Genomic DNA, 56,314 nt, shown 5'->3' with positions numbered 1-56,314 from the left:
CCGAGGACCAGTCCCTGCGCCGCCTCGAGCGCGACATCCACGACGGCCCGCAGCAGCGCCTGGTGCGCCTGCAAATGGACCTCGCCAGCGCCGAACGCCGGCTCGACGACGACCCGGCTGCCGCCCGGCAGCTGCTCGCCGAAGCCCGCGACCAGGCCCGCGACACCCTCGAGGAGCTGCGGGCGCTCTCCCGCGGACTGGTGCCGCCCATCCTGCAGGACCGCGGCCTGATCGCGGCCCTGGAGTCCCTCGCCGCCCGCAGCACCGTGCCGGTACACCTCGAGCTCCTGGTCGACCGGGAGTTGCGACTGCCCAGCGAGATCGAGCGCAGCACCTATTTCACCGCCGCCGAGCTCGTCACCAATGTGGCCAAGCACGCCGGAGCCACCAGCCTGCGCCTGCACCTCGAGCTGCGCCGGGTGCCGCAGGACGATTCCACCTGGCTGGATCTCTGGGTGATCGACAACGGCCACGGCGGCGCCGTGCTCCGCGACGGCCACGGTCTGCAGGGCCTCGACGAGCGGCTTCGGGGATTGCGCGGCGTGCTGTCGGTGCGGAGCCCCTCCGGCGGGCCCACCGCCGTCGGCGCGCATATCCCGCTGGTGCGGGACTTCGGCAGCTCGGTCGCACCGGGCACCGCCGTCACGACACTGTGATCGGGACCTATCCTGAACGGGTGAACACACTCCACCGTCCAGACCCGCGGCACGACCCGGCCGTTCCGCTCCGACTGGTGCTGGCCGAAGACTCGGTGCTGCTGCGCGAGGGCCTGGTGCGCCTGTTCGCCGAGGCCGGTTTCGACACCGTGGCCGCCTACGGCGACGCCGACACGCTCCTGGCCGAGGTGGAGCAGCTGCGCCCCGACCTGGCGGTGCTCGACGTGCGGATGCCGCCCACCTTCCGCGACGAGGGTGTGCGCGCCGCCATCGAACTGCGCCGGCGGCTGCCCGGCATCGGCATCCTGCTGCTCAGTCAATACGTCGAGGGCACCTACGTACAGGAGCTGCTCGCCTCGGGGGAGGGCGGCCTGGGCTACCTGCTCAAGGACCGGGTCGCCTCCCTGGACGAGCTGCAGGATGCCGTGGCGCGGGTGAGCGCCGGCGGCACCGTGCTCGACCCGCAGGTGGTGAAGGAACTGCTCGGCCGGCGCACGAACCCGCTGGCCGCCCTCACCCCGCGGGAACGGGACGTGCTCGGGCTGATGGCCGAGGGCCGCACCAACGTCGGCATCTCTGAACGGCTCGTCATCGGGGTGGGTGCGGTGGAGAAGAACGTGACGTCGATCTTCGTCAAGCTCGGCCTGGACGACACCGGCTCGGACCACCGCCGGGTGCTGGCCGTTCTGGCCTTTTTGCAGGGGTGACGGTTCATCCGGTTGTGCCGCCGGGCCCGGCGTCCGAGGACGGCGACGGGAACCGGGCCGTGTGGTGCCGCCACAGATCGTAGTACCGCGTGTAGCCCAGCCGCATGGAACCCAGCAGGAAGCCAAGCCCGATGATCACGGCGATGCTGACGCACAGCCAGGCCGGCCAGCCGACGGCCAGGGTGATGCCGGCCAGGAGCAACCCCAGCAACGCCGAATTGACGGCCATGATGAAGACCATGCTGCTGCCGAGGACCTGGCTCCAGTTGCGTGCGCCCAGAAAGTAATACGTCGTCTGGGAGCCCGGCAGGTCGTCGTAGCGCGACGCCATGAAGTACTGCGCGACCCCCGGGTCGATCTCGGCGTACGCCCCACGCAGCCGGTTCATCGCCAGCACGTAGGCGAGGTCCTCCAGGCTCACGTTGATCACCCGCACTTCGGTGAGCACCCCCACCAGCAGGATGATGCCGAGCAGCGTCAGCGCGATCCCGGGGAAGCCCTCGTCGAAATCGGTGGCCTGCCCGGCCAACGCCAGGCTCACCAGCCCGGCCGACACCAGGGTGAGGAACATGCTGATGCGGGTGAGCACCTCGGCCTGGGTGGTGCTGCGGGAGGCGAGCAGACTCCAATGCTCGGTGGCGAGCAGCTGGGCACGCACCGCGGGCGGGACCTCGGGTTTCGGCTCGTTCAACGCCGGCTCCTCGTCGGGCATGCCCCCATAGTGGCCCGCATCCGCCCGGCCGCACAGGGCCGCCCGTGCGCGTGCAAGGGCGCGGCCCGCGATGGAGGACACTAGGACCATGAGCGTGATTGAAAACTCCAAAATGGCCATCGTCGGTGCCGGCGCCGTCGGCACCTCCCTCGCCTACGCCGCCCTGATCCGGGAATCCGCCCGCGAGGTGGCGCTGTACGACATCAACTCGGCCAAGGTCGCCGCCGAAGTGCTCGACCTCGCCCACGGCACCCAGTTCACCGGCGCCTCCCGGGTCACCGGCGGCGACGACCTCGACGTGGTCAGCGGCGCGAACGTGGTGGTGATCACCGCCGGCGCCCGCCAGCACCCCGGCCAGTCCCGGCTGGAGATGGCCGGCGTCAACGTCGAGATCCTGCGGGGCCTCATGCCCAAGCTCGTCGAACGCGCCCCCGACGCCATCTTCGTGCTGGTGACCAACCCCGTCGACGTGCTCGCCGTCGCCGCCCAGCAGTTCAGCGGCCTGCCGCCGGCCCGGGTGTTCGGCTCCGGCACCGTGCTCGACTCGTCCCGGCTGCGCTGGATACTCTCCGAGCGGGTCGGCGTCGCCATCTCCAATGTGCACGCCCTGATCGTCGGCGAACACGGTGACTCCGAGTTCCCGCTCTGGTCGCAGGCCCGCATCGGCCCGATCTCGCTGGCCGACTGGATGCTGTCCCGCAGCGCCGCCGGTGCCTCCGCCTCCGCCGGGTCGGTGCCGTTCACCGAGGCCGAGTTCGAATCGATCGCCGACGACGTCAAGAACGCCGCCTACCGGGTGATCGAGGGCAAGGGGGCCACCAACTACGCCATCGGGCTCTCCGGCGCCCGTATCGTCGAGGCGATCCTGCGCGACGAGGGCGCCGTTCTGCCGGTGAGCTCGGTGCTCACCGACTACCGCGGTGTCAGCCGGGTGGCGCTGTCCGTACCCAGCGTGGTCGACGCCGGCGGCATCGCCCGGGTGATCGATGTGCCCTTCTCCGCCAAGGAACAGGCTCTGTTCGAACACTCCGCCGCCACCCTGCGCGCCTCCCTCGACACCCTCGGGCTGGCGTAAGCCATGGAACCGAAGCTCGGGTACGGCTGGACCGAGGAGAAGATCCCCGACCTCACCGGCACCTCCGCCATCGTGACCGGCGCCAATTCCGGCCTCGGCTTCGTGACCGCGGCGCAACTCGCCGCCCACGGCGCTGCAGTCACCCTGGCGGTGCGGGATGCGGCCAGGGGAGCGGCGGCCGTTGAACGGATGCGCCCACGCCTGCCCGACGCCGAGCTGACCGTGCGGGTGCTCGACCTGGCCAGCCTCGCCTCGATCGCCGCCTTCGCCGAGGAGTTCAGCGCCGGCACCGGCCGGCTCGACCTGCTGGTGAACAACGCCGGCGTGATGAACCTGCCAGAGCGGCGCACCAGCGACGGTTTCGAAATGCAGTTCGGCACCAACCACCTCGGCCACTTCGCGCTCACCGGCCGACTGTTGCCGCTGCTCACCGCGAGCCCGGACGCCCGGGTGGTGACGCTGTCGTCGATCGTGCACCGCATCGGCCGGATGAACTTCGACGACCTGATGGGCAGCAGGCACTACCGGGCCTGGCCCGCCTACGGCCAGAGCAAGCTCGCCAACCTGCTGTTCACGAGCGAGCTGCAGCGCAGGGCGACGGCGGCGAAGGTGCCGCTGCGTGCCCTGGCCGCCCACCCCGGCTTCGCCCTGACCAACCTGCAGACCGCCGGGCCCGCCATGCGCGGCGCCGACAACACGACCAGGCGCAGCCGGCTCGTCGCCACCCTCACCCGTGAATTCGCCCAGCCGGCGGTGTGGGGCGCCCTGCCCACGCTGTATGCGGCAACCCTTCCGGGGCTGGCCGGCAATTCGTTCGTGGGGCCGGAGGGCCTCGGCCAGCAGCACGGGCACCCGGTGCCGGTGTCGCGCTCCAAGCGTGCGGAGAACGCCGACGACGCCCGCCGGCTGTGGGCGGAGAGCGAGCGCCTCACCGGCGTCACCTACGCCTTCGCCTGACTGTGGCTCGCGCTCGGACGCCCCGTCGTTGATCGAGCCTGCCGAGAACTCGTGACCTTGCCTCGGTGGTGAGGGCATGTCGCGAGGTCTCGACAAGCTCGACCAGCGGGGTGGTGGCGCCCCGCAGGCACGCCGGAGAACACGACGGAGCGGGTGATATGGAGGGGATGACGGGAATCGAACCCGCGCCATCAGTTTGGAAAACTGAGGCTCTACCATTGAGCTACATCCCCATGTGCCACGCGTGCTGGCACTCGAATATCGTAGTACAGGTTTCGGCGCGCGGATTCCCGCCCTGCCGAATGTCACCCCTGAACGCGCCCGGAATACCCTCAGGGATGCCCTGGGGTTGTGGGCGTGCACTAGACTGACGGAGGTCAATCCGCCTGTCGTGTGAGTCTGCGCGCCAAGTTGGTGGCCCCAACGGGTGAGATGAATCCCGGGGCGTAGCTCAGCTTGGTAGAGCGCTCGGTTTGGGACCGAGAGGTCGCAGGTTCGAATCCTGTCGCCCCGACCATCACCCCCCTGCACATCTGACGAACACAATCTGTCGAACACAGGAGATTTAAACGTGAAGTCCACGGTCGAAAAGCTGAGCCCCACGCGCGCCAAGGTCACCATCTCGGTGACCCCGGAAGAGCTGAAGCCCAGCATCACCCACGCCTACGGGCACATCGCTGAGGACATCAACATCCCCGGCTTCCGCAAGGGCAAGGTTCCGCCGCCCATCATCGACCAGCGCGTCGGTAAGTCGGCCGTGCTGGAGCACGCCGTCAACGAGAGCCTCGACGGTTTCTACCGCAAGGCCGTTGACGAGCACAAGCTTCGCCCGCTCGGCCGCCCCGAGGCCGACATCGTCGAATGGCCCAGCGACAAGGACTTCTCCGGAGACCTGCTGCTGGCCATCGAGGTCGACGTTCGCCCCGAGATCGACCTGCCCGCCTACGAGGGCCTCAAGCTCACCGTCGACGCCGTCGAGATCTCCGATGACGAGGTCACCGAGGAACTCAACACCCTCCGCAGCCGCTTCGGCACCCTGATCACGGTCGACCGCCCCGCCACCACCGGTGACTTCGCGCAGATCGACCTGGTCGCATCCGTCAACGGTGTCGAGGTCGACAACGCCAGCGGCATCTCCTACGAGGTCGGCTCCGGCGACCTCATCGACGGCATCGACGAGGCTCTCGAGTCCCTCACCGCCGGCGAGACCACCACCTTCAACTCGAAGCTGCTCGGCGGCGACCACGAGGGCGAGACCGCTGAGATCACCGTGACCGTCCTGGCCGTCAAGGAGCGCGAGCTTCCCACCGCCGACGACGACTTCGCGCAGATCGCCAGCGAGTTCGACACCATCGCGGAGCTCACCGACAGCCTCAAGGTGCAGGTCGGCCGCTCCAAGGTCTTCGGCCAGGGCAACCAGGCCCGCGAGCTGCTCATCGAGCAGCTGCTTTCCTCCGTCGAGGTGCCGATTCCCGAAGCGATCATCGCCGACGAGGTGCACCGTCACCTCGAGGGTGAGAACCGCCTCGAAGACGAGACCCACCGCGCCGAGGTCACCGAGGCCAGCGAGAAGACCTTCCGTCAGCAGATCCTGCTCGACACCATCGCAGAGGCCGAGAAGGTCAAGGTCAGCCAGGACGAGCTCACCCAGTACCTGATCCAGGGCGCCTCGCAGTACGGCATGGACCCGAGCGAGTTCGTTCAGGCACTGTCCGGCAACGGCCAGATCCCCTCCATGGTTGCCGAGGTCGCCCGTAACAAGGCCCTTGCGATCGCGCTGGGCAAGGCCGAGGTCACCGACTCCAACGGAGCCACCGTCGACCTGTCCGAGTTCACGGCCGTCGTCGACGATGAGCCCGCCGCGGACGAGGCCACCGACGAGGCTGCTTCCGACGACTCCGTCGAGGAGGCACCGGCCGCCGAGGCCAAGCCGAAGAAGAAGGCCGCAGCAAAGAAGTAACCTCGACGCCTGATGGCGTTGGCTGACGGGTCGTATGTCTCTGGACATCCGGCCCGTTTTGCGTGGCCGCGCACCGTGTGAATCTGCCGAGGGCGAACAGAGCCTTTTGTGCGCGTTGGACCCTATAGATTCATTCTGAAGCGACAAGCGAAACGGAGCGCGACATGGCCGAAATGGCACTTACACCCGGAGTTTTTGACCGACTGCTGAGCGACCGCATCATCTGGCTCGGCTCAGAGGTGCGGGACGACAACGCCAACGAGATCTGTGCCAAGATCCTGCTGTTGGCCGCAGAGGACTCGCAGCGGGACATCTTCCTCTACATCAACTCACCCGGTGGTTCGATCACCGCGGGTATGGCCATTTACGACACGATGAAGTTCGTGCCGAACGATGTCGTGACGGTGGGCATCGGCCTCGCCGCGTCGATGGGCCAGTTCCTGCTCTCCTCCGGAACCAAGGGCAAGCGTTACATCACCCCGAACGCGCGAGTGCTGCTGCACCAGCCGTCCGGCGGATTCGGTGGCACGGCAGCCGACATCCAGACCCAGGCCAAGGTCATCCTCGACATGAAGAAGCGCATGGCCGAACTCACAGCCGAGCAGACCGGCAAGTCGGTCGAGCAGATCCTCATCGACAACGACCGCGACAACTGGTTCACCGCCCAGGAGGCGCTGGCCTACGGATTCGTCGACCACCTGCGCGAATTCGCGTCGGATGTGGTCGGCGGCGGCGGCACCGACGACTCAGTCAACAAGAAGTAGGACGGGCAGAAACGACATGGAATTCACTAACTTTGGTCACCAGGCCGGCGGAATGGCTCCGCAGGCACCCCAGTCGCGGTACATCCTCCCCACCTTCGAGGAGCGCACCGCCTACGGCTACAAGCGCCAGGACCCGTACGCCAAGCTGTTCGAGGACCGCATCATCTTCCTCGGCGTGCAGGTTGACGACGCATCCGCCGACGACGTCATGGCCCAGCTCCTCGTGCTCGAGAGCCAGGACCCGGACCGCGACATCGTGATGTACATCAACTCGCCCGGTGGCTCGTTCACCGCCATGACGGCGATCTACGACACCATGCAGTACATCCGTCCGCACATCCAGACGGTCTGCCTCGGCCAAGCGGCCTCCGCCGCTGCCGTGCTGCTCGCCGGTGGTACCCCGGGCAAGCGTCTCGCCCTGCCGAACGCGCGCATCCTCATCCACCAGCCCTCGGCCGGTGGCCAGGGCGGCGGCCAGGCATCCGACATCGAGATCCAGGCGGCCGAGATCCAGCGGATGCGCGAGTGGCTCGAAGAGACCCTCGCCCACCACTCCAACCGCGACAAGGATCAGGTGCACAAGGACATCGACCGCGACAAGATCCTCGGCGCCCCCGAGGCTCTCGAGTACGGTCTGATCGACCAGATCCTGACCAGCCGCAAGAACATCCCCACCCTGGTCAAGTAGCACCAGAACACCGGGTTGGCCCTGTGGCCAGCCTGTTCGCCGAACGGCGCGCCACCCTCGAGGCGGCGCGCCGTTTCGCTTTGTGCCGAGGGTGCACGCATCTGTCACACGCACAAGCTAGGCTCGAATTTAGCGTCACTGATGGAGGAGGCTCACGGATGGCCCGAATAGGCGAGAGCGCCGACCTGTTGAAGTGTTCTTTCTGCGGAAAGAGCCAGAAGCAGGTACAGCAGCTCATTGCCGGACCCGGCGTGTACATCTGCGATGAATGCGTTGAGCTCTGCAACGAGATCATCGAAGAACGCCTGGCCGAGGCCGGAGCGGAAGAAGCGGGCAGCGAGTTCGAGTTGCCCAAGCCCAAGGAGATCTTCGGATTCCTCGAGGAGTACGTCATCGGGCAGGAAGCCGCCAAGCGCGCCCTGGCCGTCGCCGTCTACAACCACTACAAGCGGGTGCGCAGCCGTGCCACGCTCACCGCGGCCGAGGCCATCCACGACGACGTGGAGATCGCCAAGTCCAACATCCTGCTGATCGGCCCCACCGGCTGTGGCAAGACCTACCTCGCGCAGACGCTGGCGAAACGGCTGAACGTGCCGTTCGCGGTGGCGGATGCGACGGCGCTCACCGAAGCCGGCTACGTGGGTGAAGACGTGGAGAACATCCTCCTCAAGCTCATCCAGGCTGCCGACTACGACGTGAAGCGTGCCGAGACCGGCATCATCTACATCGACGAGATCGACAAGATCGCCCGCAAGGCCGAGAACCCGTCGATCACCCGTGACGTGTCGGGGGAGGGTGTGCAGCAGGCCCTGCTGAAGATCCTCGAGGGAACCGTCGCCTCGGTGCCGCCGCAGGGTGGGCGCAAGCATCCGCACCAGGAATTCATCCAGATCGACACCACGAACGTGCTGTTCATCGTGGCGGGCGCCTTCGCCGGTCTCGACGACATCATCTCCCAGCGCGCCGGCAAGAAGGGCATCGGCTTCGGTGCCCCGCTGCACAGCAAGGGTGACGACATCAACCTCTTCAGCGAGGTGCTGCCGGAGGACCTGCACAAGTTCGGGCTCATCCCCGAGTTCATCGGCCGACTGCCCGTGGTGACCACGGTCACCCAGCTCGACCAGGTGGCGCTGATGCAGATTCTCACCGTGCCCAAGAACGCGCTCGTGCGCCAGTACCAGCGCATGTTCGAACTCGACGGGGTGGAGCTCGACTTCGAGCAGCCCGCCCTCGAGGCCATCGCCGACCTCGCGGTGCTCCGCAAGACCGGTGCCCGCGGCCTCCGCGCCATCATGGAAGAGGTGCTCGGCCCGATCATGTTCGAGGTGCCCTCCTCCACGGATGTCGCCCGCGTCGTGGTCACCCGGGAGTCCGTGCTCGAGAACGCGGCCCCGACCATCGTGCTGCACAAGGCCCGCCGCGAGGACAAGTCGGCGTAACCAACGCCCTCGCGTTCCCGGAACCGCCCCCGACCCAACGGTCCGGGGCGGTTCCTCGTACCCGGCCCGCCTCGCGCGCCCCGCCCTGCGCCCGGCCAACTGTTCCCGGAGCGGACAAGTGCGGCCGGCGCGCCGGCAACAGTCGTCCGGAGTGGCAACAGGTGCGAGCCGCGGTGGCGGAAGTTGACAGGAGCCGCCAGACCGTATCTAATATATTGCATGCCGGTTCCTGCTCCCGATGCCCCCATCCGCCCCGCCTCGCTGCGGGACTATGCCTACGCGGCCCTCCGCGCCGCAATTGTGGACGGCACCCTTGCGCCGGGGGAGAAGCTGCGCGACGCGGAGCTCGAGTCCTGGCTCGGCGTGAGCCGAACGCCCATCCGCGAGGCCATCGCCCGGCTCGAAACGGCCGGACTGGTGCGCACGGAGCGCGCCCGGCAGACCATCGTGGCCCCGCTCGACGAACGCGCCGCCCTGCACGCCCAGGCCATCGCGGCCTCCCTGCACGAACTGGCCACGCGAGAGGCCGTCGCCCAACTCACCGACACCGACATCGAGGCCATGCGGGCGGCCAATGAGCGCTTCCGGGCGGCGCTGGCCGACAATGACGTGAGCGCAGCCATCACCGCGGATGACGACTTCCACGCCGTGGCCGTGCGGGCCAGCGCCAACGAGCTGCTGCCGGCACTGCTTGAACAGGTCACCCCCACGCTGCGCCGGCTGGAGCGGGCACGCTTCTCCTCCCTGGCCGGCCGGGGCTCCCTGGCCGATCACGAGCGCATCATCGCTCTCTGCGCAGCCGGCCAGGCCGCGGAGGCCGGTGCGGCCGTCCGCGAGAACTGGCTGACCCTGGGCCGGATGCTGGCCGCAACGGCCGGCACAGACGCTGGCACCGACGCTGGCACCGACGCCGGCTGAGTCGTTCCTGCCGGCCCGCTACACGCGAGACGCGTGCATGGGCGCATCGTCCCGCAGCAGGAGCGCACCAGTCGTCCCCTGAACCGCCGTGCTTCCGCCGTCTCCGCCCATCGCACCAACCGCACCAACCGACCCAAAGGACCCCATGGCACTGCGCGATTTTCCCCGTCACCCGCTCACCTTCGGCCCGAGCCCGATCCACCCGCTGGACCGGCTGTCCGCCCACCTGGGCGGCGCGCGCATCTGGGCCAAGCGCGAAGACGTCAACAGCGGCATCGCCTTCGGCGGCAACAAGACCCGCAAACTCGAGTACCTGATCCCCGAGGCCCTCGCCCAGGGCGCCGACACCCTGGTCTCCATCGGCGGCATCCAGTCCAACCACACCCGGCAGGTCGCCGCCGTCGCCGCCCACCTCGGGCTCAAGGCCGTTCTGGTGCAGGAGCAGTGGGTGGACTGGCCCGACAGTGTGAACGACCGGGTCGGCAACATTTTGCTGTCCCGGCTCACCGGCGCGGATGTACGCATCTCCTCCGAAGGGTTCGGGATCGGCTTCAAGGATTCCTGGACGCAGGCGATCGCCGACGTCGAGGCCGCCGGCGGCACGCCGTATCCGATCCCGGCCGGCGCCTCCGACCACCGCCTGGGCGGGCTGGGCTTCGCCAACTGGGCGCACGAGGTGGCGGCGCAGGAACGAGAGCTCGGGGTCTTCTTCGACACGATCGTGGTCTGCAGCGTCACCGGCTCCACCCACGCCGGCATGATCGCCGGATTCGCCGACCTGGAAGCGAACTTCGGCGGCGCCAAGCGCCGGGTGATCGGCATCGACGCGTCCGCCAAGATCGAGGCCACCCGCGAGCAGGTCGCCCGGATCGCCCGCAACACGGCAGAACTCATCGGCGTGGGCCGGCCGATCGCCGACGACGAGATCACCGTGCTCGAGGGCTGGGCCGGTGACTTCTACGGTATCCCGGTGCAGTCGACCAACGACGCCATCCGCCTCACGGCGAGCCTGGAGGGTGTGATCATCGACCCTGTCTACGAGGGCAAGTCCATGGCGGGCCTGATCGACCTGGTGAAAACGCGCGACATCGCGCCGTCGAGCAACGTGCTCTACGCCCACCTTGGCGGCCAGCCCGCCATCAACGCCTACAGCGCGCTGTACCACTGAATAGCGCCGCAACTGTTGCCAGAACTCCGCGCGGGGAACAGTTGCCGGGGTGGCGAGTGCGGGCGGCCGTGGTGCTAGTTGAGGCCCCGGCGGTCGAGAAGGGGCTGGATCTGGGCGTCGCGGCCACGGAAGTCGCGGTAGGCGGCCAGGGGGTCGGCGCTGCCGCCGACGCCGAGCAGGCGGTCCCTGAACCTGTCGCCGTTGGCGCGGGTGAGGCCGCCGTTCTCGGTGAACCAGGCCACTGTGTCGGCGTCGAGCACCTCACTCCAGATGTAGGAGTAGTAACCCGCGTCGTAGCCGCCGGAGAAGGTGTGGGCGAAGTAGGTGCTGGCGTAGCGGGTGGGTACCACCGGGTTGTCCAGGCCGACCGCGGCGAGTGCCGCCGCCTCGAATGCGGCCACATCGGTCACCTCGGCGTCGGCGTCGATCGAGTGCCAGGCCTGGTCGAGTAGCGCCGCAGCGAGATACTCACTGGTGCCGAAGCCCTCGTTGAAGGTCGACGACTCCCGGATGCGGTCGACCAGTTCCGGGGGAAGCGCCTCGCCGGTGCGATAGTGCCTGGCGTAGTTCTGCAGCACCTCCGGCCACAGCATCCACATCTCGTTCACCTGGCTGGGGAACTCGACGAAGTCGCGGTAGACGTTGGTGCCGGAGAACCGCGGGTAGGTGACCTGCGCGAACAGCCCGTGCAAGGCGTGGCCGAACTCGTGGAACAGGGTGGTGACTTCGTCGAAGCTCAGCAGGGTGGGGGAGCCGGCGGCCGGCTTGGCCAGGTTGAGGTTGTTCGTCACGATGGTCGGCGTGCCGAGCAGCGTCGACTGCGACACGAGGGAGTTCATCCAGGCGCCGCCGCGCTTGGAGTCCCGGGTGTAGAAATCAACGATGTAGAGCCCGAGCGGTGAGCCGTCTTCATTGCTGACCTCGAAGACCCGTGCCTCCGGGTTCCACGCGGTGAGGTCCCCGCGTTCGGCGAAGGTGATGCCGTAGAGCCGGGTGGCCGCGAAGAACACCCCGTCGCGCAAAACCCGCTCCAGTTCGAAGTACGGTCGCATCGCGGCCGCGTCGACCTCGTACCGGGCCTGACGCACCTTCTCGGTGTAGAACGCCCAGTCCCAGGCGGCCAGGTCGAAGTCAGCGCCGCTGTCCCGCACAGCAGCCTGCAGCGCCTGCTGCTCTGCGCGTGCATTGCGGGCGGCGGCGGGAGCCAGCCGGCCGAGCATGTCGGCGACCGCCTCGGGAGTCTTCGCGGTTTCGTCCGCCGTGACGTAGGCGGCATGGCTGCCGAAGCCGAGCAACCGGGCCCGCCGGGCGCGCAGCCGGGTGATGTCCAGCACCAGCTCCCTGTTGTCGTGCTCGCCGCCGCGGATGCCGCGTGCCCGGGATGCGGCGAGCAGGCGTTCCCGTACCGACCGGTTGGTGAGTGACGCGAGGTAGGGGTGGCTGGTCGGCAGCACCAGCGTGATCACGTATTTACCCGGTAGGTCGCGCTCCCGGGCCGCCTCAGCGGCGGCGGAGATCTCGCCGTCGCCCAGCCCGTCGAGATCGGCGACGTCGTCGAGCACCAGGGCCAGCGCGTTCGTGTCGGCCAGCAGATTCTTCTCGAAGCGGGTGGTGAGGGTGGACAGGCGCATGTTCAGCTCACGAAGGGTGACCTTGTCGTCGTCGGAGAGCCCCGCCCCGGCCAGGGTGAACTCGGTGTAATAGCGCTCGAGCAGATACCCGGTCTCCGGCTCCATCGCGAGGGAGTCCCGGCTCTCGTGCAGCGCGGCGATCCGGGCGTACAGGGCAGGATCGAGCCGGATGGCGTCGTGGTGGGCGGCGAGCAGCGGAGCGAGTTCTTCTTCGAGCGCGGTGCCGAACTCAGTGGAATCCGATGAGCTGAGTGAGAAGAAGACCGTCGCGACCCGCCGCAGGACCTGGCCGCTCCGCTCGAGGGCCACGAGGGTGTTCTCCACGGTGGGTTCGGCCGGGTCGGCGGTGATTGCTCTGATCTCGGCGAGCTGCTCGGCCATGCCGGCTTCGAACGCCGGCCGGTAGTGCTCGTCCCTGATCTCGGCGAAGGGCGGCAGCTGGTAGAGCAGCGTGCTGGGGGCGAGGAACGGATTCGAGGAGTCGGACATGGACCCAGCCTAGGACTCAGACCGGATTGCCCGGCCGGGCAGCACGCACGCGGCGGATGCGCACAGTGCGATCGAGTCGTATGGTGTGGGGATGAGCGACACCCCGGAGCGACAGGAGACGGCACCGCAGACGGTAGCGCAGCCGGGCCGACCGCTCGGCGGTCAGCACCTGCCGAGGGTCCTGACCTGGCGCACTGCGCAGAACTCCGCGGCTTACCTGTTGCCGCACCTCCGAGCCGGTCAGACCGTGCTCGATGTCGGGTCCGGCCCCGGCACGCTCACCCTCGACTTGGCCCGACGGGTGGCCCCTGGCATCGTGATCGGCGTGGATGCTGACTCCGAGCAGGTGGAGCAGGCCCGCGGGCTCGCCGACGACGAGGGGGTGACAACGGTGCAGTTCCTGCGCGGTGACGTGAGCGACCTGCCGGCACTGGATGCATCCGTGGATGTCGTGCACGCGCACCAGGTGCTGCAGCACGTGGCAGACCCCGTGGCATCGTTGCGGGAGATGCGGAGGGTGCTGCGGCCCGGAGGCATCCTCGCTGCGCGGGATGCGGACTACGTCGCCGCCGCCTGGTATCCGAAGTTACCGGGCCTGGCGGCGTGGCGGGAGGTCTACCGCGCCGTACAGGAGTTCACCGGCGGCGTGCCCGATGCCGGCCGCGCGCTCAAAGCGTGGGCCAGGCTGGCCGGTTTCGACGAAGTGAGGTGTAGCGCATCGATGTGGTGCTTCGCGTCCCCGGCCGAGCGGGAATGGTGGGGGCTGTCCTGGTCGGAGCGCATGCTCGACCCGGACTTCGCAGCCATCGCGATCGAGAGCGGGGCGGCGGGGCTGGCCGACCTGCGCGGAATGAGCGACGCCTGGGCCCACTGGGCAGCCGATCCAGACGGGTGGTTCGGCCTGCCGCACGGCGAGATCATCGCCGTGCGCACAGGCTGAGCCGGCGAAGAGCCGGCCCGGTCAGCGCCTAGATCCAGTCGTCCTCGTCATCCATCACCACAGCGGGCTGGGTGATGGTGGCGCTGTCTTCCTTCGGGTCGAACCGGATGACGGTGCCGTCGTCGAGCTCGATCACCGGGTTGCCCTCCAGCCAGGTCAGCGTCCAACGCCAGGCACTGGTGTCCTCTGCCAGGCCGGCCAGGTCCCCCTCGACAGCCTGCAGGGCGATCACCACGACCTCGGGCAGGCCGGCCGGCGGCTCGGCGCCGAGGGCCCAGCGGGTACCGAGCTGCATGTCTAGACCTCCGCTTCGTAGGTGACCCAGCTGGTGCGGGTGCCGACCTCGTCGTAGAGCTTCTGCGCGGTCTCGTTGTCGGCGGCGGTGATCCACTGCAGCTGACGGTAGCCGTGGGACTTGGCGTATTCCTTCGCGAAGTCCAGCAGGGCGCGGCCGACGCCGTCCTCGCGAGCGTCGGTCGCCACGAACAGGTCGTCGACGAACAGTCCGACGTCACCCGAGAGGGTGCGCGGGAACGCCCGGTAGAGCGTGAAGCCGACGAAGTCGCCGTTTTCATTGACCGCGACAGCACCGTCGAGATCGTGGTTCTTGTCGATGACCCAGCTCCAGACGCGCAGCGCCTTCTCGTCGGTCAGGTCGCTCTGGTAGAACTCGCTGTACCCCTCGAAGAGGCCGAGCCACGGAAAGAAGTCCTTGTCACCCAGCGGGCGGACGGTAACAGACATACGGTTCTCCTTTTAGATTTCCGACACCGTGGCGAGCACGATATCAGTCACAACCAGCTCATCGGCCTCGACAAACGTCAAGTCCGCGATACGGCCTACTGCTTTCAAATCGGCGGCGACCTGCGCGAGCAGGGCCACCTCTGCTGCCGAGCCGCCAATCGTGGCGGAGGTGACAGCAGACTTCTGTGATGCTTTCGCGTCGGTCTTGGCCCGACGGATGCCGGTGAGGGCCCGGCTGGCCAGGTCCAGCAACGCGATCTCCCCGGCGCCGTCGGCGGGGGTCTCCGCCGTGACGGGCCAGGAGGCACGGTGCACCGAGTCGTCGTTCGACCAGGACCAGGCTTCCTCGGTGGCGAAGGGCACGAACGGCGCGAACAGGCGCAGCAGGGTGGACAGTGCCCGGCGGAGCGCCGCCACAGCGGAGGCCTGCTCCGGCCCGACCTCGCCGTACGCGCGCTCCTTGACCAGCTCGAGGTAGTCGTCGCAGAACGTCCAGAAGAAGCTCTCGGTCAACTCGAGGGCACGGGCGTGATCGAACGCCTCGAACGCGGCGGTCGCCTGGGCGACCACGACGTCGAGACGGGCGAGCATGCTCTTGTCGACGGGCTCGGTCACGGGAGCCGCGTCATCGCCGGCGAAGCCGAGGATGAACTTGCTGGCGTTGAGGATCTTGATCGCGAGGCGTCGACCGATCTTGATCTGGGTGGGGTTCTTCGGGTCGAACGCCGCATCCGTGCCGAGCCGCGACGAGGCGGCCCAGTAGCGCACCGCATCGGAGCCGTGCTGCACGAGCACATCGGCGGGGGTGACCACGTTGCCCTTGGACTTGGACATCTTCTTGCGGTCGGGGTCCACGATGAAGCCCGACAGCGCGGCGTGCTTCCACGGCGACTCGCCATGCTCGAGCTCGGCGCGGAGCAGCGTGGAGAACAGCCAGGTGCGAATGATGTCCTGCCCCTGCGGGCGGAGGGAGTACGGGTAGACGAGATCGAAGAGTTCCGGGTCGCGCTCCCACCCGCCGGCGAGCTGCGGGGTGAGCGATGAGGTCGCCCAGGTGTCCATCACGTCGACCTCGCCGACGAAGCCGTTGGCCGCACCACGCTGGTCGGCCGAGTAACCGGGGGCGACGTCGGAGGACGGGTCGACCGGCAGCAGGTCGGCGGTCGCGATGATCGGCTGGTCGAAGACGGGGTTGGCGTCGGCATCGAGCGGGTACCAAACCGGCAGCGGAACGCCGAAGAAGCGCTGGCGGGAGACCAGCCAGTCACCGGTGAGGCCGTTGACCCAGTTCTCGTAGCGCACGCGCATGAACTCAGGATGCCACTGCAGTGCGGTTCCGTGTTCGATCAGGCGGGCACGCAGCTTCTCGTCGCGGGCGCCGTTGCGGATGTACCACTGGCGGGTGGAGACGATTTCGAGCGGCTTGTCGCCCTTTTCGAAGAACTTGACCGGGTGCACGATCGGCTTGGGATCGCCGATCAGGTCGCCGGAGGCGCGCAGCAGGTCGACCATGGCCTGTTTGGCCGAGAACACGGTCTTGCCGGCCAGCTGGGCGTAGGCGGCCTGGGCGGCCGGGGTGACGATGACGTCGGGCGCCTCGGCGATGATGCGGCCGTCGAAGCCCATGATCGCGCGGTTGGGCAGGTCGAGTTCGCGCCACCAGACCACGTCGGTCACGTCGCCGAAGGTGCAGATCATCGCGATTCCCGAGCCCTTGTCCTTCTGGGCGAGGTGGTGCGCCAGGATGGGCACCTCGACGTCGAAGACCGGGGTGCGCACGGTGCTGCCGAAGAACGGCTTGTACCTGTCGTCGTCGGGATGTGCCACCAGGGCCACGCACGCGGCGAGCAGCTCCGGGCGGGTCGTCTCGATCTCGATGGTGGAGCCATCCGGCTTGTGGAAGGAGACCCGGTGGTACGCGGCGGGCATCTCCTTGTCTTCCAGCTCGGCCTGGGCGACGGCGGTGCGGAAGGTGACGTCCCAGAGGGTGGGCGCCATGGCCTGGTAGGCCTCGCCGCGGGTGACGTTGCCGATGAAGGCGCGCTGGGAGGCGGTGATCGACTCCGGGGCGATGGTGCGGTAGCTCTGTGTCCAGTCGACGGAGAGTCCCAGGGTGCGCCAGAGTTCCTCGAACTGCTTCTCGTCCTCAACGGTGAGGCGTTCGCAGAGTTCGATGAAGTTGCGCCGGCTCACCGGCAGCTGGTCGGCGGCCTTGGTGCTCTTGCCGTCGCCGCCTTCGAAGGGCGGCACGAAGTCGGGCGTGTACGGCAGCGACGGGTCGCAGCGCACACCGTAGAAGTTCTGCACCCGGCGCTCGGTGGGCAGGCCGTTGTCGTCCCAACCCATCGGGTAGAAGACGCTCTTGCCGCGCATCCGCTGGAAACGGGCGACGACGTCGGTGTGGGTGTAGCTGAAGACGTGGCCGATGTGCAGCGAGCCCGAGGCGGTCGGCGGGGGAGTGTCGATGGAGAAGATCGACTGCTTCGTGGCGCCGGCGCGGTCGAAGCGGTAGGTGCCTTGAGCCTCCCAGCTGGTTTCCCATTTCGCTTCCAGCCCTTCGAGGGCGGGCTTTTCGGGAACGCGTTCAGCGCTGGTCATGACTCTCCGATTCAGTATTCGCGGCACCGTGTCGATGGTGAGGTGCCTTCAGTAGTGCTGATCCAATCTAGCCGATCCTGTGCCGTCACTGGCGCGGCGACCTTCCGAACGGGCTGATCCGGGCCTTGTTTGGGAGTCTTCTCAGACGCGTCACCGGCCGCTTGTGGCGGAACGGCGGATCCTTCGGGCGGCAGCCGGTGGATCTTCCGCTGTCCGTTTTGCCCAGAGCTACGGGCAGGAGGAGCCCGCTCGGTACTATGGCCCCATGACCCCCCATTCGAGTAGCGGCCACGTCAGGTGACGGCGACCTCGCCCAAGGAGCGCCGTTCCTGGCGCCAGGGTGTGCGGCACCTCTACGACCGCCTGCCGACCGCGTGGCTCCTCACCGGCATCTCCGGGGTCTTCCTGGCCGTCTCTGCGGTGTTCGGCGGGCTCGATGACGCCCCGGTGCAGGCCGCGCCGGTTCTCGAGACGGGTGACACCCACATCGGTGCCGAACTCACGATTGCCGTCAGCCAGGCGCTGCTGATCGACGCCTTTCCCGAGCAACTTCTCATTCCCGAGGACGGCTTTCGGCTGCTCGTCGTGCGGGCCGTCGTGGAGAACACCACTACCGGCCCCCTCCGACTGGGCAGTGTGCCGACGGGCCCCGTCGTGTTGAGCGGCATCCAGGCCGACACCATCCGGGTAGCCGGCGTCGACGGCCTGCCGGTGGCGACGCCGCCGGCCAGCATCCTGGTGATCAACGACGGCAGTGACGAGGCCGTCGTGCAACCCGGGGTGCCCGTCGAGCTCGCGTTCGTCTGGGAGGTCGCCGACACCGTCGCGGAGGGAGACCCGATCGAAGTGCAGCTGCTCGACCGGGTCAAGATCAGCGAGGGGGAGCTGACCTACGGCGGGTTGTACGACGACCCGGTGGTGCGAGCAACCCTCGACCTGACCCTCGACGACGTGGGTGCGGGGGTGTCGGAATGAGCCTGGGGACATCCCGCTGGCGCCATGCCGCGAACGGCGCCGTGCTCGTGGCCATCCTGTCCGTCGCGGCGCTCGTCCTGCACACCGCGCCGGATCGGGACCTGCAGCAGTCGCCGATCCCCGTGCCGGCCACCCTCGGTGAGCCCGCCACCGGCCGCAACATCCGGGCCACCGTGCACTCGGTCGCCGTGACCGAGTCCGTGACCGCCGGGAACGGCTGGGCCGGCGGCACCGCCGGGGTCTGGGTCGTCGTCGACCTCAGCGTGGAGGCGGTGGAGACCGATGAGGGTGCCGTGTTCGGCACGGCGGTCCTGCGAGTGGGCGACACGCGCTTCAGCGCCTCGACCCGACCGGGCAACGCCACCGTGGTCAGCGTCAGGCTCGCCACCGGGATCCCCCTGACCGGTCCGCTCTTTTTCGAACTTCCCGCAGACCTGGCAGCGAGCGACGCGGCCGCGACTGCCACCCTCGAACTCGCCCTCAACTCGGACCCACGGGTGGATTCCCTGCTCGTCATGCCGGTCGACCTCACCGACCTCCCCGTGCAGGAGAGCCTCGACGTCGACTTCCCGGAGTGGGGCGACCAGTGACCACCACGGAACAGCGCACCCTCAAGCCCGCAGGGTGGCTCAGACGAAACGCTTGGGCGCTTGTCGCGATTGCGGTGCTGTTGCCGGCGACGCTGGGCATCATGTTCGCGAACCAGTGGATCGGCTACTTCGAGGAATGGCCCAGCCGGCCGGTGGATGCCGCAGCCGGTGAAACGCTCGACTACGGCAACGCCCGCTGGAGCATCGTGGCCACCGAACGCGTGCCGGGCACGAGTTCTGCCGGGCGGGAACGCGACCTGCCCGACGGAACCGACCTCGTCGTCGTCACCGTGCGGGTCGATCCGACGGGCTTCGGACCGGATGGCGTGCCTGACCTGTGCACGGTGCGCCTGGAGGAGTCCGGCGGGACCACCCCGACGCGGAGCTGGGCCAATGGGGGAGCGATCTCCCTCGATGGTTCCGGACCGGACCTGGTCTCCTGCAGCTCAGAGCTGAAGACGCCGTACACCTTCGACGCGCAATTCATCGTTCCCACAGACGCGGGGGAGTCATCGGAGTTCACCGTCGGCATTTCCGTCGTCACCGAACTGCCCGAGTACGCCAGGTTCGCCCTGGAGTGAGCCGCGCGGCTCTTGTCAGACGGAAGCCGGAGCCTGAGCGGGTTCGGCGACTGCAGCGGCGTCCCGGCGCTCGCTCAGCCGACGCAGGCAGTAGTCGTAGCCGGCGGCGATGAGGCAGATGCGCAGCGGCTCGAGCAGAACGTCGATCCCGAAGATGAGGGCACCGTCCACGTTCATCCACCACGACTCCAGGTCGTGGGCGCCGATCAGTCGGATGGCACCGAAGCCCAACCACGAGCCGGCCGCTTCGATCGCGGTGTAGGCCAGCACGAAGATGCCCATCGGCACCACCCCGGCTCGCCAGACGAGGGTCAGGGCGTTTGCCAGCGGCTTCCACCGTCCGACGAAGCCGCCGCCGACATCCGCGAACCGGCGGGAGATCGCTTTGGGCACGCGGGAGTAGCGGGTGCGAACCCTGTCGGCGTAGCGATTCTGCGGAACTCGAATGAGGAAGGGCCCCGCGGTGAGCGCCCGCCCGTAGACGATGCCCGCCAGGGCGAGCCAGGCGACGGGGAGCAGCACCAGGGCACCGGCCTCGCCGATGGCCCAGGCAGAGACGTCCCAGGCGACACCGATCGGTGCGAACAGGTCGCCGAGCATGCCTCGAAGGTCAGCGATCCAATGCATCGCCGTACGATTCGCCACCCAGGAATCGAACTGGGAGAGGTACGTGCTGATCAGGAACACGGTGAGATATACCCAGACGGCTTCGAGGTACACGGTCAGTACCGCGGTCCAGCGCGGCAGCTTGTCGCGGTAGCGCCGAAGCAGGTACCGACCGGTGAACGCGATCACGATGGCCGCGCCGGACGCCCAGGTGAGTTGCAGGTTGAGCACGCCGGCCGAGGTGTCGGTGTCCGCGAACGGATTGATCTTCTCGAGCGCGGCCGCCGCGTACTGCAATGTGTCATCGCGCAGAAACTGCCAGGCCGCGTAGAACGCGAAGAACGGCAGGATGCTTGCCAGGAACAGCTCCTGCACGCTGGGCCCGGCGGGCGCGGGGGCCTCTTCGGTGCGATCGATAGAGTCTTCCCCACTGGCAGCGAGATCCGCGAACGCGGGCATGCCGGGGCGCAACACCAAGAACATCCCGATGAAGCTCGCCAGTCGCGCGAGGATGGCGACGGGCATGATGAGGAACGCTGAGAGCGCGTCCGTGGTGCCCACGAAGGCGGCGACCTCGATCACCAGGTACCGGGCAAGCCAGCCGGCGATGTAGAGCGCCAACAGAACCGGCCACTTGGATGCAGCCAGCCGAAGCGTCGAGGTCACAATAGAGAACACATGGCTCAGCGTAGGGTACCGGCCGCCCTCAGCGGGTGCCCGGATGGGGCGGACTTTCGGCCGGACCGGCCCTGGTTCAGATCAGGCGGGGCACAGCCGCCAGCAGGGCGCGGGTATACGGATGCGCCGGAGCGGTGAAGACCTCCGCGGCGGTGCCGGTCTCCACGATACGGCCGTCGTGCATCACGGCGACCTCATCGCTGACGTGCTGGATGACGCCCAGGTCGTGAGAGATGAACAGCAGGCTCAGGGACAGTTCGCGCTGCAGCTCGTCGAGCAAGTCGAGCACTTGTGCCTGCACGCTCACGTCCAGCGCCGAGACCGGTTCGTCACAGATGAGCACCTGTGGCCGGGAGGCCAGCGCCCTGGCGATGCCCACCCGCTGTCGCTGACCGCCGGACAGGTCGGCGGGCCGTCGTTCCAACAGGCCAGAGGCCAGGCCGACCTCGTCCAGTAAGGACCCGACCCGGGCGGCCTCGCCACGGCGGGCGGCGGAGGAGCGTCGGCCGCGCGCCCGACCTGCGGAGGCCGGGCCGGTCACGGCCTGCTGCAAGATCTCGCGCACATTCAATCGGGGGTCGAACGATGCGAGCACGTCCTGGTAGACGGCGCCCATCAACGGGCGCCGGGCCCGCCGGTCGCGCTCGGGCAGCGTGCTCCATGGTTCGTTGAGCAGGCGCACCTCTCCGGCGTCCGCCGCGGTGAGCGCCAAGGCCAGCCGCGCGGTCGTTGTCTTGCCCGAGCCTGATTCGCCGACGATGCCCAGCGTGCTGCCGCGCTGAAGCCGGAAGGAGACGTTGTCGACCGCCTGGTGGATGGTGCCGTGCGGGCCCCGGAAGGTCTTGGACAGGCCGACGGCCTCCAGTGCCAGACCGGCGCCGGGTGTGGCCGGAGGAGCTGCGGGAGCGACGAGCGGGACGGCCGGAGTAGCCCGGTTCCTCGGGTCGGCGGGTACCGCCGGCCTGTCGGCGACCAGTGCCGGACCGGCCGGCCGCGTTTCCGTGGCCGGCGCGAGCCGGGCCCCCCGCGGCTTGTCCACCGGGACGGCGGCCAGCATCCGCCGGGTTTCGGAGTGCCGGCCGTTGCCCAGCACCTCCGCGGTCGTTCCCGTCTCCACGATGCGACCGTCGTGCATGACCACGATCCGGTCAGCAATGCGGCTCACGACGGCGAGGTCGTGGCTGATCAGCACGATGGCAGTGCCCTCGGACCGCACCCGTTGGAGCAGCGTCAGCACCTGGGCCTGCACTGTCACGTCGAGGGCCGTCGTGGGTTCGTCGGCGACAAGTAGCGGGGGATCCAGGACGAGGGCCGCGGCGATCAGAGCACGCTGCCGCTGCCCACCGGACAGTTCACCGGAACGCCGGCCCGCATAGAGGTGCGGATCGGGCAGGCCGACGGCGTCAAGCACCTCGAGCACCCGGCGGCTGCGTTCGGTGGCGTCGAGTCGGGTGTGCAGGCGCAGCGAGTCGCCGATCTCCCGATGGATGGGGCGGAGCGGATCAAGGGACGCCAGTGCGTCCTGCAGCACCAGGCCCACATCCCGGCCGCGGCGGCGGCGCCAGGCCGGCTCGGTCAGGCCGAGCACCGATTCGCCGGCGAGGGTGAGCTCATCGGCTCGCACCCGGGCGCCGGCACCGGCCAGACCGAGGATGCTGCGGGCGGTGACGCTCTTGCCCGACCCGGACTCGCCCACAATGGCCAGGCATTCACCCGCGCGCACCTCGAACGAGACGCCGCGCACGGCGTCCTCGGCCGAGGGGGCGCCGAAACCCACCCGGAGGTTCTGCACCGTCAGGGCGACCTCTGGCCGCGGCCGGCCAGTGGTGAGCTGGTCTGCGGGGGTCATGCGTGCCTCATCCGTCGTTCGATCGAGCGGCCCAGGGCGGTGGCGCACACGGCCGTCAGCACGATGAAGAGGCCAGGGAAGAAGCTCATCCACCAGGCCGAGGTGATGTAGGTGCGCCCGGCCGAGAGCATCGCGCCCCACTCGGCGGCCGGGGGTTGCGCACCCAGGCCGAGGTAGCTCAGCGCGGCAGCCCAGACGATGGCCTGGCCCACCCCGAGGGTGCCCAGCACCAGCAGCGGCGCCAGGGTGTTCGGCAGGATGTGCCGGGTCAGGATGCGCCGGCGGGAGAGGCCTTGCACCGTGGCCGCCTCGACGAACGCCGATGAACGCACCCGGATCAGCTGGGCGCGGATGATGCGGGCATAGCCGGGCGCCGTGGAAAGCCCGACCGCGACGATGGCGCTGCCCGGACCGGGGCCGAAGACCAGAATGAAGAGGAGCGCGAGCAGCAACCCCGGGAACGCGAACAGCACCTCGAGGAACCGGTTGACGGTGAAATCGACCGCGGCGCCCAGCGTGCCGGCGATGACACCGAGGATCGCGCCGAGGCCCAGGCCGATCACGGTCGCCGTGAGTCCGATCAACAGCGAATCATGGGCGCCGTCGACCACCCGGGTGTAGATGTCCCGGCCGGACTCGTCGGTACCGAACCAGTGCGTCCAGGAGGGTGCACCGAACGCGGCACGGGGATCGATGGCCAGGGGGTCGCCCGGGGCCAGGAGCCTCGGTGCGATGGCGGCGATGATCAGCAGCGCGGCCAGCAGCCCGGCAATCACCTCGACGGCGGTGACCCGTCCCCGCCCGGCCGTCTTGGCACCGCCGGCGGTGTCGACGCCGGCCGCGACCTGGATCTCGAGTTCGCTCATGCGCCGGCTCCGGTTCCGCTGGTCGTGGGTCGGGGGTCGGCCAGGCGCGAAGCGAGGTCGGTCAGGACGGTCATCAGGATGTAGACCAGCGCGACGATCATCACGACGCCGATCACCACGGGCACGTCTCGCACGGTGACGGCGTTGAGGAGCGTGCGGCCGAGTCCCGGCCGGGCGAAGATGGTCTCCACCACCACTGCGCCGCTGATCAGCGAGCCGAACGCCCAGCCGGAGAGGCCGATCGCGGGCAGGGCGGCGTGACGCAGAGCGTGCCGCCAGAGCACACCGCGCTCGCTCTCGCCCCTGGCCCTGGCCGACAGCACGAACGGGGATTCCAGCGCCGCGGTCAGGCTTTCCCGCATGACCTGGCCGAGGAACCCGGCCAGGGGGATGGCGAGGGTGACGACCGGCAGAACAAGGCCCCGCGCATCCGCAGTGCTAATCGGGGGCAGCACACCCCACCAGATGCTGAACACCACGATGAGGGTGGTGGCCAGCCAGAAGTGCGGCAGGGCCGCGGCCACGATCTCCAGGCCCGACCCGATCTGCCGGGCCAGCCGGCCGCGCCCGGTGGACCAGGTGGCCAGCAGCAGCGCGATCAGCCAGGCCACCGTCAGCGACAGCAGGGCAAGGACCAGGGTGCCGCCGAGCTGGCTGACTACGAGAGGGCCGACATCCATGTTCAGGGCGTAGGACTGGCCGAGGTCACCGGTGGCGAGGCGGCCCAGCTGGTGCAGGTACTGCAGCAGCAGGGGCTGGTCGAGGCCGTATTCCGCCCGCACGGCGGCGAGTGCCTCCGGCGACGTCTGCGAGCCCGGCCCACCGAGGATCGCCTCGGCGGGGTCGCCGGGGATCATGCGCACCGCGAAGAAGGTGACGGTGGCCACGGCCCAGAGCACGAACACCGCGCCGGCCAGGCGGCGGCCGAGGCCGCCCAGTCGCGCCCGCGTCAGCTGGTCAGCCACGCGTCGTAGAACGCCGGCGTGGAGACCGTGGGCATGGCCCTGGCGCCCTCGACGGCCGAGCTGAGGAGGAAGTGGTTCTGCTGGTCGTAGAGGGGCAGGATGTAGAACCCTTCGAGCACGATGTCCTGCGCGTCGGCATAGAGGTCGGCGCGGGTGTCGGCGTCGTTCGTCGCGCTCGCCTGGGCGAGCAGCGAATCCAGCTCAGGGTCGCTCAGCTGGGCATGGTTCGCGAAGTAGCCACTGGGCGCGGGCGTGATGCCGGCGGAGTCGAACAGGATCCGCAGCACGTCGGGGCCGACCTTGGTGTACGGCGCACTAACGGCGTCGTAGGCGTTGCTGCCGAGGGCGGTGTACCAGCTGGAGAGGTCCAGCTTGGTCAGTTGGACGTCGAACCCGGTCTCCTTGGCCGTGGCCTGGATCTGCTCGAACAGGGACTGCTCGGCGGGAATGGACTGGTTGGTGCTCACCGGGAACACCACGGTGAGGCGCACGCCGTCCTTGACCCGGTAACCGTCTGAGTCCTTCTCCGACCAGCCGGCTTCGTCGAGTAGGGCGGCGGCGGCGTCGGGGTCGTAATCGAACAGGTCGGGGCGGGAGATTCCGAGCGGCTCAACGCTGGAGAGGGCGGAGTACGACCGTGCGGCGCTGCCCTGGAACAGGCTGGCGACGGCATCATCGACATTTGCCGAGCGGATGAACGCTTCGCGCACTGCTGCATCGTTGAACGGCGCCTTGCCGGAGTTCAGCTCGATCCGGTTGGAGGCACCGGGCCGGGGCGCATCCAGGTGCACGATGGTGTCGCTCGCTTCGGCCTGGGTGATGGTGTCCGGCTGGGCGTTGTCGATCACGTCCACCTCGCCGGCCTGCAGAGCCGCGTACCGGGAGGCGGAGTCCGGGATGAACCGCCAGACGATGCTGTCCAGGTAGGCGGGGCCGTCGTGGGCCGCGTCCGCGGGCGGCGAGGTGTAGTCGTCGTTGCGCACCAGGGTGATCGCGTTCTGCTTCACCCAGGAGTCGACGATGAACGGGCCGGTGCCCACCGGGGCGGCGCAGTTCTCGTCCTGGCTGCGCTCCAGGGCGGTAGGGGACTCGATGGCCAGCCACGGCTGGGAGAGCGATTCGAGCAGGGCACTGTCGGGCTGCGCGAGGGTGAGGCGCACCACGGAGTCGGAGACGGCCTCGGTGCCGGTGACCTTGGCCAGGGCCAGGTACCCGGTCGAGGACCCGGTCGCCGGGTCCTGCAGGTGGGCGATGTTGGCTTGCACGGCAGCGGCATCCAACGCGGTGCCGTCGGTGAACGTGACGCCATCCTTGAGGGTGAATTCCCAGGTCAATCCGTCGTCGCTCACGGTCCAGCTGTCAGCCAGCCAGGGGATGACCGTGCCGTCGCTGTCGAGCGAGACGAGCGACTCGAGGAACTGACCGCTGACCAGCGCCTGCGGGTAGTTCCCGCCGACGTGCGGGTCCAGGCAGGTGGGCTCGGCGTCACCGGAGGCATACGTCAGAGTGCCTCCCTCGACCGCCGTGGCGGTGTCACCCGTCGGCGCGGCGCTGGTGCATCCGGTCAGGGCGAGTCCGATGACAGCGGTTCCGGCCAGGACTGCGAGGGTCGCGGAGCGCGGAGCGGAACGAAGAATTCCCGGTCGGGGCATTCGGAGGTCTCTTTTCACAGGGAAAGTTGCGGTGGAAGGTGAGCTGCTGACGGCACGCCGTGCGGCGGCCGATGGGTGTGCCATCATGGAACGAGACTTTCTGGACTCGGTACAGAAACAGCACCTACCGTCTATCGTAGAACACCGGAGACCCATGTCGTTTTCCCGCACGACCGGCCGGCCCCGGCAATCTTCCCGAGCGATGCTCGAGGAAGCGGCGAGTGAGCTGTTCCTCGAGCAGACCTACGCCGGCACCACCATCGGCGACATCACGCGGCGTGCCGGGGTGAGCCGGACCACCTTCTTCAATTACTTCGCCACCAAGAGCGACCTGCTCTGGGTGGATGTCGACGCCGGGCTCGCTGCCCTGCCGGCGGCGCTCGCGCAGTGCGACCGCGCCGAACCCGTCACCGTGGCGGTCAGGCACGCCCTGCTCACGCTCGCCGCCGGGTTCGGCCCCGGCCGGGTGCCGTGGGCGGTCACGCAGTACGAGGTGATGGCCACGGAGGGTGAGCTGGAATCATCCGCCCTCGCCCGGTTTCTGGTCGTGACCGGCCGGGTGGCGGAGTTCGTCGCCGCCCGGCCGGGGTTCGCCGCCGACCGTGACCTGGCCGGGCGGGCGTTCTCCTCCGCCGTGGTGGCTGCCGCCGCCGCTGCCGCCGCGGAGTGGGCCGCCGCCGGTGTTCATCGCGGAGACCTGGCCCCCTACGTCGACCTGGCGATCAGCCCGGTCTGTTCGGGTTTTCGCCCGGTGCTCGACCCGCGATAGTCAGCCCTGCGACCTGCCCGGTGAACCGGTAGTATTGGGTGTCACTGTTTTTTGGTGATCAGAATCGCATGACAGTGATCCGGCCATCACCGGGGAGTCTTCGGAAGAACGCGTCGGACGGGCCAGCCCGTCCGCAGCCAGTAGAGCCGAACGGGTCGGGCCCGTCACAGCCTTAGTTTGAGCGGTCGTTCGCCTTGTTGGGAACGGCAAGCGAGGTGGTACCGCGCCACGTCCCCCGGGACGGGCGTCCTCGTGGAACAGGCCAGCAGCACTACATCCGCCTCGTCCAGGAGAACCATGACGTACCCGCAAACGCCCGAAGAGACCCCGGCCGGCCAGGCCCCCGATGCTGCCGGCGCCGTTGTACCGTCGCCGAACTTTCCGCAGATCGAGACCGATGTACTCGCCTTCTGGGAGAAGGACGGCACGTTCCAGGCCTCGATCGACAACCGCGAGGGTGCCCCGGAGTGGGTCTTCTACGACGGCCCCCCGTTCGCCAACGGCCTGCCGCACTACGGCCACCTGCTGACCGGCTATGCCAAGGACCTCTTTCCCCGGTTCCAGACCATGCGCGGCAAGCAGGTGCACCGCCGGTTCGGCTGGGACACCCACGGCCTGCCCGCCGAACTCGAGGCCGAACGCAAGCTCGGCATCACCGACAAGAGCCAGATCGAAGAAATGGGCCTGGCCGCGTTCAACGCCGTCGCCCGCGAATCGGTGCTCGAGTACACCAAGGACTGGGAGCAGTACGTCACCCGCCAGGCCCGCTGGGTCGACTTCGAGAACGACTACAAGACCCTCGACATCACCTTCATGGAATCGGTGATCTGGGCGTTCAAGGAGTTGCACACCAAGGGCCTCGCCTATGAGGGCTACCGGGTGCTGCCGTACTGCTGGCGCGACCAGACCCCGCTGTCCAACCACGAGCTGCGCATGGACGACGACGTCTACAAGATGCGTCAGGACCAGACCGTCACGGTGACGTTCCCGCTGGTCGGCGCCAAGGCCGAGACCCTCGGCCTCACCGCGGTGCGGGCCCTCGCGTGGACCACCACGCCGTGGACCCTGCCGACCAACCTGGCCCTCGCGGTCGGGCCCGACATCGTCTACGCGGTCGTCCCCGCCGGCCCCAAGGGCACGCCGGATGCCGAGGTGCTGCGGGAGCAGGCCGGCAGCACACCAGGAGCAGGCACAGAGGTGCTCGGAGCCGAGTACCTGCTCGCGATCGACCTCGTCGGCAGCTACGCCAAGGATCTCGGCTACGAGAGCGCCGCCGACGCGACGGCCGCGATCAGTCGCACCGTGACCGGCCGGGACCTCGAAGGGGTCTCGTACGACCGCCTGTTCGACTACTACGCCGACGAGAGCGAATGGGGCACCCAGAACGCCTGGCGCTTCGTGGTCGCCGACTACGTCACCACCAGTGACGGCACCGGCATCGTGCACCAGGCCCCCGCCTACGGCGAGGAGGACCAGACGGTCTGCCAGGCCTACGGGATCCCGGTCATCCTCTCCCTCGACGACGGCGGCAAGTTCCTGCCGGAGGTCGCCGAGGTGGCCGGCCAGCTCTGGAGCGACGCGAACAAGCCGCTCACCCAGCTGATCAAGGGCCAGGGCAGGCTGCTCCGCCAGGCCAGCTACGAGCACTCCTACCCGCACTGCTGGCGCTGCCGCAACCCGCTGATCTACAAGGCCGTGTCGAGCTGGTTCGTACGTGTCACCGACTTCCGCGATCGTATGGTCGACCTCAACCAGGAGGTCAACTGGGTGCCGGAGAACGTCAAGGACGGCCAGTTCGGCAAGTGGATCGGCAACGCCCGCGACTGGTCGATCAGCCGCAACCGGTACTGGGGATCCCCGATCCCGGTCTGGAAGAGCGACAACCCCGCCTACCCGCGCATCGACGTCTACGGGTCGCTCGACGAACTCGAAGCCGACTTCGGCGTGCGCCCCACCGATCTGCACCGCCCGTACATCGACGCCCTCACCCGGCCCAACCCCGACGACCCCACCGGCCAGTCGACCATGCGGCGCATCGAGGATGTGCTTGACGTCTGGTTCGACTCCGGCTCGATGCCGTTCGCCCAGGTGCACTACCCGTTCGAGAACCGGGAATGGTTCGACTCGCACAATCCCGCCGACTTCATCGTGGAGTACATCGGTCAGACCCGCGGCTGGTTCTACCTGCTGCACGTGCTCTCCACGGCGCTGTTCGACCGGCCCGCCTTCAAGAACGTGGTCAGCCACGGCATCGTGCTCGGCAGCGACGGCCAGAAGATGAGCAAGTCGCTGCGCAACTACCCCAACGTGAACGAGGTCTTCGACCGCGACGGCTCCGACGCCATGCGCTGGTTCCTGATGAGCTCCTCCGTGCTGCGCGGCGGCAACCTGATCGTGACCGAGGAAGGCATCCGCGAGGGCACCAGGCAGATGCTGCTGCCGCTCTGGAGCACGTGGTACTTCTTCTCGCTCTACGCCAACGCGTCGGAGTACACCGCCACCTGGCGCACCGACTCCACCGATGTGCTCGACCGGTACCTGCTGGCGAAGACCCGAGACCTGATCGAGGGTGTCACCGGCGACCTGGAACGCCTCGACAGCACCGTCGCCGCGTCGCGCCTGCGTGACTTCGCCGACGTGCTCACCAATTGGTACGTGCGGCGGTCGCGGGACCGGTTCTGGGGCGGGGTGGCCGCCGACGGCACCGGCTCCGAAGCGTTCGACACCCTGTACACCGTGCTCGAAACGCTCACCAGGGTGGCGGCGCCGCTGTTGCCGCTGGTCTCGGAGCGCATCTGGCAGGGCCTCACGGGCGGTCGCAGCGTGCACCTGACCGACTGGCCCGACGCGTCGGCCTTTCCCGCAGACCCGGGCCTGGTCACCGCGATGGACCAGGTGCGGCTGATCAGCTCTACCGTGCTGTCACTCCGCAAGAAGGCGGGCCTGCGGGTGCGCCTGCCGTTGTCGAACCTCACCGTGGTCACCACGAACACCGCCGCCCTGGCCGGCTTCGAGGGCATCCTGCGCGACGAGCTCAACGTGAAGGCGGTCAGCCTGGTCGAACTGACGGAGGGCAGCGCCGAGAGCTACGGCATCACCTCCAAGCTCACCGTGAACGCGCGGGCGGCCGGCCCGCGACTGGGCAAGCAGGTACAGCAGGTCATCAAGGCGGCCCGCACGGGCGACTGGTCCGAGACCGACGGCGTCGTCACCGCAGGCGGCATCGCGCTGGTGGCGGGGGAGTACGACCTGGAGCTGCAGGCCGCGTCAACGGCCGCAGACGCCGAATCGGTGTTGAACACCTCCGCCCTGGCGCTGCTTCCCGGCGGCGGCTTCGTGCTGCTGGAGACCACGACCACGCCGGAGCTCGAAGCCGAGGGCCTGGCCCGCGACCTCATCCGGGCCGTGCAGGACACCCGCAAGTCCGCCGGTTTCGAGGTCAGCGACCGCATCCGGCTCGACCTGGTCTTCTTCGACGAGGCGGATGCTGCGACCTTCGCCATCGGCGCAGCCGTCGATGTCGCCGCAGAAACCCTGGCCACCCGTTTCCATACGCACGCCTCCTCGTCGGTCGACGGGGCCGTGCTCGCCGCCGGCACGCCGGCCGAGTGGCTGCCCCGCCTGACCGGAACCCCCGTCGAGCACTATGTGCGCTTCGAGGCCAACCACTACGCGAACTCCGCCCCGGTGATCGTTGCCGTCGCCCGCGACAAAGGAACCATCAATGTCTGACGACTATTACCCCGACGAATTCCGCGATGCCGGTGACGCCGTTCTGGCCGCCCTGCTCGAACGGGTGGGCGAAAGCGCACCGCAACCGCGCTTGCAGCCCACCCGGCGCGCGGTCGAGCTGCTCGGCGACCCGCAGAATTCCTACCCGATCATCCATGTGACCGGCACGAACGGTAAGACCAGCACCAGCCGCATCATCGAGAGCATCCTCCGGGCGTACGGCCTGCGCACCGGCCTGCTGGTCAGCCCGCACCTGGTGCGGCTCAACGAGCGCATCGTGATCGACGGCCAGCCGATCAGCGACGAGGCCCTGGCGGCGAATTGGGCCGACATCCAGCCCTATCTCGACATGGTCGACACCGAGCTCACCGCGGCGAACGATGAACCGCTCACCTTCTTCGAGGCCCTGACGGTGCTCGCCTTCGCCTGCTTCGCGGATGCGCCGGTCGACGTGGTCGTGCTCGAAGTGGGCATGGGCGGAGAATGGGACTCCACCAATGTGGCCGACGGCCAGGTCGCGGTGTTCACCCCGATCGCCCTCGACCACACCAAGCGCCTCGGTAACACCATCGCCGAGATCGCGCGCACGAAGTCCGGGATCATCAAGCCGGCCGCGGCTGTCGTCACCGCCCTGCAGGTGCCGGAGGCCAGAGCCGAGCTCGATCGCGCCGCCGAGCTCACCGAATCGACCCTGGTGGGGGAGGGTGAACAGTTCGCCCTGCTCGCCAGCCAGGTGGCGGTGGGCGGCCAGCTCATTTCGGTGCGCGGCATCGCCGGCACCTATTCCGAACTGTTCCTGCCGCTCTACGGCACCCACCAGGCGCAGAACGCCGCCGTGGCGATAGCCGCCGTCGAATCGTTCCTCGGCGCGGGCAGCCAAGCCCTCGTCGACGACATCCTGGTGGAGGGCCTCGCCACCGCGACCTCGCCCGGACGCCTGCAGTTGGTCGGCATCGAGCCCACCGTGCTGGTCGACGCGGCGCACAACCCGCACGGTGCCCTCGCACTCACCGCCGCGCTGCAGAGCTACTTCGACTTCGATGAGATCGCCGTGGTCATCGGCATCCTCGCCGACAAGGACGCCGCCGGCATCATCGAAGCGCTCCGGCCCGTCGCCACCCGGTTCCACGTCACCCAGTCGCACTCAGAGCGCGCCATCCCGGTCGACGACCTCGCTGACCTCGTCGCCGAACACGTCGGCGACGCCGACACCTACCGCTTCGGCGACCTCGCCCAGGCCCTCGATGCCGCCCGCGGCTGGGCCCAGGACGAACCCAAGCGCGCCGTCCTGGTCGCCGGATCGATCACCCTCGTCGGCGACGCCGTTGCGTTGGCCGACGCGGGGGACTGGATGACACCGTGAGAAGCGGATCCGTCCGCCGCTCGCTCGCCTCGATCGTGCTCGGCTTCGAGCTGATCGTGGTGTTCCTGGCGACGCTGGTCATCTTCGGTCTCAGTGATCTGCCGGCCTGGGTGACCCTGGGCGGAGGAGCTCTGCTCTGCCTGATCATGGTCGCCACTCTCGGGTTGCTACGGTACAACTGGGCCTACGGCATCGGCTGGGCCATCCAGGTCATCATCGTCGCCACCGGGTTCCTCAACCCGGCGATGTTCGTTGTTGGGGCGTTATTCGCCGGCATGTGGGTGTACTGCATGATCAACGGCGCAAAAATAGACAGACAGCAGAAGGAGAACACATGACTCAGGTTCAGGAAACACTCGTATTGGTCAAGCCCGACGGCGTCGCCCGCAACCTCTCCGGCGAGATCCTCCGCCGGATCGAGGCCAAGGGATATTCCCTGGTCGACATCAAGCTCGTGCAGGCCGAGCGTTCGCTGCTCGCTGAGCACTACGCGGAGCACGCCGGCAAGCCGTTCTTCGAACCGCTCGTCGAATTCATGGAAAGCGGCCAGATCCTGGCCCTCCGAGTGGCCGGTGACCGCGTGATCGAGGGTTTCCGCGCCCTGGCCGGAACCACAGACCCCACCACCGCAGCACCCGGAACCATCCGCGGTGACCTGGGCCGGGACTGGGGCCTGAAGGTGCAGCAGAACCTGGTGCACGGCTCTGACTCGCCCGAGTCCGCCGCCCGTGAACTGGCACTCTGGTTCGCCTAAGCCTCCAGCTCCACCACGCGAGCCGTGAGAAAAGCCCCGAAAACGTTCCGTTTTCGGGGCTTTTCTCACGTTTCGCGGGTGTCAGAGGCGGTGGAGGAAGTCCATCTGGAGCTGGGCGATCACGGCCGCGATGAGGTAGCAGACGATGGTGATCACGAAGATCCAGGAATATGCGCCAGCCGCCGCGCGCCGGACACGTGCCGGAACGGGAATGTTGCCCGTCTTGAGGTTGTACAGGGTCACGGCCAAAAACGTCGGGATGGTGACAGTCCAGGTGACCATGCACCACGGGCAGAGAACGTCGAGCACGAAGAAGCTCTGGCCCATGAGCCAGATCACGAAGACCAGTGCGCCGGTGACGCCGAGGTTCAGCCCGAGCCAGAACCAGCGCTTGAAGGATGCGCCGGAGAGGATGGCGACCCCGATGGTGATCACGACGCTCCAGGCCGCCACCCCGATCAGCGGGTTCGGAAAGCCGAACACGGCGCCCTGCCAGGACCCCAGGTTGGTGCTGCACCCGACCAGCACGCTGAAGTTGCAGGACAGCTGAGCGGTGGGATCCGCCAGCATCGTGAACTTGTCCAGCGTGAGTGCGAAAGCGGCCGCGAAGCCGATCGCTCCGGCGATGATCAGGAAGATTGCAAGGCCGATGGGAGGCTTTTTTGACGCTGTCTGTGGCACTCGAGGATTATGTCATGTGTCGCGCACGCGTCCCTGGGAATGCGTGCGATAATCGAAGAAGTCGTTTGAGCCGCGCTCAAACCGATGCCATAAGGCTTAATGGGCGGCATTCGCCCAGATTCATTGGTCCTAGACCAAAGGTATTAGCAACCAGAGCCAAGAGCCGGTTGCGGAACGCAAAAAGGATTCGCGGGGTTTTCGCGCAAGCGAAAGCGTCGCACGAGAGAGTAGCCGGGTGGGTGGCGCGGTCACCCACAGCGGTCAAGGAGCGCACCAGTGATGGTGGAAGACAACGAAAACAAGAAGCGCAAGGGCCTGTTCGGCACTCGCAAAACAACCAGAAGGGCAGCACCGGCACGACAAGCTGAACCGATCAGTCCGGAACCGGTCATCGAGGAGCCCAGTGCTCCCACGCTGATCGACACCCAGGCGCTGGCCGCTGACGCCGTCGACCAGCCGGTCGCCTTCCCGGCGCTGCCGACCCCGTTCGATGAGTCCGTCGAGGTGGTCCGCCGCCCGACGACATCCCTGATTTTCCAGGCGCCGGCGATTCTGCCCGCACCGGTGCGATCCGGAGCACGTCAGCTCGACGACGAGGACGACGACTCAGAAGAGGCATCGACGGTCCGTCGCCGTGCTCGCCGCCGCACGGGTGAAGAGGGCCGCAGCGACGACCCGGCCAACACGGTCGTGCGGGTGCGCACCACCCGCGAACCCGAGCTCATCACCGAGCCGCAGCGCATCAAGGGGTCGACCCGCCTCGAAGCGAAGAAGCAGCGCCGCCGCGACGGCCGCGACGCCGGCCGCCGCCGGCCCGTCATCACCGAGGCCGAGTTCCTCGCCCGCCGCGAGTCGGTCGACCGCGCCATGGTCGTGCGGGCCAAGCACAACAAGATCCAGATCGGCGTTCTTGAAGACGGCGTGCTCGTTGAGCACTACGTCGCCAAGAACCAGGACGCGTCCCTCATCGGCAACGTTTACCTCGGCCGGGTGCAGAACGTGCTGCCCAGCATGGAAGCCGCGTTCGTCGACATCGGACGCGGCCGCAACGCCGTGCTGTACTCCGGTGAGGTGGACTGGGACGCCGCCGCGGTCAACTCCCCGGGCAATGCCCAGACCCGCCGTATCGAGCTGGCCCTCAAGCCGGGCGACAAGGTGCTCGTGCAGGTCACCAAGGACCCGATCGGTCACAAGGGTGCCCGCCTCACCAGCCAGGTCTCGCTGCCCGGCCGCTACCTCGTCTACGTGCCCAACGGCTCGATGAACGGGATCAGCCGCAAGCTCCCCGACACCGAGCGGGCCCGGCTGAAGAAGATCCTCAAAGAGGTGCTGCCCGACAACGTCGGCGTCATCGTGCGCACCGCCGCCGAAGGCGCCACCGACGAACAGCTCACCCTCGACGTCAACCGCCTGACCGCGCAGTGGGCATCCATCGCCAAGCAGGTCGAGACGGTCTCAGGACCGGCCCTGCTGCACAGCGAACCGGACCTGCTGATCAAGATCGTGCGCGACGTCTTCAACGAGGATTTCCACAAGATGGTCATCTCCGGTGACGACGCCCAGGAGGTCATCGAGTCCTACCTGCGCCAGGTCGCGCCCGACCTGGTCGAACGCGTGCAGCGCTACGACGGTGAACGCGACGCGTTCGACGAGTACCGCATCTCCGAACAGATCGAGAAGGCGTTGGACCGCAAGGTCTGGCTGCCGTCCGGCGGTTCGCTCGTGATCGACCGCACCGAGGCCATGACCGTGGTCGACGTCAACACCGGCAAGTTCGTCGGTTCAGGCGGCAACCTGGAAGAGACCGTCACCAAGAACAACCTCGAGGCGGCCGACGAGATCGTGCGTCAGCTGCGCCTGCGCGACATCGGCGGCATCATCGTGGTCGACTTCATCGACATGGTGCTCGAGTCCAACCGCGACCTGGTGCTCCGGCGCCTCGTCGAGTGCCTCAGCCGCGACCGCACCAAGCACCAGGTGGCCGAGGTGACCTCGCTCGGACTCGTGCAGATGACCCGGAAGAAGCTGGGCCTGGGGCTGCTCGAGTCCTTCAGCGAGAACTGCGAAGCATGCGCCGGGCGTGGAATCGTCATCCACCACGACCCCGTGGTGAAGCACCGTCAGACCGCGCAGCCGCCGCAGGAACGTCGCCCGCGCAGCAAGTCTGCCGGCAACGGCCCCGCGAACGGCCACGACGGCAGCCACAACGGCTCCCGCAACGGTTCGACCGGCCAGGGTTCGTCTCACGGATCGGCGGGCTCCGCCGCCGCGCAGTCCGACGCCGCCAAGACCGGCCACGGCACGCACGGCATCACCGAGGACGCCAAGCACGCCCTCGCGCTGATCGCTGCCCGCACCATCTCACGGTCGCTCACCGGCTCGATCCCCGTGATCACGCCGGCCGAGACGGATGCTCCGGCTGTCGACGCGACCGTCGATGCGCCGAGCACCGACCAGGCGAGCACAGACCAGGCGAACACCGTGCCGGCCGAGACCTCGCCGGCACACAGCGCGCCCGCGAACATCGACGCCACGAACACCGACGCGGCGCACAACCAGAGCGGGTCCGATTCGGGTTCGCGTTCTAGCTCACGAGGCGGCCGCGGCCGATCCGGTGTACGCGGCGGTCAGTCCGCAGCGGAGAGCTCGCCAGCCGCCGATGCCCAGGCGTCCGTCAGCCTGGACGACCTGCTGCCTCCGGTGCGCTCCGGGCGGGCGCAGTCCGACTCGGTGCAGGCCGAACCGGCGCCGCGTGACTCCGTCGAGGGCGGCTCTGTCGAGTCCGAAGGTGTCGCCATCCTGGACATCCCGGTGACGAAGTCGCCGCGTAACCGGCGCCCGGTCAGCAAGCAGGTCACCGACCAGCTGCTCGACTCCGTGCTGGACTCGCTGCCGGAGCCCAAGCAGCCCGGCCAGGGCCGCTCGCGCAGCCGTCGGGTCACCACAGCCGGTGGACCCACCGCCTCTGTGCAGCCGATCGTGATCCCCACGGAGGACGCCCGCTAACAGCGGTCCTGAGTCGTCCGGCGTCGGCCAACAGGCCGGTCACGGCAAAAGAAAGCGGTGCAGCCCGAGAGGGCGGCACCGCTTTCTTCGTGCCCGCGGCGATGCATGCCGCCGGCGGTATGGGTCTGGTCGCGGCGTACGGTGCGTTCGCCCGACTCGGTTAGGGTTGACGGATGCACAGGGATCGGGGGACGGTGCGGCGCGTGCCCACCGGCCTGATCCTCGGAGTGGTGCTTGTCGCGCTGGCCTTCCTGGTGCGGGCATTGAGCCCGGCCTTCGCCGGCTGGGGCTTGCCGGATCGCGCCCAGGACACCGTGACGCTCGCGCTCAGCGTGATCATCGAATCGGCACCGTTCGTCTTCCTCGGCATTCTGCTGTCCACGGTGGTGCAGGTCTGGCTGCCGCACGGGTTCCTGACCAGGTTCCTGCCGCGCCAACCGCTGCTCAGGCGCGCATCGATCTCGCTGCTGGGCATGTTCTTTCCCGTCTGCGAATGCGGCAACGTGCCCCTGGCCAGAGGATTCATGGTCGGCGGATTCACCGTGCCGGAGTCGATCACCTTCCTGTTGGCCGCGCCCATTCTCAACCCGATCACGATCATCACCACCCACCATGCCTTCGGGTTCGACGACGGCATCCTGGTCACCCGGATCGTGGCGGGCTTCGTGATCGCGAACGTGATCGGCTGGCTGTACAGTCGGCACCCCGATCCCGACAGTCTCCTCACCCCCGACTTCGCTGCATCCTGCGCCCGGCCAGAGCAGGACGGTCACGAGCATGACCACCCGCACCCGCCCGCAGCCGGACGGATGCAGAAATCGGTCGACCTCTTCGCCCGGGAGACCGCGGTCATCATGCCTGCGCTCTTCGTGGGATCGCTCCTGGCCGCACTCACCCAGGTCTTCGTGCCCAGGTCGGTGCTGCTCGCACTGGGCAGCAACCCGGTCTGGTCGGTGCTGGCGATGATGGCACTCGCTTTCATTGTCGCGGTCTGTTCCAACGTGGATGCCTTTTTCGTGCTGTCGTTCGGCAGCACCTTCATGCCCGGCGGCATCGCCGCCTTCCTCACCTTCGGAGCCATGATCGACGTCAAGATGTTGGCGCTGATGCGCACGACCTTCACCACGAGAACCCTCGTTCAGATCACAGCGCTTGTGGCGCTGATGAGCGCAGCGGCCGGATTGCTGGTGAACTATGTCGGCTGATGCCGGGACCGGCAGCCCGAAACAGCGCACCGACAACCGCACCCGGCGCCACGCGCCCGACTGGTCCGGCCGCCTGGCCGAACGCTGGCGCGGCATCGGGCTGAGCCTCGTGGTCGTGGTCGCGACGGTCTGGCTCGGCGTGACCGGCCAACTGGGCCTGTACATCCACCCCCGCTACTTCGGCTTCACTCTGGTGATGGCCGCCCTCGGCCTGGTCTTCGTGGTCGCATCCTTCGTGGTGCCCGCACCCGCCACCGGCCAGTCCCGGTCACCGCGCCGGAACACGCTCGCCCTCGTCGGCAGCGCCGTGTTGCTCACGGTCGCGGCGGTGGCCGTGCTGATGGTGCCTCCCGCCACTCTGACCAGCGCGACCGCGACGCAGCGCGAGGTCAACTCCGGTGGCCTCGACACCGCTGAAGCGGCCGACCAGGCCGCCACCCTGGTGGGCACCGGTGACTATGAGCGCCTCAGCGTCAAGGAATGGGTGTCGCTGCTGGCACAGTCAGATGACCCGGCGCTCTACACCGACAAGACCGCCAGGGTGACCGGCTTCGTGTTGCCCGATGCCAGCGACCCTGAGAACGTCTTCTACGTCGCGCGGTTCGTCGTCACCTGTTGCGCCGTCGACGCGCAACCCATCGGGCTTCCCGTGTATCAGCCGGGCTGGAGCAACAGCTACAACACCGACGACTGGGTCGAAGTGACGGGCTTCTTCGCGGCCAACCCGAGCGCCACCTCCACGAACACGCTTGCCGTGCAGCCCAGCACCATCGAATCCGTCGACCAGCCGAGCGATCCGTATGTCTACTGACTGGGGCTCTTCCACAGACCAGCGCTCCGGTGCGCCCGCCGGCCCGGAGACCACCGACCGGCGCTTCCGCCGCACCCTCGCCGCCCTGCTGGTCGGCCTGCTCCTGCTCTGCCTGGGCCTGGTGGCCGTCAACGTGCTGAACGGTCCCCGGCTCACCGGCTCCACCGTCGACACCACCGCCGTGGTCAGCCAGGCGAATCAGCGGCTGGTGCTGGAGACCAACCAGCAACTTGCGGAGGTCGACGCCGACCAGGTGCAGATCAATCCGCCCAGCCCGGTGCAGGTGCAGACCGTGAATGACACCATCGTGATCGTCTTCTCGCAGCCACTGGCGTACGACACCGCATACACCGTCGATGTGGCCGGGGTCACCGGCCCGTTCGACGACCGGGTGTCAGAGCTGTCGGCGTCCTTCCACACCGATGAAGCGCCCCTGTTCCTGCTCAACCGGTCGCCGGCCCTTCCGGGCGAGACCACCAAACAACCGGACCGGGTGATCCGAACCGCTATCGGCGACGCAGAGACCGATACCGTCTTCTCGGCGCCGTACATCCAGGCGTTCGTGCCGATCGGCGATGAACTCGTGGTCGTCACCCTCGCCGACGACCTCTCCAACCGGCTCAGCCTCGTCGGAGCGGACGGCGTCGCCGCCGAACTCACGCTGCCCGGTACCGGCACGGTGCGGGAGCTGCAGGCCTCCACGGTGTCTTCCACGATCGGGTTCCGGTTCAGCAGCCTGCCCGGCGCGACCGGGGAGGTCTACGACAACACCCTGTTCCTGCTCGACCTCACCCGCGGCACCGTCGATACGGTCGCCGGTCTCGACGGCCAACCGGTGCAGGCGATCAGCTGGGGCTTCATGGCTCGCCGGGCCGAGATCGTGGTGCAACTCTTCGACACCACCCTGCTGCTGATCGACCCGACCGGTCGCGCAGAGCCCATCCCGATCGGGCAGTTCCCCAACCTCACCGCCTTCGCCCCCGACGGGCTCCGGATCGCCGTCTCCGATCAGGCCAGCCAGTACGTGCTCGACCTGTCCCGCGGCACCGAAGAGGCCATCGTGCCGCAGACCGTAGCCGGGACGACGCCGTACACCGCCGAACTGCGCTTCCTCACCGGGGGAGAGGGCTACGTGCAGCGGGTGGCCGAATTCGATCAGTCGAGCGGGCGGGTGCGGCAATACCTGACCCTGGTGACCGGGGCTCCGGGAGCCGAGAGCAGCAGGTTGGTCTACGAGCCGGTGCTGGCGAACGAGACCATCGTCGGGTTCGGGATCTCGCCCAATGACCAGTACCTGGCCGTGCAGACGGTGCCGAACAGGAACACGCAGGTCTCGGACGGCTACCCGGTCGAACCGCAGGCGACAACCGCGACGACGGTCTTCGTCGATCTGGCCACGGGCGGCATCACCCGCAGCATCGTCGGCATCGACGCCACCTGGTGACGGTGGGAGCCGAAGAGTTAGTCGACGTCGTGGCGGCGGGAGCGGCGCTCCCTGGCGGTGATGCGCAGTCCGCTGGCGCGCAGCCGGGTCACCAGCCCGCGGAAGTCGACCGGCTCTGCACCGGCCGCGACCAGGTCGTCGTAGCGTGCCTGGGGTGCGTCGTAGTGGTCGAGGTCGAAGCTGCGGGGCGGAAGGCCCTGCGCGGCAGCGAAGGCGTGCAGCTCCTCGATCGACGAATCGCTGACAACGTGGGACCAGAGGGTGCCGTGGGCCGGCCAGGCCGGCTGGTCGATCAGAATGCCCATTCTGCGAGTGTAGAGACTTCAGGAACGCCTGGCAGTCTGGAGTGTCCTCCGGGAACTCCGGGGCGACGCGAGTACACTTATCGAGTGGTCGGTTCTGCCGTGTGCAGGCAGGTCGCGACACGCGGTACGAAGTTGGTTTGACCGGGGCAGCGGAACCAGCTAAAGTTCAGTGTTGGTGTGCGTAGGGCTATGTCCACGTAACGCCCAAGGTTTTCTGAAGTGAGATGGTCCGACTTGGCCCATTTGCACTCGGTAACTTTCCATCATAGGAATCGGAGCCCCCGGGGTTCCCCAGAGATAGGTACGTAAAGTGGTTTACGCAGTTGTGCGCGCCGGTGGGCGGCAGGAGAAGGTAGAGGTCGGGACCATCGTCACGATGGACCGAATCAAGGCTGACAAGGACGGCAACGTCGAGCTGGCCGCCGTGCTTCTCGTCGACGGCGACAAGATCACCTCCGACTCTTCGTCACTGGCCAAGGTCAAGGTCACTGCCGAGGTCCTCAACGACCTCCGCGGCCCGAAGATCGTCATCCAGAAGTTCAAGAACAAGACCGGTTACAAGAAGCGTCAGGGGCACCGTCAGGAGCTCACTCGCGTTCAGGTCACCGGCATCGCCTAGGCCCGAGGAGAATAACTAATGGCACACAAAAAAGGTGCGAGTTCCACTCGCAACGGTCGTGACTCCAACGCTCAGCGCCTCGGCGTGAAGCGCTTCGGCGGTCAGGTTGTCGGCGCGGGCGAGATCATCGTCCGTCAGCGCGGCACCCACTTCCACCCCGGCGTGAACGTCGGCCGTGGCGGCGACGACACCCTCTTCGCCCTCGAGGCCGGCTCGGTTGAGTTCGGTGCAAAGGGTGGCCGCAAGGTCGTCAACATCGTGGTAGCTGCCGCTTAGGCATCACCACAGCTTTTCAGCATGAGGGCGGGCTTCGGCTCGTCCTCATGTTTTTTTCTCGCCACCTGAAAGGGGCATTCCATGGCCACGTTCGTTGACCAAGTCACGCTGCATCTGCGAGCGGGCAACGGAGGAAACGGTTGTGTCTCGGTCAAGCGCGAGAAGTTCAAACCTCTCGCCGGACCCGATGGCGGAAACGGTGGAAACGGTGGCGACATCGTGCTCGTCGCCGACCCGCAGGTGACCACGCTGCTCGCGTACCACCGCTCTCCCCACCGCAGTTCCGCCAACGGCGGACCCGGTATGGGTGACCACCGCAACGGCTACGGCAGCGACGTCATCGAGCTGTCGGTCCCGCTCGGCACCGTCGTCAAGGACGCCGAAGGCAACGAGCTCGCCGACATGACTGAGCCCGGCTACCGCATCGTCGTGGCACCCGGCGGCCAGGGCGGACTCGGCAACGCAGCCCTCGCCTCGACCAAGCGCAAGGCCCCCGGCTTCGCCCTGCTCGGCACCTACGGCTACGAGGGTGACGTCTACCTCGAGCTGAAGACCGTGGCGGATGTCGCCCTGGTCGGGTACCCGTCGGCCGGAAAGTCCAGCCTGATCGCCGCCATTTCCGCGGCCAGGCCCAAGATCGCCGACTACCCCTTCACCACCCTGCAGCCCAACCTCGGTGTCGTCGACGCCGGAGAGGTGCGCTACACGGTCGCCGACGTTCCCGGCCTGATCGAAGGCGCCAGCGAGGGCAAGGGCCTCGGCCTCGAGTTCCTGCGTCACGTCGAACGCTGCACCGCCCTGCTGCACGTGCTCGACTGCGCCACCCTCGACCCTGGCCGTGATCCGCTCAGCGACCTCGACATCATCCTGGGCGAACTCGCTGCCTACCCGGTGCCGGAGGGTCAGACTCCGCTGCTCGAGCGCCCGCAGCTGATCGCCCTGAACAAGATCGACGTGCCGGAGGGTCGCGAGCTCGCCGCCTTCGTCAAGGCCGACCTCGAGGAACGCGGTTACCGGGTCTTCGAGATCTCCACGGTGAGCCACGAGGGCCTGCGCCAGCTGAACTTCGCTCTCGCCGAGACCGTCGAAGCCGGCCGGATCTCCAGTGCCGAGGCCGCTGCGCTCAAGCCGCGCATCGTCATCCGCCCCAAGCCCGTCGACGACAGCGGCTTCATCGTGCGCGTCGAGGGTGGCTCGTTCGGGAACATCTTCCGCATCCTCGGCGCCAAGCCCGAGCGTTGGGTGCAGCAGACCGACTTCAAGAACGACGAGGCCGTCGGCTTCCTCGCCGACCGGTTGGCGAAGCTCGGTACCGAAGACGAACTGTTCAAGGCCGGCGCTGTCGCCGGTTCGACAGTCGTGATCGGCCCGGGCGACGGCATGATCTTCGACTGGGAGCCCACCCTCACCTCCACGGCAGAGCTGATCACCGCCCCGCGTGGCACCGACAGCCGGATGGATGACTCCAAACGCCGCACCAGCAACGAGCGTCGCGAGGAATACCTCAAGCGCATGGACGCCAAGTCCGCCGCGCGGGCCGAGCTCATCCGCGAACGCGAGGCCGGCATGTGGTCGACCGGCGAAGAAGAGTACAACGCCGGTGAAGGCGAAGTCACGGAGAACAACGCCGCCCGTCGCCGGGCCAAGGAGGGCGACTCCGAGTGAGCGACGGGGGAAGGCGCCCGCTGGATCGCAGTGGCGTCGCCACGGCGGCCCGCATCGTGGTCAAGGTGGGGTCGTCGTCGATCAGCGGGGCGAACGTGGGCCAGATCGCTCCGCTCGTCGACGCGCTTGCCTCCGCACACGGTCGCGGTGCCGAGGTGGTGCTGGTGTCCTCCGGCGCCATCGCCACCGGCATGCCCTACCTGCAGCTCGACGAGCGCCCCACCGACCTGGCCACCCAGCAGGCTGCAGCCTCCGTCGGCCAGAACCTGTTGATCTTCCGCTACCAGGACAGCCTCGACCGGTACGACATCATCGCTGGCCAGGTGCTCCTGACCGCCGGTGACCTGGACAACGCGTCACCCCGCAGCAATGCGCAACGCGCCATGGAACGCCTGCTGGGGCTGCGCATCCTGCCGATCGTGAACGAGAACGACACCGTCGCCACGCACGAGATCCGATTCGGTGACAACGACAGGCTCGCCGCCCTGGTCGCCACCCTGGTCAAGGCCGACCTGCTGGTGCTGCTCAGCGACGTGGACGCCCTGTACACGAAGCCGCCGCACCTGCCGGGAGCAGAACCCATCGATCAGGTCAGCTTCGGTGACACCCTGCCCGGGGTCGAATTCGGCTCCTCCCTCTCGGGCGTGGGAACCGGGGGCGCCGGTACCAAGGTCTCGGCCGCTCGCATCGCCGCTGAGGCCGGAACGGCCGTGCTGGTGACCTCGACGGCCCTCGTCGCCGAAGCACTCAGGGGCGACCACGTCGGCACCTGGTTCGAGCCGGCCGCCCCGGCCCGAGCGGTCCGTTCTGCCCTAAACTAGGGAAATGTCAGAGACTCTTTCCGCCTCCACGCGTCCTGCAGCCCGGGTAGAGGGATCCGTTCCGGTCGCTCCGGTAGTGCGTGGCCTGAGCGTCGACGAGGCCTCTGCCTTCACCGACCTGTTGGTCGCGAGCCGAACCGCATCGCTGACGTTGGCGGCGGCTCCCACCCAGGTGAAGAACAGCGCCCTGCGCGGTATCGCCCAGGCGCTCCGTGACAATGTGACCGAGATCGTCGCCGCGAACACGCTCGACCTCGACGCCGGCCGCGCCGCCGGCCTGAGCGCCGGATTGCTCGACCGGCTGACCCTCGACGAGGCCCGCATCCGCTCGCTCGCCGACGCCGTGGAAGACATCGAGCAGCTCACCGACCCCGTCGGCCAGGTCGTGCGGGGGAGCAGCCTGCCCAACGGCGTCAAGATCAGCCAGGTGCGGGTGCCGTTCGGTGTGGTCGGCGTGATCTACGAAGCCCGGCCCAATGTGACCGTCGACATCGCAGCCCTTGCGCTCAAGAGCGGCAACGCCAGCGTTCTCCGCGGGGGCACAGCGGCAGAAAACTCCAACCGGGTGCTGGTCGGGCTGATCCAGGGGGCACTCGTCGCTGCCGGACTGCCGGCCGAGTCCGTGCAGACCATCGATCCGTTCGGCCGGGCGGGTGCGACCCAGTTGATGCAGGCCCGCGGACACGTCGATGTGCTGATCCCACGCGGCAGCGCCGGCCTGATCCAGGCCGTGGTCACGGAATCGAAGGTGCCGGTGATCGAGACCGGTGCCGGGGTGGTGCACATCTTCCTCGACGACTCCGCCAACGCATCCTGGGCCTCCGACATCGTGCACAACGCCAAGGTGCAGCGTCCGAGCGTGTGCAACGCCGTCGAGACCGTCCTCGTGCACGAGGCCGCTGCCGTCAGGCTTCTGCCCGGCGTGCTGGCCAAGCTTGCGGAATCCGGCGTGACCATTCACGGGGATGCCGCGGTGCGGGAGATCTACCCCGCGGCGGTTCCGGCCACCGAGGAGGACTGGGCCACCGAGTACATGAGCCTGGACCTGGCCGTGCGGGTGGTCACGGATCTCGACGACGCCATCGCGCACATCCGCCACTACTCCACCGGCCATACCGAAGCCATCATCACCAACGACATCGTCAACGCCGAACGATTCCTCAACGAGGTCGACTCGGCGGCGGTGATGGTGAACGCCTCCACCCGCTTCACCGACGGTGGCGAATTCGGCTTCGGCGCCGAGGTCGGCATCTCCACCCAGAAGTTGCACGCCAGGGGGCCGATGGGGCTGCCTGAGCTCACCAGCACCAAATGGATCGTGCGCGGAACCGGCCAGGTCCGGGCCTGATTCGTCAGCCGGCAGATTCGGTGACCGAGCGCCGCTGTTCTCCCCGGATCGTCAGAAGACCCCCGCTAGACTGGTCGCGGCACCGCGCGTACCGCAAGCGCCGTGTGTTGTGCCCCCTTTTCTGAACGGAGATTCCATGTTGTTCCTGACCGCTGTCCTTGCCGAGGTCGAGCACACCGAGCTGCCGATACCCACCTGGACCTATGGAATGATCGCCCTGATCGTCTTCGCCGCGCTGGGCTTCGTCGTCTGGAGCTTCCGGGATGTGGCCAACCGCCACAGCGCCAAGGCGAACGCCTACGCCGCAGCCCACGGTGGCGCGGCCAGCCACGGCGGCCACTGACACTCGGCTGACCGTGACTCGGCACCACCCCCGCATCGGCGTGATGGGCGGCACTTTCGACCCCATTCACCACGGGCACCTGGTTGCGGCAAGCGAAGTCGCGCAGAGTTTCGACCTCGACGAGGTCATCTTCGTGCCGACCGGCCAGCCCTGGCAGAAGGCCGGCGTGACCGTCGCAGAGCACCGCTATCTGATGACCGTGATCGCCACCGCCTCCAACCCGCGTTTCACCGTGAGCCGGGTCGACATCGACCGCACCGGACCCACCTTCACCATCGACACCCTGCGAGACCTCCACGCCGAGCGCCCGGATGCCGAGCTGTTCTTCATCACCGGTGCCGATGCCATCACCCAGATCCTCGGCTGGAAAGACGTGGCCGAGCTCTGGAAGCTGGCGCACTTCGTGGCTGTGAGTCGCCCGGGACACGACCTGAGCATTTCAGGATTGCCTAACCAGGACGTAAGCTTGTTGGAGGTTCCGGCTCTGGCCATTTCGTCCACCGACTGCCGGGCACGTGTGAACCGGGGTTTCCCGGTCTGGTACTTGGTTCCCGACGGGGTTGTCCAGTACATCTCAAAGCACCATCTGTATCGGAGTGTGGCATGACGTTGGGTAATAGCCCGCAGCCACTGACGCGACGACAGTTGCGCGAGTTGGCACGGGAACAGGAACCGGTCTCGGCCGATGCTGCTTCTGCCGCCGACGCCGCTCCCGCTCCGCTTGACGAGCAGCACCACCACTCCCGGCACACCTCGCCGGTCGCCGAGAGCCCCGCCGAGAGCACAGCCAAGCCCATCGTCGAGAGCACGGCGGAGCCTGTCCCCGTGCGCCCCGCCGAGCCGCAGCGCGCCGCGGAGACCCCTCGGGCGGCACAACCGCAGCGCGCGGCACCGCCCGCCCCGCTGCCGATTCCGGAGCCGCATCCCGACATCGACCTCGGTCGCACCCTCACCCGCCGGGAATTGCGCGCGCTGCAAGCCGCCGCTTCCGCCAGTGTGGGCGAGAACGAGACCAACGACGACACCGCCGGGCAGTCTGTTCCTGGGGTCGTGCCTGCCGCGCCGGCGCCTCGAGCCTCGAACACCGGCGAGGCGGCTGCAGCCGAACCCGCCCCCGTCGACACGGGCTCCACAGGTCTGAACCCGCCCCTCGGGCACTGGTCAGTGGACAACGACGACGATGGCCACATCCAGCAGATCGGTCGTCGTGACGACCAGACCTTCGATGACCTGGTCGGTCGAGGCGTCGGTGCCGGGGGAATTCCCACCACCACGAACGCACTGATCCTCCCCGCCATCCCGCGTCAGGGAACCGCGGGCCCGATCACCAGCACCGGCGAGATCATGATCACCGGTTCCATCGACCTTCCTCGCAGCCTCGGCGCGACCGGCCAGCTTCCGAACCTCTTCGATTCCTCGGAGATGGACCGAATGCTGGACCAACTCGACGAGGGCGGCCACCACAACGATGTGGCCCCGGTGAGCGCCAGCCGCGCCGTGAGCACCCATACCTCCACCCGGGGCGTGATGACGCCGCCGCGAAAGCGTGGCGCATCCCTGCCGACAGTGCTGGCCATCACGGCTGCTGTGCTGGCGATCGGCGTTCTGTCGCTGTTCGTCATCGGTTACGCCTTCAACATCTACTAATGCCATCCATTTCGCTTTTACTAACTCAGGGATTCAATCGATGACCGCTTCTGCCCACGCTCTCGAGCTCCTCAAGGTGGCTGCCGCCGCCGCCGACTCGAAAGCGGGGGAGGATCTCGTTGCCATCGACGTCTCCAACCCGTTGCCGTTGGCCGACATCTTCCTCATTGTCACGGGACGCTCCGAACGCAACGTCGTCGCCATCGCCGGCGAAATCGAAGACAAGCTGATCGAGGCCGGTCATAAGCCGCTGCGCCGCGAAGGCCGCGCCGAAGGCCGGTGGGTCCTGGTGGACTTCGGTGACCTCGTCGTGCACGTTTTCCATGAAGAAGAACGTGTCTACTACTCACTCGAACGCCTGTGGAAGGACTGCCCGGTGATCCCCATCGAGCTGGCCAGCGCGCGTGCCGCTGCCGAGCCCACCGGCGACGCCGGAATCGAATCTGCGGTGGAAATTGATGCCCAGGACTAGCGTTTGGTTCGCGAGCACTCAAAACATGTAGTAACCTAATGAAGTTGTTTCGGAGGAATTCGAAACAAAGTCTGGGTCCGTGGCGCAGCTGGTAGCGCACCTGCATGGCATGCAGGGGGTCAGGGGTTCGAATCCCCTCGGATCCACCGAAGTGAAGTAAAACCCCCGATGACAATCGTCATCGGGGGTTTTTTCTGTCCGCATCCGGAGCGTCGGCGAAATCATTTCCAGGAATTTTTCTGCGCACGTGAACGCTCCGCGGCGACCTGGCGATTGCACATCTGTGCGACTGAACAAAGGTAAGGCAACCCTAATCTCTCCTACGCTGAGGGAGGGTCGCCGACCGGCGGCCACAGAGACCAGAATCCTGGGGATGCCGATGACAACCGTGCACAGCAGCAACGAAAGTGCCGCCAGGCCAGGCTCCGCCGGTACCCTCACCCTGGACCAGTTGGAGGTCGGACGTCTCGGCCGTGTTCTGGCCGTCGGCGCCGAGGTCGGTGACCTCGGCCGGCGGCTCGCCGACCGGCTCGGAGCCCTCGGGGTGCTGCCGGGCACCTCCATCCGCCCGTTGCGCCGAGCGCCGCTCGGCGACCCGTCGGTGTACCGGGTCTGCGATTTCGACCTCTGCCTGCGCGACGCCCAGGCAGCCCTGGTCACGGTCGAACTCGACCCACCGGTGATGACCGAAGCAGGCGCAGCCTCGTGATGGAGTCCTGCCACAGCGGCGGCACAACGTCAGTTGCCTCCGACGCCGCCCGGATCGTGCTGGTCGGCAGCCCGAACGCCGGCAAGACGAGCATTTTCAACCGGCTCACCGGCCTGAACGCGAGGACCGGCAATTACCCCGGCGTGACGGTCGCACGATCCACCGGGCTCCTGACCGTCGATGCCCAGCGTTTCGCGGTGGAAGACCTGCCGGGAACGTACGGGCTCAGTCCGATCAGCCCGGACGAGCAGGTCGTCGTGAGCGCCCTGAGCGGTGACCTGCCCGGAATCGGCAGTCCCGACGCGCTTGTGCTGGTCGTCGATGCCACCGCCCTCAGGCGGTCTCTGCATCTGGTTGCCGAGGTTCTCGCGCTGCACCAGCCCACGCTGATCGCACTCACGCTCACCGATGAACTCGGCGCGCGCGGCGGCACGCTCGACAGCGCCGCGCTGGGGCGGGCACTGGGCGTGCCCGTCGTCGGAGTCATCGCGCACCGGGGCCTCGGCATAGCGGAGCTGCGCAGCGCCCTGACGAGCTGGCGCGAGTGGTCCCGGCCGGTGCTGGATGCTCCGGCCGACGCGGCCGAACTGGCTTCGTGGGTGGATTCGGTGCTCCTCACGGCCCGGTACCAGCCGGCCGGGCCCGACAGGCGCACCGCACGCATCGATGCCGTTCTGCTGCACCCGGTCTGGGGCACGCTGGTCTTCGCCGCAGTGATGGTGGCCTTCTTCGAGGTGATCTTCGCGTTCGCCGCCCCTCTGCAAAGCCTGGTCGAGGTGCTGTTCGCCGGCCTGGCAGATCTGGTCGAGCGGGTCGTCACCTGGCCGTGGCTCGCGGGGCTCCTCGGCGACGCCGTGCTCGGCGGAGTCGGCGGGGTCGTGATCTTCCTCCCGCAGATCCTGCTGATGTTCCTGCTGGTCTCCCTGCTGGAAGGCATCGGCTACATGTCCAGGGCGGCTTTCCTGATGGACCGGGTCATGGGTGCCGCCGGACTCGAGGGTCGCGCCTTCGTCGCACTGCTCTCGTCGTTCGCCTGCGCGGTGCCTGGAATCATGGCCACCCGCACCCTGCCCTCGGCGAAGGACCGCATCGCCACGATGATGGCCGCCCCGCTGATGACCTGCTCGGCCCGGTTGCCGGTCTACATTCTGCTGATCGGTCTGTTGGTGAGCCCGGAGGAGAGGTTCGGCCCGCTGCAGGTGCAGGGGCTGGTCATGTTCGGCCTGTACCTGCTCGGCGCCGTCTCGGCCATGGTCGCCGCCTGGATCGTCAAGGCTGTCCAGGACAGGGACGGCCTGCTGATGCCGTTCTACATGGAGATGCCGCCCTACCGGATTCCGACCCTACGGTCCATTGCCCTGTCGATGTGGGGGTCGGCCGCGGCGTTCCTGCGGAAGTGCGGCAGCATTATCCTGGTCACCACGATCCTGCTCTGGCTGTTGCTCAACCTGCCGCTCCACACCGATGCGGAACTCCGCGCCGCCGGACTCGATCCCGCCGACGACGGCGCCGTGTCGGCATACGTGCTCGACACGAATGCGGCGGGCGCGATCGGCCGGGCCGTAGAACCCGTCTTCGACCCGCTCGGTTTCGACTGGCGCGTCAACGTCGGGGTGCTCGCCTCGCTGTCGGCCCGGGAGGCCTTTGTGGCCACGCTCGGCCAGATCGCATCCGCCACCGACCCTGACAACCCCGCTGACGCGTTGGCGGCCATGACCTACACGGATGGCGCCCACGAGGGTGAACCCGTCTTCAGCGCTCCCACCGTGGCCGCGCTGCTGGTCTTCTTCGTCTATGCGTTGCAGTGCATGTCGACGGTCGGGGTGATGCGGCGCGAAACCGGCAGCTGGCGATGGCCGCTGATCGCATTCGGCTACATGTTCGCGCTGGCATGGCTCGGCGCCTGGCTGGCCCACGGCGCGGTGCTGCTCGCCTCGGCCGCCGGCGCCACACCGTGATCCCGACCCACCCGGAGGCGGTTGCCGGCGAACCGCACAGCCTGCGCTGGATCCTTCCCGCGGGAATCCTCCCGGAGGGAGACGTGCTCGCCGTTCCGGGCGCGCTCGGCGCGCTGCTGGCCGCGGGAACCGTGCAGTGGATGCGGGTCGACCACGCCGGCCTGGTCATCGCCCTGGGTCAGGGGGCGACCTGGCCAGGTCAGGGCGCCGCCGTCCGCGCGGCCCTGCACTCCGCCCTGAACCAGGCCGGGACATGGACTCTGGGTGAGGGGCCGGACCGGTCAACCGACGCCAGGCTGCTCGCTGCGACCGAGGCCGTGCTGGCCGGCAGGGCCGGAGATTTCATCCGCTCCCATGGCGGTTCGGTCGCAGTCGTCTCCGCTCGTGACGGAGTGGCCACGGTGCGGCTCCGCGGCGCTTGCGCGGGGTGCCCCGCGGTGAGCCTCACCCTGCAGGCCAGGGTGGAACGCGACCTGCGCGAGGCGTACCCGGAGTTACGGGCCGTGCGCGCCGCCTGAACGCCTCGCGGTGTTCCGGACTGCGGTGTCCCCGCTGAGCAGGGAGCGCGGCCCGCACGTCACTACTGCGCCGGCCCCCGCCCGATTCCCAGCCAGGCGTCCGGGTTGCGGCCCTGGCTGCGCCCACCACCGGCGGATGCGCCCGCATCCTTCATCGCCTGCAGCTTACGTTCGACATCCGCCGCGATCGCGCCCGACGAGAGTTGCCGTTCCAGGTCGGCGTCCGGCGCCGCGGTGAGGTCGTTGAGGGCGCCGGTGGCAAGCAGCTCGTCCGTGGCGGCGGCCCGCGCCTGCATCTGGGCCACCCGGTCCTTGGCCCGGTCCAGGTTGGCGCCGACGTCGTTCATCTGCGAGCCGATGCCGGCCGCAGCCTCGTTGGCCTTCACCTGTGCCTGGGAGGCGGCGTAACTCGCCTTGATGGTCTCCTTCTCGGTGCGGAACATGGCAACGCGTTCGGCGAGCCGCCTCTCGTTGTCCTGCAACCGGGCCTGCTGCTGCTGCAACACCGTGTACTGGTCACGAATCGAGGCGACCTGGTTCTCCAGCAGGGCGCGCCGCTCCAGCGCGGTCCGGGCCAGGTCCTCCCGGCCCTGCGCAAGAGCCTCCCCGGCCTGATCGGCCAGCCGCTGATGGCGGGCACCCATCTCCTGACCCTGCAATTCGATCCTCTTCTTGGCCGTGGCCACCTCGGCCAGCCCCTGCCGCACCTGTTGCAGCATCAGCACCAGCTGTTCGTAGCTGTCATCCAGTGCCTCCCGCGGGTCTTCGAGCCGATCGAGGGCGTGAGAAGTCTTGCTGCGAAAGATGACACGCAACCGCGATGCAAAGGTCATGATCGGTCCCCCCTGGTCAGTTTCTCCATCGACAGCGAACGCTGCGAGTTGTGGTCGCCGCGAAGGCGGGTGTCGTCGTGGCCGGGATGGTCAAGGCCGTTCAGGAGGTGCAGTTCCCGCACGCCGGCCGCGAGTGCGATGATTTCCCGGTCGGTGTCCGCGTACAACGCGGACAGGTTGTCGTCGGTGCGGTCGCCGAGCCCGGCCGCGACCGCGGCGCGCACGCGGCGCACGAGCCCCTCCACCTGGTCGACCCGACGGGTGGCCGCCGGAATCGCCTCGGCGAGGACCACCGCGTCCCGCTCGCTCTCGAGCAGGTGCAGTTGGGTTTCCAGGGCGACGCCCTCATCCACGATGCGGCGGAACAGCCGGCGCAACTCCCCGCGCAGGGTGTCCGCTCGGCCGGCGAGGTCGATCGCGGCCTGGCCGCTGTCGAGGGTCTCGCTCAGCCGTAATCGTTGCTTGAGCACCTCGCGTTGCGGACCGACCGTGACCCTGGCGCGGGCGCGCAGGGTGGCGGCGTTGACGGTCCGGCTGCGGCGCACCCGGCCGACGACCAGCCTGGTGATCACCACGACCGTGCCGATGGAGATGAGGGTGATGGCCCCCAGTGCGAGGAAGACCTCAATCAGCAGACTCACCGCGACCACCCGGCCCGGTCGGGGAGCAGCGCACAATTCGGGTGGAGATTCGGGTCCATGGGTCCGCCTTCGACAAGCAGCTTCGGTGGGTACGCCTCGTAGCCGACGCGCGGCAACGACACGATCTACCGGCCAAAGTACGCTTATTCGGCGGCTGTGGCGACGAAATTGACGGCATTCTCAGGTCTGGTCTGAGCCCGGCGACGGCCGAGCGTTTTCGGGCGGGCGCCCACGCCATACGATGGGGAGGTGAACGAGACCCTGCCAGCCTGCCCCGAATGCTCCAGCGACATGACCTATGAGATGGGGTCGCTGCTGGTCTGCCCGCTGTGCGGTCACGAATGGGCGCCTGTGGCCGCCGACTCCGATGAGCCTGCTGCCGCGGCCGTGATCACCGACGCGTTCGGCACCCCGCTGGCCGACGGTGATTCGATCACCATCGTCAAGGGACTCAAGGTCAAGGGCGGTTCCAACGTGATCAAGGTCGGCACCAAGGTGCGCGACATCCGGCTGCGCCAGGGTGTCGGCGACCACGATATCGAAGCCAGGATCGAGGGTGTCACCACCCAGCTGAAGTCCAGCGTGGTCAAAAAGGCCTGATTCCTCCAGTGAGCCGGGCCAGACCCTGCCACCGGCGACCGAAGGCCTGTCGGCATCCGGCACCGGGATTACACTCCAGGCATGACGCAGGAACACGGCTATACCGTCGTGCGGGCCTTTCCCGGTTTCGACGTGCGTCGCTACCCGCCGGCTGTGCTGCTTCAGGTACAGGTCAGCGGGGACTTCCGTCACGCCGCGCGGCGCGGCGCCGGGGCGTTGTTCCGGTATCTCGGCGGTGACAACCTGGCGGCCCGCACGCTCCTGCCGGCCAGCCCGGTGCTGCAGGAACAGGCCGGGGAATCCACCCACCTGGTCAGTATGATCCTGCCCGCCACAGACCCCGCTGAGGTGCCAGCGCCGACCGATGCGACGCTGATGCTGAAGCCGATGCCGGCCCACGAGGCCGCCGCCCTGCGTTTTCCCGGCGGATGGAGCACATCTCGGTTCACCGCGCACGGCCGGGAACTGCTGGCCGCCGTGAATTCGCACGGGTTGGAAGCACTCGGCGCCGTGTACTTCGCCCGGTTCGACCCGTTCTGGTCACCCCGCCTCCGGACTCTCAACGAGGCGCTGGTGCGGGTGACGTCAGCCTGAGGCGATCGGCCGCCGCCCACTGACCGATAATGGCTGGGTGCCAGATTCCGACGCCACAGACCCAGGTCCCGTCGAGCCCATCGCCGGCCGTGCTCCGCAGGGTCCTTCCGGGCTGGCCTGTCCGTGCCTGAGCGGCAACGGCTATGCCGACTGCTGCGGCCGGCTGCACCGAGGAGAGTCGCGGGCGGTGACCGCCGAGAAGCTCATGCGCTCTCGGTACGCCGCGTTCGCCGTCGGCGACGACGCCTATCTGCTGCGCACCTGGCATCCGGCGACCCGGCCGGACACTCTCGAGCTCGACCCGACAGTGCGGTGGTTGAGGCTGGACATCGAACGGACGGTGCGCGGTGGGATGCTCGACGACACCGGGCTCGTCGAATTCACGGCCTTCTACCGCCACGACGGTGTGCGTGGGTCGCAGCACGAGGCCAGCCGGTTCGAGAAGGTCGCGGGCTCCTGGCTGTACCTCGACGCGATGGACTGACCCCGCCCCGGCTGACCCGGCCGGCTGCTCCTAGGTGAGGAACAGGGCGGCCAGGAGAGCCAGGTAGACCACTACGAAGATGGCGGGCGTGACGATACGCACGACCCCGAGCCAAGGCGCGGACGCGATGATGCGCCGGCTCAGCGCTGTGGGCTCGTCGAGCTCGCGGAGATCGTCGATGATCGCGAGCCCCTCAGCGGCGCAGGCGATCTGGGCGATGGCGCCGAGGATGCCTGAGGCGAGCAGCACACCGGCGGCGGCCAGCCGCACGCTCAGCGGGGTGTCGCCCAGGCCGAGGGCGGTGAAACCGACCACGGCGGTCAGCAGGAATGTGGGTGCGAGCTGGGACACGATGATGTGCCAGCGCGCTGTTACCCAGAGGGTGATCAGTTCGGTCTCCGGCATGATGCCTCCATCCTGGGGCAGCAGGATGCCGCCCGGGTTCTGGATATTGTTGCTCGATTCGCCTCCTGCGGGGGAGTTGATCACGACAGGAGACGCGACGAACGCACGCTCCCGGGCAGCCTGCCCGCCACAGCGAACCGAGCATTCACGGAAGCTTCGTGCAAGCTGCGAAACTAGGGGGATGACCGCAACTCTCGTCGCCAAGGGCCTGGCCGGTGGCTACGCGCACCGTACGCTGTTCGATTCCCTCGACCTCACCGTCGCGCCCGGCGACGTCGTGGGCGTCGTCGGGGTGAACGGGGCCGGCAAGTCCACCCTGCTCACCCTGCTGGCCGGGCTAGCCGAACCCCAGGCCGGCACGGTCTCGATGTCACCGTCAGACGCCTTCGTCGGCTGGCTGCCCCAGGAACACGAACGGCTCCCCGGCGAGACCGTCACCGGCTACATCGCCCGGCGCACCGGCTGCGCTGAGGCGACACGTCAGATGGATGCGGCCGCTGCGGCGCTGGCGGAACCCGCCCAACCCGGAGCGGCAGACCCCAATGATGTGTACTCCGCCGCCCTGGACCGGTGGCTGGCCAGCGGCGCGGCCGACCTCGACGACCGGCTGCCCGGCGTCCTGTTCGACCTCGGCCTCACCCTGGAGACCGACGTGGCCGCCGATGCGCTGATGACGTCGCTCTCCGGCGGACAGGCCGCCCGGGTCGGGCTCGCCGCACTGCTGCTGTCGAGGTTCGACATCGTGCTGCTCGACGAACCCACCAACGATCTCGACCTCGACGGGCTCGACCGCCTCGAGGCCTTCGTCACCGGTCTCCGCGGTGGTGTCGTGCTCGTCAGCCACGACCGCGAATTCCTGGCCAGGTCGGTCACCCGGGTGCTCGAGCTCGACCTCGCCCAGGGAGCCAACCGGGTCTTCGGCGGCGGGTACGACTCCTACCTCGAGGAACGGGAGACGACCAGGCGGCACAAGCGCGCCGCGTACGACGAGTTCGCCGACAAGAAGGCCGACCTGGTCGGTCGGGCGCGCACCCAACGGGAGTGGTCGAGCCAGGGTGTGCGCAATGCCATGAAGAAGTCACCCGACAACGACAAGATCCGCCGCAAGGCTGCCGCCGAATCCAGTGAGAAGCAGGCGCAGAAGGTGCGCCAGATGGAGAGCCGGATCGCGCGGCTCGACGAGGTGGACGAGCCGCGCAAGGAGTGGCAACTCGAATTCACCATCGGATCAGCACCGCGGTCGAGCACCGTGGTGTCCACCCTGAACGAGGCCGTGCTGCGCCAGGGGGACTTTGTCCTGGGACCCGTCTCGCTACAGGTGAACGCTGGAGAACGCATCGGTATCACCGGGCCGAACGGTGCGGGCAAGACCACCCTGCTGCGGGCATTGCTGGGCAGGCAGGCGCCGGACTCCGGCACGGCGAGTATCGGCGCCAGCGTGCAGATCGGGGAGATCGACCAGGCCAGGGCCAGCGTCACCGGGGGAGCGACCCTGGTGGAGATCTTCGAGTCCAGGCTGCCCGACCTCGCAGCCGGCGAGATCCGCACCCTGCTGGCCAAGTTCTCGCTCGCCGCCGATCACGTCAACCGGCCGGCAGACGACCTCTCACCCGGTGAGCGCACCCGGGCGGGCCTCGCCCTGCTGCAGGCCACCGGCGTCAACCTGCTCGTGCTGGATGAACCCACCAACCACCTCGACCTGGCCGCCATCGAACAGCTCGAACACGCCCTCGAGTCCTACACCGGCACCCTGTTGCTGGTCACGCATGACCGGCGGATGCTCGCCACCGTGCGCCTCGACCGGCACTGGAGAGTGGCGGCGGGCCGGGTCACCGAGTCCCTGACGGGCGTTGCCATCGAACACTGATGGTGCTGTCATGGTCGCTGACGGCGCCGAGGCAGGAGGCAGGCCGGCGCCGGTAGCGAGACGCCGACCCGAGCGGAGGACACCCCGATGAATGCCAACCACGACACCCGCACCGGCATAGACGCCCACACCAGCACGGACGCCCACACCAGCACAATGCTCTCGCGCCTGCGCGCTGCCATTGCCGGCGAGGTGATCGATGCCACGGATGAGCGTTATGACGACGCCAGGCGGGT

55 protein-coding genes and 3 tRNA genes (2 of these 58 only partly in view) are annotated in these 56,314 nt (G+C 68.1%); 42 read left to right on the top strand and 16 right to left on the bottom strand.

Annotated elements, in window-relative coordinates; all coding sequences use genetic code 11:
- On the top strand, positions 1–656 hold the end of the coding sequence (locus CTB96_RS14185; protein ID WP_110127499.1) for a sensor domain-containing protein. 874 nt of this gene lie to the left of the window's left edge; only the last 656 of its 1,530 coding nucleotides appear in the window; its start codon lies off the left edge, out of view; it ends in the stop codon at positions 654–656.
- Between the two features lie 20 nt (positions 657–676).
- Positions 677–1,363, top strand: coding sequence for a response regulator (locus CTB96_RS14180; RefSeq protein WP_110128497.1), 687 nt, complete (start codon positions 677–679; stop codon positions 1,361–1,363).
- Positions 1,364–1,367: 4 nt separating this feature from the next.
- On the opposite strand, the gene CTB96_RS14175 is transcribed toward CTB96_RS14180, so the two are convergent.
- Positions 1,368–2,075: a hypothetical protein gene (locus tag CTB96_RS14175; protein ID WP_110127498.1), complete on the bottom strand. Its 708-nt coding sequence runs from the start codon at positions 2,073–2,075 to the stop codon at positions 1,368–1,370.
- A gap of 88 nt (positions 2,076–2,163) precedes the next feature.
- On the opposite strand from CTB96_RS14175, the gene CTB96_RS14170 reads away from it, so the two are divergent.
- Both CTB96_RS14170 and CTB96_RS14165 read left to right on the top strand, forming a co-directional pair.
- Complete coding sequence (locus CTB96_RS14170; protein WP_110127497.1) at positions 2,164–3,150, top strand: L-lactate dehydrogenase; 987 nt, start codon at positions 2,164–2,166, stop codon at positions 3,148–3,150.
- Between the two features lie 3 nt (positions 3,151–3,153).
- Positions 3,154–4,107, top strand: coding sequence for an oxidoreductase (locus CTB96_RS14165; RefSeq protein WP_110127496.1), 954 nt, complete (start codon positions 3,154–3,156; stop codon positions 4,105–4,107).
- Positions 4,108–4,266: 159 nt separating this feature from the next.
- On the opposite strand, the gene CTB96_RS14160 is transcribed toward CTB96_RS14165, so the two are convergent.
- Positions 4,267–4,340 (bottom strand) — tRNA-Gly (locus CTB96_RS14160).
- A 207-nt stretch (positions 4,341–4,547) separates the two neighbouring features.
- On the opposite strand from CTB96_RS14160, the gene CTB96_RS14155 reads away from it, so the two are divergent.
- The 7 genes from CTB96_RS14155 to CTB96_RS14125 all read left to right on the top strand — a co-directional run bounded on the left by CTB96_RS14155 (position 4,548) and on the right by CTB96_RS14125 (position 11,044).
- Positions 4,548–4,624: transfer RNA gene (locus CTB96_RS14155), tRNA-Pro, on the top strand.
- A 54-nt stretch (positions 4,625–4,678) separates the two neighbouring features.
- Entirely contained in the window at positions 4,679–6,067 is a 1,389-nt protein-coding gene (tig, locus tag CTB96_RS14150; RefSeq protein ID WP_110127495.1) for a trigger factor, read from the top strand.
- A gap of 164 nt (positions 6,068–6,231) precedes the next feature.
- Positions 6,232–6,831 carry an ATP-dependent Clp protease proteolytic subunit gene (locus CTB96_RS14145; protein ID WP_110127494.1) on the top strand — a complete coding sequence of 200 codons (600 nt, stop codon included), beginning with the start codon at positions 6,232–6,234 and terminating at the stop codon, positions 6,829–6,831.
- Between the two features lie 16 nt (positions 6,832–6,847).
- A complete protein-coding gene (locus CTB96_RS14140) occupies positions 6,848–7,519 on the top strand; it encodes an ATP-dependent Clp protease proteolytic subunit (protein ID WP_282433147.1) in 672 nt (223 codons plus the stop codon).
- 158 nt (positions 7,520–7,677) lie between these two features.
- Complete coding sequence (gene clpX / locus CTB96_RS14135; protein ID WP_110127492.1) at positions 7,678–8,958, top strand: ATP-dependent Clp protease ATP-binding subunit ClpX; 1,281 nt, start codon at positions 7,678–7,680, stop codon at positions 8,956–8,958.
- A 219-nt stretch (positions 8,959–9,177) separates the two neighbouring features.
- Positions 9,178–9,876, top strand: coding sequence for a GntR family transcriptional regulator (locus CTB96_RS14130; RefSeq protein WP_110127491.1), 699 nt, complete (start codon positions 9,178–9,180; stop codon positions 9,874–9,876).
- A 145-nt stretch (positions 9,877–10,021) separates the two neighbouring features.
- Positions 10,022–11,044 (top strand): 1-aminocyclopropane-1-carboxylate deaminase, encoded by a 1,023-nt coding sequence (locus CTB96_RS14125; protein ID WP_110127490.1) that lies wholly within the window; start codon positions 10,022–10,024, stop codon positions 11,042–11,044.
- Positions 11,045–11,118: 74 nt separating this feature from the next.
- Here the strand turns inward: CTB96_RS14125 and CTB96_RS14120 are convergent, their stop codons facing one another.
- Positions 11,119–13,164, bottom strand: a complete 2,046-nt coding sequence (locus tag CTB96_RS14120) for a M3 family metallopeptidase (RefSeq protein WP_110127489.1) — start codon at positions 13,162–13,164, stop codon at positions 11,119–11,121.
- 91 nt (positions 13,165–13,255) lie between these two features.
- On the opposite strand from CTB96_RS14120, the gene CTB96_RS14115 reads away from it, so the two are divergent.
- Positions 13,256–14,104, top strand: a complete 849-nt coding sequence (locus tag CTB96_RS14115; protein WP_110127488.1) for a class I SAM-dependent methyltransferase — start codon at positions 13,256–13,258, stop codon at positions 14,102–14,104.
- A gap of 28 nt (positions 14,105–14,132) precedes the next feature.
- On the opposite strand, the gene CTB96_RS14110 is transcribed toward CTB96_RS14115, so the two are convergent.
- From CTB96_RS14110 to valS, 3 genes are read right to left on the bottom strand one after another with little or no spacing between them, the layout of a single operon-like run.
- Positions 14,133–14,399 carry a hypothetical protein gene (locus CTB96_RS14110; protein ID WP_110127487.1) on the bottom strand — a complete coding sequence of 89 codons (267 nt, stop codon included), beginning with the start codon at positions 14,397–14,399 and terminating at the stop codon, positions 14,133–14,135.
- A gap of 2 nt (positions 14,400–14,401) precedes the next feature.
- The gene (locus tag CTB96_RS14105; protein ID WP_110127486.1) at positions 14,402–14,848 is read right to left on the bottom strand and encodes a GNAT family N-acetyltransferase; all 447 of its coding nucleotides are present in this window, start codon (positions 14,846–14,848) and stop codon (positions 14,402–14,404) included.
- Positions 14,849–14,860: 12 nt separating this feature from the next.
- On the bottom strand, positions 14,861–17,446 hold the full coding sequence (gene valS / locus CTB96_RS14100) for a valine--tRNA ligase (protein WP_110127485.1): 2,586 nt from the start codon (positions 17,444–17,446) through the stop codon (positions 14,861–14,863).
- Positions 17,447–17,743: 297 nt separating this feature from the next.
- Between valS and CTB96_RS14095 the strand changes: the two genes are divergently transcribed.
- From CTB96_RS14095 to CTB96_RS14085, 3 genes are read left to right on the top strand one after another with little or no spacing between them, the layout of a single operon-like run.
- On the top strand, positions 17,744–18,421 hold the full coding sequence (locus CTB96_RS14095) for a hypothetical protein (RefSeq protein ID WP_146215823.1): 678 nt from the start codon (positions 17,744–17,746) through the stop codon (positions 18,419–18,421).
- Positions 18,418–19,011, top strand: a complete 594-nt coding sequence (locus CTB96_RS14090) for a hypothetical protein (protein ID WP_110127483.1) — start codon at positions 18,418–18,420, stop codon at positions 19,009–19,011. Before CTB96_RS14095 ends, CTB96_RS14090 begins: the two co-directional genes overlap by 4 nt.
- Positions 19,008–19,592, top strand: coding sequence for a hypothetical protein (locus tag CTB96_RS14085; protein WP_110127482.1), 585 nt, complete (start codon positions 19,008–19,010; stop codon positions 19,590–19,592). Before CTB96_RS14090 ends, CTB96_RS14085 begins: the two co-directional genes overlap by 4 nt.
- A 15-nt stretch (positions 19,593–19,607) precedes the next feature.
- Here CTB96_RS14085 and CTB96_RS14080 read toward each other — a convergent pair whose 3' ends face one another.
- From CTB96_RS14080 to CTB96_RS14060, 5 genes are all read right to left on the bottom strand, one after another.
- A complete protein-coding gene (locus CTB96_RS14080; protein ID WP_110127481.1) occupies positions 19,608–20,876 on the bottom strand; it encodes a hypothetical protein in 1,269 nt (422 codons plus the stop codon).
- A 76-nt stretch (positions 20,877–20,952) separates the two neighbouring features.
- Positions 20,953–22,725, bottom strand: a complete 1,773-nt coding sequence (locus CTB96_RS14075) for a dipeptide ABC transporter ATP-binding protein (protein WP_110127480.1) — start codon at positions 22,723–22,725, stop codon at positions 20,953–20,955.
- Entirely contained in the window at positions 22,722–23,591 is an 870-nt protein-coding gene (locus CTB96_RS14070) for an ABC transporter permease (protein WP_110127479.1), read from the bottom strand. Before CTB96_RS14070 ends, CTB96_RS14075 begins: the two co-directional genes overlap by 4 nt.
- A complete protein-coding gene (locus CTB96_RS14065) occupies positions 23,588–24,556 on the bottom strand; it encodes an ABC transporter permease (protein WP_219993264.1) in 969 nt (322 codons plus the stop codon). Before CTB96_RS14065 ends, CTB96_RS14070 begins: the two co-directional genes overlap by 4 nt.
- Positions 24,541–26,208 (bottom strand): ABC transporter substrate-binding protein, encoded by a 1,668-nt coding sequence (locus tag CTB96_RS14060; protein WP_110127478.1) that lies wholly within the window; start codon positions 26,206–26,208, stop codon positions 24,541–24,543. Before CTB96_RS14060 ends, CTB96_RS14065 begins: the two co-directional genes overlap by 16 nt.
- Positions 26,209–26,410: 202 nt before the next feature.
- Here CTB96_RS14060 and CTB96_RS14055 point away from each other — a divergent pair, with 202 nt between their 5' ends.
- The 5 genes from CTB96_RS14055 (at position 26,411) to ndk (ending at position 32,826) form a co-directional block, all read left to right on the top strand.
- Entirely contained in the window at positions 26,411–26,977 is a 567-nt protein-coding gene (locus tag CTB96_RS14055) for a TetR/AcrR family transcriptional regulator (protein ID WP_248283380.1), read from the top strand.
- A gap of 297 nt (positions 26,978–27,274) precedes the next feature.
- Positions 27,275–30,709, top strand: coding sequence for an isoleucine--tRNA ligase (gene ileS, locus CTB96_RS14050; RefSeq protein ID WP_110127476.1), 3,435 nt, complete (start codon positions 27,275–27,277; stop codon positions 30,707–30,709).
- Positions 30,702–32,072, top strand: coding sequence for a bifunctional folylpolyglutamate synthase/dihydrofolate synthase (locus CTB96_RS14045; RefSeq protein ID WP_110127475.1), 1,371 nt, complete (start codon positions 30,702–30,704; stop codon positions 32,070–32,072). The genes ileS and CTB96_RS14045 overlap by 8 nt, the downstream gene beginning before the upstream one ends.
- Positions 32,069–32,410 carry a DUF4233 domain-containing protein gene (locus tag CTB96_RS14040; protein ID WP_181397263.1) on the top strand — a complete coding sequence of 114 codons (342 nt, stop codon included), beginning with the start codon at positions 32,069–32,071 and terminating at the stop codon, positions 32,408–32,410. Before CTB96_RS14045 ends, CTB96_RS14040 begins: the two co-directional genes overlap by 4 nt.
- Complete coding sequence (gene ndk, locus CTB96_RS14035; RefSeq protein WP_110127473.1) at positions 32,407–32,826, top strand: nucleoside-diphosphate kinase; 420 nt, start codon at positions 32,407–32,409, stop codon at positions 32,824–32,826. The genes CTB96_RS14040 and ndk overlap by 4 nt, the downstream gene beginning before the upstream one ends.
- An 81-nt stretch (positions 32,827–32,907) precedes the next feature.
- Here the strand turns inward: ndk and CTB96_RS14030 are convergent, their stop codons facing one another.
- Entirely contained in the window at positions 32,908–33,507 is a 600-nt protein-coding gene (locus CTB96_RS14030; RefSeq protein WP_110127472.1) for a vitamin K epoxide reductase family protein, read from the bottom strand.
- Positions 33,508–33,786: 279 nt separating this feature from the next.
- Here CTB96_RS14030 and CTB96_RS14025 point away from each other — a divergent pair, with 279 nt between their 5' ends.
- From CTB96_RS14025 to CTB96_RS14010, 4 genes are all read left to right on the top strand, one after another.
- Positions 33,787–36,513, top strand: coding sequence for an Rne/Rng family ribonuclease (locus tag CTB96_RS14025; RefSeq protein WP_110127471.1), 2,727 nt, complete (start codon positions 33,787–33,789; stop codon positions 36,511–36,513).
- Between the two features lie 173 nt (positions 36,514–36,686).
- Complete coding sequence (locus CTB96_RS14020; RefSeq protein ID WP_110127470.1) at positions 36,687–37,718, top strand: permease; 1,032 nt, start codon at positions 36,687–36,689, stop codon at positions 37,716–37,718.
- The gene (locus tag CTB96_RS14015) at positions 37,708–38,529 is read left to right on the top strand and encodes a TIGR03943 family putative permease subunit (protein WP_110127469.1); all 822 of its coding nucleotides are present in this window, start codon (positions 37,708–37,710) and stop codon (positions 38,527–38,529) included. Before CTB96_RS14020 ends, CTB96_RS14015 begins: the two co-directional genes overlap by 11 nt.
- On the top strand, positions 38,519–39,973 hold the full coding sequence (locus CTB96_RS14010) for a hypothetical protein (protein ID WP_110127468.1): 1,455 nt from the start codon (positions 38,519–38,521) through the stop codon (positions 39,971–39,973). The genes CTB96_RS14015 and CTB96_RS14010 overlap by 11 nt, the downstream gene beginning before the upstream one ends.
- A gap of 17 nt (positions 39,974–39,990) precedes the next feature.
- Here the strand turns inward: CTB96_RS14010 and CTB96_RS14005 are convergent, their stop codons facing one another.
- Entirely contained in the window at positions 39,991–40,278 is a 288-nt protein-coding gene (locus CTB96_RS14005) for a DUF4031 domain-containing protein (protein WP_110127467.1), read from the bottom strand.
- A 310-nt stretch (positions 40,279–40,588) separates the two neighbouring features.
- Between CTB96_RS14005 and rplU the strand changes: the two genes are divergently transcribed.
- The 13 genes from rplU to CTB96_RS13940 all read left to right on the top strand — a co-directional run bounded on the left by rplU (position 40,589) and on the right by CTB96_RS13940 (position 50,654).
- Positions 40,589–40,897, top strand: coding sequence for a 50S ribosomal protein L21 (gene rplU / locus CTB96_RS14000; protein WP_110127466.1), 309 nt, complete (start codon positions 40,589–40,591; stop codon positions 40,895–40,897).
- Between the two features lie 18 nt (positions 40,898–40,915).
- Positions 40,916–41,173 (top strand): 50S ribosomal protein L27, encoded by a 258-nt coding sequence (rpmA, locus tag CTB96_RS13995; RefSeq protein WP_066595878.1) that lies wholly within the window; start codon positions 40,916–40,918, stop codon positions 41,171–41,173.
- Positions 41,174–41,254: 81 nt separating this feature from the next.
- Positions 41,255–42,838, top strand: coding sequence for a GTPase ObgE (obgE, locus tag CTB96_RS13990; protein ID WP_110127465.1), 1,584 nt, complete (start codon positions 41,255–41,257; stop codon positions 42,836–42,838).
- 20 nt (positions 42,839–42,858) lie between these two features.
- Positions 42,859–43,659 (top strand): glutamate 5-kinase, encoded by an 801-nt coding sequence (gene proB, locus CTB96_RS13985; RefSeq protein ID WP_110128495.1) that lies wholly within the window; start codon positions 42,859–42,861, stop codon positions 43,657–43,659.
- A 4-nt stretch (positions 43,660–43,663) separates the two neighbouring features.
- Positions 43,664–45,007 (top strand): glutamate-5-semialdehyde dehydrogenase, encoded by a 1,344-nt coding sequence (locus CTB96_RS13980; RefSeq protein ID WP_110127464.1) that lies wholly within the window; start codon positions 43,664–43,666, stop codon positions 45,005–45,007.
- A gap of 136 nt (positions 45,008–45,143) precedes the next feature.
- Positions 45,144–45,350: a hypothetical protein gene (locus tag CTB96_RS13975; protein WP_110127463.1), complete on the top strand. Its 207-nt coding sequence runs from the start codon at positions 45,144–45,146 to the stop codon at positions 45,348–45,350.
- A 7-nt stretch (positions 45,351–45,357) separates the two neighbouring features.
- A complete protein-coding gene (nadD, locus tag CTB96_RS13970; protein ID WP_110128494.1) occupies positions 45,358–45,957 on the top strand; it encodes a nicotinate-nucleotide adenylyltransferase in 600 nt (199 codons plus the stop codon).
- Positions 45,954–46,997: a hypothetical protein gene (locus tag CTB96_RS13965; RefSeq protein WP_146215822.1), complete on the top strand. Its 1,044-nt coding sequence runs from the start codon at positions 45,954–45,956 to the stop codon at positions 46,995–46,997. Before nadD ends, CTB96_RS13965 begins: the two co-directional genes overlap by 4 nt.
- 40 nt (positions 46,998–47,037) lie before the next feature.
- Positions 47,038–47,469 carry a ribosome silencing factor gene (gene rsfS / locus CTB96_RS13960; protein ID WP_110127461.1) on the top strand — a complete coding sequence of 144 codons (432 nt, stop codon included), beginning with the start codon at positions 47,038–47,040 and terminating at the stop codon, positions 47,467–47,469.
- 73 nt (positions 47,470–47,542) lie between these two features.
- A tRNA-Ala gene (locus tag CTB96_RS13955) sits at positions 47,543–47,615 on the top strand.
- A gap of 227 nt (positions 47,616–47,842) precedes the next feature.
- Positions 47,843–48,178, top strand: a complete 336-nt coding sequence (locus tag CTB96_RS13950) for a FeoA family protein (protein ID WP_110127460.1) — start codon at positions 47,843–47,845, stop codon at positions 48,176–48,178.
- On the top strand, positions 48,178–50,136 hold the full coding sequence (gene feoB, locus CTB96_RS13945; RefSeq protein WP_110127459.1) for a ferrous iron transporter B: 1,959 nt from the start codon (positions 48,178–48,180) through the stop codon (positions 50,134–50,136). Before CTB96_RS13950 ends, feoB begins: the two co-directional genes overlap by 1 nt.
- Positions 50,133–50,654 carry a NifU family protein gene (locus CTB96_RS13940; protein WP_181397262.1) on the top strand — a complete coding sequence of 174 codons (522 nt, stop codon included), beginning with the start codon at positions 50,133–50,135 and terminating at the stop codon, positions 50,652–50,654. Before feoB ends, CTB96_RS13940 begins: the two co-directional genes overlap by 4 nt.
- A 62-nt stretch (positions 50,655–50,716) precedes the next feature.
- On the opposite strand, the gene CTB96_RS13935 is transcribed toward CTB96_RS13940, so the two are convergent.
- Both CTB96_RS13935 and CTB96_RS13930 read right to left on the bottom strand, forming a co-directional pair.
- Positions 50,717–51,487: a PspA/IM30 family protein gene (locus tag CTB96_RS13935; RefSeq protein WP_110127457.1), complete on the bottom strand. Its 771-nt coding sequence runs from the start codon at positions 51,485–51,487 to the stop codon at positions 50,717–50,719.
- Positions 51,484–52,128, bottom strand: coding sequence for a hypothetical protein (locus tag CTB96_RS13930; protein WP_146215821.1), 645 nt, complete (start codon positions 52,126–52,128; stop codon positions 51,484–51,486). Before CTB96_RS13930 ends, CTB96_RS13935 begins: the two co-directional genes overlap by 4 nt.
- A 249-nt stretch (positions 52,129–52,377) precedes the next feature.
- On the opposite strand from CTB96_RS13930, the gene CTB96_RS13925 reads away from it, so the two are divergent.
- The 3 genes from CTB96_RS13925 (at position 52,378) to CTB96_RS13915 (ending at position 53,806) form a co-directional block, all read left to right on the top strand.
- On the top strand, positions 52,378–52,728 hold the full coding sequence (locus CTB96_RS13925; protein ID WP_110127455.1) for a zinc ribbon domain-containing protein YjdM: 351 nt from the start codon (positions 52,378–52,380) through the stop codon (positions 52,726–52,728).
- 81 nt (positions 52,729–52,809) lie between these two features.
- Positions 52,810–53,322: an SOUL family heme-binding protein gene (locus CTB96_RS13920; protein ID WP_110127454.1), complete on the top strand. Its 513-nt coding sequence runs from the start codon at positions 52,810–52,812 to the stop codon at positions 53,320–53,322.
- Between the two features lie 79 nt (positions 53,323–53,401).
- Positions 53,402–53,806: a YchJ family protein gene (locus CTB96_RS13915; protein WP_427846506.1), complete on the top strand. Its 405-nt coding sequence runs from the start codon at positions 53,402–53,404 to the stop codon at positions 53,804–53,806.
- Positions 53,807–53,836: 30 nt separating this feature from the next.
- On the opposite strand, the gene CTB96_RS13910 is transcribed toward CTB96_RS13915, so the two are convergent.
- Complete coding sequence (locus CTB96_RS13910) at positions 53,837–54,295, bottom strand: hypothetical protein (protein WP_110127453.1); 459 nt, start codon at positions 54,293–54,295, stop codon at positions 53,837–53,839.
- Positions 54,296–54,392: 97 nt separating this feature from the next.
- Between CTB96_RS13910 and CTB96_RS13905 the strand changes: the two genes are divergently transcribed.
- Entirely contained in the window at positions 54,393–56,078 is a 1,686-nt protein-coding gene (locus tag CTB96_RS13905; protein ID WP_110127452.1) for an ABC-F family ATP-binding cassette domain-containing protein, read from the top strand.
- Positions 56,079–56,165: 87 nt separating this feature from the next.
- A protein-coding gene (locus CTB96_RS13900) for an FAD-binding oxidoreductase (protein WP_248283379.1) crosses the window boundary here: on the top strand, positions 56,166–56,314 show its start. It continues 1,312 nt past the right edge of the window; the window shows 149 of its 1,461 coding nt (coding positions 1–149); its start codon is at positions 56,166–56,168; its stop codon lies off the right edge, out of view.

Source organism: Cryobacterium arcticum (assembly GCF_003185895.1).
GTDB lineage: Bacteria > Actinomycetota > Actinomycetes > Actinomycetales > Microbacteriaceae > Cryobacterium > Cryobacterium arcticum.
This window is presented reverse-complemented; position numbering and strand designations above follow the sequence as displayed.

Bases quoted from the DNA above. Each gene is read 5' to 3' on its own strand.
- CTB96_RS14175 (WP_110127498.1), bottom strand. From the start codon at position 2,075: ATGCCCGACGAGGAGCCGGCGTTGAACGAGCCGAAACCCGAGGTCCCG.
- CTB96_RS14170 (WP_110127497.1), top strand. From the start codon at position 2,164: ATGAGCGTGATTGAAAACTCCAAAATGGCCATCGTCGGTGCCGGCGCC.
- CTB96_RS14165 (WP_110127496.1), top strand. From the start codon at position 3,154: ATGGAACCGAAGCTCGGGTACGGCTGGACCGAGGAGAAGATCCCCGAC.
- CTB96_RS14145 (WP_110127494.1), top strand. From the start codon at position 6,232: ATGGCCGAAATGGCACTTACACCCGGAGTTTTTGACCGACTGCTGAGC.
- CTB96_RS14140 (WP_282433147.1), top strand. From the start codon at position 6,848: ATGGAATTCACTAACTTTGGTCACCAGGCCGGCGGAATGGCTCCGCAG.
- clpX (WP_110127492.1), top strand. From the start codon at position 7,678: ATGGCCCGAATAGGCGAGAGCGCCGACCTGTTGAAGTGTTCTTTCTGC.
- CTB96_RS14130 (WP_110127491.1), top strand. From the start codon at position 9,178: ATGCCGGTTCCTGCTCCCGATGCCCCCATCCGCCCCGCCTCGCTGCGG.
- CTB96_RS14125 (WP_110127490.1), top strand. From the start codon at position 10,022: ATGGCACTGCGCGATTTTCCCCGTCACCCGCTCACCTTCGGCCCGAGC.
- CTB96_RS14120 (WP_110127489.1), bottom strand. From the start codon at position 13,164: ATGTCCGACTCCTCGAATCCGTTCCTCGCCCCCAGCACGCTGCTCTAC.
- CTB96_RS14115 (WP_110127488.1), top strand. From the start codon at position 13,256: ATGAGCGACACCCCGGAGCGACAGGAGACGGCACCGCAGACGGTAGCG.
- CTB96_RS14110 (WP_110127487.1), bottom strand. From the start codon at position 14,399: ATGCAGCTCGGTACCCGCTGGGCCCTCGGCGCCGAGCCGCCGGCCGGC.
- CTB96_RS14105 (WP_110127486.1), bottom strand. From the start codon at position 14,848: ATGTCTGTTACCGTCCGCCCGCTGGGTGACAAGGACTTCTTTCCGTGG.
- valS (WP_110127485.1), bottom strand. From the start codon at position 17,446: ATGACCAGCGCTGAACGCGTTCCCGAAAAGCCCGCCCTCGAAGGGCTG.
- CTB96_RS14090 (WP_110127483.1), top strand. From the start codon at position 18,418: ATGAGCCTGGGGACATCCCGCTGGCGCCATGCCGCGAACGGCGCCGTG.
- CTB96_RS14075 (WP_110127480.1), bottom strand. From the start codon at position 22,725: ATGACCCCCGCAGACCAGCTCACCACTGGCCGGCCGCGGCCAGAGGTC.
- CTB96_RS14070 (WP_110127479.1), bottom strand. From the start codon at position 23,591: ATGAGCGAACTCGAGATCCAGGTCGCGGCCGGCGTCGACACCGCCGGC.
- CTB96_RS14060 (WP_110127478.1), bottom strand. From the start codon at position 26,208: ATGCCCCGACCGGGAATTCTTCGTTCCGCTCCGCGCTCCGCGACCCTC.
- CTB96_RS14055 (WP_248283380.1), top strand. From the start codon at position 26,411: ATGCTCGAGGAAGCGGCGAGTGAGCTGTTCCTCGAGCAGACCTACGCC.
- ileS (WP_110127476.1), top strand. From the start codon at position 27,275: ATGACGTACCCGCAAACGCCCGAAGAGACCCCGGCCGGCCAGGCCCCC.
- CTB96_RS14045 (WP_110127475.1), top strand. From the start codon at position 30,702: ATGTCTGACGACTATTACCCCGACGAATTCCGCGATGCCGGTGACGCC.
- ndk (WP_110127473.1), top strand. From the start codon at position 32,407: ATGACTCAGGTTCAGGAAACACTCGTATTGGTCAAGCCCGACGGCGTC.
- CTB96_RS14025 (WP_110127471.1), top strand. From the start codon at position 33,787: ATGGTGGAAGACAACGAAAACAAGAAGCGCAAGGGCCTGTTCGGCACT.
- CTB96_RS14020 (WP_110127470.1), top strand. From the start codon at position 36,687: ATGCACAGGGATCGGGGGACGGTGCGGCGCGTGCCCACCGGCCTGATC.
- CTB96_RS14015 (WP_110127469.1), top strand. From the start codon at position 37,708: ATGTCGGCTGATGCCGGGACCGGCAGCCCGAAACAGCGCACCGACAAC.
- CTB96_RS14010 (WP_110127468.1), top strand. From the start codon at position 38,519: ATGTCTACTGACTGGGGCTCTTCCACAGACCAGCGCTCCGGTGCGCCC.
- CTB96_RS14005 (WP_110127467.1), bottom strand. From the start codon at position 40,278: ATGGGCATTCTGATCGACCAGCCGGCCTGGCCGGCCCACGGCACCCTC.
- rpmA (WP_066595878.1), top strand. From the start codon at position 40,916: ATGGCACACAAAAAAGGTGCGAGTTCCACTCGCAACGGTCGTGACTCC.
- obgE (WP_110127465.1), top strand. From the start codon at position 41,255: ATGGCCACGTTCGTTGACCAAGTCACGCTGCATCTGCGAGCGGGCAAC.
- CTB96_RS13980 (WP_110127464.1), top strand. From the start codon at position 43,664: ATGTCAGAGACTCTTTCCGCCTCCACGCGTCCTGCAGCCCGGGTAGAG.
- CTB96_RS13975 (WP_110127463.1), top strand. From the start codon at position 45,144: ATGTTGTTCCTGACCGCTGTCCTTGCCGAGGTCGAGCACACCGAGCTG.
- CTB96_RS13965 (WP_146215822.1), top strand. From the start codon at position 45,954: ATGACGTTGGGTAATAGCCCGCAGCCACTGACGCGACGACAGTTGCGC.
- rsfS (WP_110127461.1), top strand. From the start codon at position 47,038: ATGACCGCTTCTGCCCACGCTCTCGAGCTCCTCAAGGTGGCTGCCGCC.
- CTB96_RS13950 (WP_110127460.1), top strand. From the start codon at position 47,843: ATGCCGATGACAACCGTGCACAGCAGCAACGAAAGTGCCGCCAGGCCA.
- feoB (WP_110127459.1), top strand. From the start codon at position 48,178: ATGGAGTCCTGCCACAGCGGCGGCACAACGTCAGTTGCCTCCGACGCC.
- CTB96_RS13935 (WP_110127457.1), bottom strand. From the start codon at position 51,487: ATGACCTTTGCATCGCGGTTGCGTGTCATCTTTCGCAGCAAGACTTCT.
- CTB96_RS13920 (WP_110127454.1), top strand. From the start codon at position 52,810: ATGACGCAGGAACACGGCTATACCGTCGTGCGGGCCTTTCCCGGTTTC.
- CTB96_RS13905 (WP_110127452.1), top strand. From the start codon at position 54,393: ATGACCGCAACTCTCGTCGCCAAGGGCCTGGCCGGTGGCTACGCGCAC.